Source organism: Colwellia sp. BRX8-7, assembly GCF_014077275.1.
Lineage (GTDB): Bacteria > Pseudomonadota > Gammaproteobacteria > Enterobacterales > Alteromonadaceae > Colwellia_A.
Window position 1 is genome coordinate 1 of the sequence record NZ_JACGVP010000020.1, and the last position, 57,671, is coordinate 57,671.

50 protein-coding genes (1 of these 50 running past the window's edge) are annotated in these 57,671 nt (G+C 37.8%); 30 read left to right on the forward strand and 20 right to left on the reverse strand.

Annotated elements, in window-relative coordinates; translation table 11 throughout:
• The 7 genes from infB to H4J57_RS16895 form a co-directional block, all read left to right on the forward strand.
• On the forward strand, positions 1-2,191 hold a 2,191-nt coding region (gene infB, locus H4J57_RS16865), incomplete at its 5' end, for a translation initiation factor IF-2 (protein WP_182243688.1).
• A gap of 174 nt (positions 2,192-2,365) precedes the next feature.
• Positions 2,366-2,800, forward strand: coding sequence for a 30S ribosome-binding factor RbfA (gene rbfA, locus H4J57_RS16870; protein WP_182215444.1), 435 nt, complete (start codon positions 2,366-2,368; stop codon positions 2,798-2,800).
• An 11-nt stretch (positions 2,801-2,811) separates the two neighbouring features.
• Complete coding sequence (gene truB, locus H4J57_RS16875; RefSeq protein WP_182215442.1) at positions 2,812-3,774, forward strand: tRNA pseudouridine(55) synthase TruB; 963 nt, start codon at positions 2,812-2,814, stop codon at positions 3,772-3,774.
• A 244-nt stretch (positions 3,775-4,018) separates the two neighbouring features.
• Complete coding sequence (gene rpsO / locus H4J57_RS16880; RefSeq protein ID WP_070376186.1) at positions 4,019-4,288, forward strand: 30S ribosomal protein S15; 270 nt, start codon at positions 4,019-4,021, stop codon at positions 4,286-4,288.
• Positions 4,289-4,635: 347 nt separating this feature from the next.
• Positions 4,636-6,753 carry a polyribonucleotide nucleotidyltransferase gene (gene pnp / locus H4J57_RS16885; RefSeq protein WP_182215440.1) on the forward strand — a complete coding sequence of 706 codons (2,118 nt, stop codon included), beginning with the start codon at positions 4,636-4,638 and terminating at the stop codon, positions 6,751-6,753.
• 96 nt (positions 6,754-6,849) lie between these two features.
• The gene (nlpI, locus tag H4J57_RS16890) at positions 6,850-7,746 is read left to right on the forward strand and encodes a lipoprotein NlpI (protein ID WP_182215438.1); all 897 of its coding nucleotides are present in this window, start codon (positions 6,850-6,852) and stop codon (positions 7,744-7,746) included.
• 30 nt (positions 7,747-7,776) lie between these two features.
• Positions 7,777-9,159, forward strand: coding sequence for a hypothetical protein (locus H4J57_RS16895; RefSeq protein WP_182243689.1), 1,383 nt, complete (start codon positions 7,777-7,779; stop codon positions 9,157-9,159).
• Positions 9,160-9,207: 48 nt separating this feature from the next.
• Here H4J57_RS16895 and H4J57_RS16900 read toward each other — a convergent pair whose 3' ends face one another.
• Complete coding sequence (locus tag H4J57_RS16900) at positions 9,208-9,471, reverse strand: hypothetical protein (protein ID WP_182243690.1); 264 nt, start codon at positions 9,469-9,471, stop codon at positions 9,208-9,210.
• A gap of 179 nt (positions 9,472-9,650) precedes the next feature.
• On the opposite strand from H4J57_RS16900, the gene H4J57_RS16905 reads away from it, so the two are divergent.
• Entirely contained in the window at positions 9,651-11,336 is a 1,686-nt protein-coding gene (locus H4J57_RS16905) for a SufS family cysteine desulfurase (RefSeq protein ID WP_182243691.1), read from the forward strand.
• On the opposite strand, the gene tcdA is transcribed toward H4J57_RS16905, so the two are convergent.
• Together tcdA and H4J57_RS16915 are read right to left on the reverse strand one after the other, a co-directional pair.
• Positions 11,327-12,127, reverse strand: a complete 801-nt coding sequence (gene tcdA / locus H4J57_RS16910; protein ID WP_182243692.1) for a tRNA cyclic N6-threonylcarbamoyladenosine(37) synthase TcdA — start codon at positions 12,125-12,127, stop codon at positions 11,327-11,329. The genes H4J57_RS16905 and tcdA overlap by 10 nt on opposite strands.
• Positions 12,128-12,815: 688 nt before the next feature.
• Positions 12,816-14,102, reverse strand: a complete 1,287-nt coding sequence (locus H4J57_RS16915) for a citrate synthase (protein ID WP_182215429.1) — start codon at positions 14,100-14,102, stop codon at positions 12,816-12,818.
• A gap of 410 nt (positions 14,103-14,512) precedes the next feature.
• Between H4J57_RS16915 and sdhC the strand changes: the two genes are divergently transcribed.
• The 13 genes from sdhC (at position 14,513) to H4J57_RS16980 (ending at position 31,925) form a co-directional block, all read left to right on the forward strand.
• Positions 14,513-14,887 carry a succinate dehydrogenase, cytochrome b556 subunit gene (gene sdhC, locus H4J57_RS16920; protein WP_070376194.1) on the forward strand — a complete coding sequence of 125 codons (375 nt, stop codon included), beginning with the start codon at positions 14,513-14,515 and terminating at the stop codon, positions 14,885-14,887.
• The gene (gene sdhD / locus H4J57_RS16925; protein ID WP_070376195.1) at positions 14,881-15,228 is read left to right on the forward strand and encodes a succinate dehydrogenase, hydrophobic membrane anchor protein; all 348 of its coding nucleotides are present in this window, start codon (positions 14,881-14,883) and stop codon (positions 15,226-15,228) included. Before sdhC ends, sdhD begins: the two co-directional genes overlap by 7 nt.
• The gene (sdhA, locus tag H4J57_RS16930; RefSeq protein WP_182243693.1) at positions 15,229-17,001 is read left to right on the forward strand and encodes a succinate dehydrogenase flavoprotein subunit; all 1,773 of its coding nucleotides are present in this window, start codon (positions 15,229-15,231) and stop codon (positions 16,999-17,001) included. It abuts the gene before it with no gap.
• A gap of 13 nt (positions 17,002-17,014) precedes the next feature.
• Positions 17,015-17,725: a succinate dehydrogenase iron-sulfur subunit gene (locus H4J57_RS16935; protein ID WP_182182093.1), complete on the forward strand. Its 711-nt coding sequence runs from the start codon at positions 17,015-17,017 to the stop codon at positions 17,723-17,725.
• A 159-nt stretch (positions 17,726-17,884) separates the two neighbouring features.
• Positions 17,885-20,692 carry a 2-oxoglutarate dehydrogenase E1 component gene (locus H4J57_RS16940; protein WP_182222941.1) on the forward strand — a complete coding sequence of 936 codons (2,808 nt, stop codon included), beginning with the start codon at positions 17,885-17,887 and terminating at the stop codon, positions 20,690-20,692.
• Positions 20,693-20,711: 19 nt separating this feature from the next.
• Positions 20,712-22,208: a 2-oxoglutarate dehydrogenase complex dihydrolipoyllysine-residue succinyltransferase gene (gene odhB / locus H4J57_RS16945; RefSeq protein ID WP_182243694.1), complete on the forward strand. Its 1,497-nt coding sequence runs from the start codon at positions 20,712-20,714 to the stop codon at positions 22,206-22,208.
• A 200-nt stretch (positions 22,209-22,408) separates the two neighbouring features.
• On the forward strand, positions 22,409-23,575 hold the full coding sequence (gene sucC, locus H4J57_RS16950) for an ADP-forming succinate--CoA ligase subunit beta (protein WP_070376200.1): 1,167 nt from the start codon (positions 22,409-22,411) through the stop codon (positions 23,573-23,575).
• On the forward strand, positions 23,575-24,447 hold the full coding sequence (gene sucD, locus H4J57_RS16955) for a succinate--CoA ligase subunit alpha (protein ID WP_070376201.1): 873 nt from the start codon (positions 23,575-23,577) through the stop codon (positions 24,445-24,447). Before sucC ends, sucD begins: the two co-directional genes overlap by 1 nt.
• Before the next feature lie 1,343 nt (positions 24,448-25,790).
• A complete protein-coding gene (locus H4J57_RS16960) occupies positions 25,791-27,782 on the forward strand; it encodes a hypothetical protein (RefSeq protein WP_182230851.1) in 1,992 nt (663 codons plus the stop codon).
• A gap of 602 nt (positions 27,783-28,384) precedes the next feature.
• The gene (locus tag H4J57_RS16965; RefSeq protein ID WP_182243710.1) at positions 28,385-29,152 is read left to right on the forward strand and encodes an ABC transporter substrate-binding protein; all 768 of its coding nucleotides are present in this window, start codon (positions 28,385-28,387) and stop codon (positions 29,150-29,152) included.
• Between the two features lie 153 nt (positions 29,153-29,305).
• The gene (locus tag H4J57_RS16970; protein WP_182243695.1) at positions 29,306-30,247 is read left to right on the forward strand and encodes a DUF2785 domain-containing protein; all 942 of its coding nucleotides are present in this window, start codon (positions 29,306-29,308) and stop codon (positions 30,245-30,247) included.
• A 114-nt stretch (positions 30,248-30,361) separates the two neighbouring features.
• Entirely contained in the window at positions 30,362-30,949 is a 588-nt protein-coding gene (locus H4J57_RS16975) for an LURP-one-related/scramblase family protein (protein WP_182243696.1), read from the forward strand.
• Positions 30,950-30,971: 22 nt separating this feature from the next.
• The gene (locus H4J57_RS16980) at positions 30,972-31,925 is read left to right on the forward strand and encodes a glyoxylate/hydroxypyruvate reductase A (protein WP_182243697.1); all 954 of its coding nucleotides are present in this window, start codon (positions 30,972-30,974) and stop codon (positions 31,923-31,925) included.
• An 85-nt stretch (positions 31,926-32,010) separates the two neighbouring features.
• On the opposite strand, the gene H4J57_RS16985 is transcribed toward H4J57_RS16980, so the two are convergent.
• From H4J57_RS16985 to lgt, 3 genes are all read right to left on the reverse strand, one after another.
• Positions 32,011-32,943: an exopolyphosphatase gene (locus tag H4J57_RS16985; RefSeq protein ID WP_182215412.1), complete on the reverse strand. Its 933-nt coding sequence runs from the start codon at positions 32,941-32,943 to the stop codon at positions 32,011-32,013.
• A gap of 630 nt (positions 32,944-33,573) precedes the next feature.
• Complete coding sequence (locus H4J57_RS16995) at positions 33,574-34,410, reverse strand: ribonuclease H family protein (RefSeq protein ID WP_182215410.1); 837 nt, start codon at positions 34,408-34,410, stop codon at positions 33,574-33,576.
• Between the two features lie 13 nt (positions 34,411-34,423).
• Complete coding sequence (lgt, locus tag H4J57_RS17000; RefSeq protein ID WP_070376208.1) at positions 34,424-35,212, reverse strand: prolipoprotein diacylglyceryl transferase; 789 nt, start codon at positions 35,210-35,212, stop codon at positions 34,424-34,426.
• A gap of 108 nt (positions 35,213-35,320) precedes the next feature.
• Between lgt and H4J57_RS17005 the strand changes: the two genes are divergently transcribed.
• The 4 genes from H4J57_RS17005 to H4J57_RS17020 all read left to right on the forward strand — a co-directional run bounded on the left by H4J57_RS17005 (position 35,321) and on the right by H4J57_RS17020 (position 37,775).
• Positions 35,321-36,238: an aldo/keto reductase family oxidoreductase gene (locus tag H4J57_RS17005; RefSeq protein ID WP_182215408.1), complete on the forward strand. Its 918-nt coding sequence runs from the start codon at positions 35,321-35,323 to the stop codon at positions 36,236-36,238.
• 160 nt (positions 36,239-36,398) lie between these two features.
• Positions 36,399-36,980, forward strand: a complete 582-nt coding sequence (locus tag H4J57_RS17010; RefSeq protein ID WP_182243698.1) for a DUF2975 domain-containing protein — start codon at positions 36,399-36,401, stop codon at positions 36,978-36,980.
• Positions 36,980-37,189 carry a helix-turn-helix transcriptional regulator gene (locus H4J57_RS17015; RefSeq protein ID WP_070376211.1) on the forward strand — a complete coding sequence of 70 codons (210 nt, stop codon included), beginning with the start codon at positions 36,980-36,982 and terminating at the stop codon, positions 37,187-37,189. The genes H4J57_RS17010 and H4J57_RS17015 overlap by 1 nt, the downstream gene beginning before the upstream one ends.
• 13 nt (positions 37,190-37,202) lie before the next feature.
• Positions 37,203-37,775 (forward strand): outer membrane beta-barrel protein, encoded by a 573-nt coding sequence (locus H4J57_RS17020; RefSeq protein ID WP_182243699.1) that lies wholly within the window; start codon positions 37,203-37,205, stop codon positions 37,773-37,775.
• 26 nt (positions 37,776-37,801) lie between these two features.
• On the opposite strand, the gene H4J57_RS17025 is transcribed toward H4J57_RS17020, so the two are convergent.
• The gene (locus tag H4J57_RS17025; RefSeq protein WP_182243700.1) at positions 37,802-39,070 is read right to left on the reverse strand and encodes an MFS transporter; all 1,269 of its coding nucleotides are present in this window, start codon (positions 39,068-39,070) and stop codon (positions 37,802-37,804) included.
• Positions 39,071-39,211: 141 nt separating this feature from the next.
• Between H4J57_RS17025 and recR the strand changes: the two genes are divergently transcribed.
• Together recR and htpG are read left to right on the forward strand one after the other, a co-directional pair.
• Complete coding sequence (gene recR / locus H4J57_RS17030; RefSeq protein WP_070376214.1) at positions 39,212-39,817, forward strand: recombination mediator RecR; 606 nt, start codon at positions 39,212-39,214, stop codon at positions 39,815-39,817.
• Positions 39,818-39,995: 178 nt separating this feature from the next.
• On the forward strand, positions 39,996-41,957 hold the full coding sequence (gene htpG / locus H4J57_RS17035; RefSeq protein ID WP_070376215.1) for a molecular chaperone HtpG: 1,962 nt from the start codon (positions 39,996-39,998) through the stop codon (positions 41,955-41,957).
• 64 nt (positions 41,958-42,021) lie between these two features.
• Here the strand turns inward: htpG and H4J57_RS17040 are convergent, their stop codons facing one another.
• Both H4J57_RS17040 and H4J57_RS17045 read right to left on the reverse strand, forming a co-directional pair.
• On the reverse strand, positions 42,022-42,468 hold the full coding sequence (locus H4J57_RS17040; RefSeq protein WP_182243701.1) for a DUF255 domain-containing protein: 447 nt from the start codon (positions 42,466-42,468) through the stop codon (positions 42,022-42,024).
• 285 nt (positions 42,469-42,753) lie between these two features.
• Complete coding sequence (locus H4J57_RS17045; RefSeq protein WP_070376217.1) at positions 42,754-45,333, reverse strand: ATP-binding protein; 2,580 nt, start codon at positions 45,331-45,333, stop codon at positions 42,754-42,756.
• Positions 45,334-46,021: 688 nt separating this feature from the next.
• On the opposite strand from H4J57_RS17045, the gene adk reads away from it, so the two are divergent.
• Together adk and H4J57_RS17055 are read left to right on the forward strand one after the other, a co-directional pair.
• Positions 46,022-46,666, forward strand: coding sequence for an adenylate kinase (gene adk, locus H4J57_RS17050; RefSeq protein WP_182217507.1), 645 nt, complete (start codon positions 46,022-46,024; stop codon positions 46,664-46,666).
• A 214-nt stretch (positions 46,667-46,880) separates the two neighbouring features.
• A complete protein-coding gene (locus H4J57_RS17055) occupies positions 46,881-47,282 on the forward strand; it encodes an MAPEG family protein (RefSeq protein ID WP_182217508.1) in 402 nt (133 codons plus the stop codon).
• 111 nt (positions 47,283-47,393) lie between these two features.
• On the opposite strand, the gene H4J57_RS17060 is transcribed toward H4J57_RS17055, so the two are convergent.
• From H4J57_RS17060 to hisG, 11 genes are all read right to left on the reverse strand, one after another.
• Positions 47,394-47,855 carry a GNAT family N-acetyltransferase gene (locus tag H4J57_RS17060; protein WP_182243702.1) on the reverse strand — a complete coding sequence of 154 codons (462 nt, stop codon included), beginning with the start codon at positions 47,853-47,855 and terminating at the stop codon, positions 47,394-47,396.
• A gap of 244 nt (positions 47,856-48,099) precedes the next feature.
• A complete protein-coding gene (locus tag H4J57_RS17065; protein ID WP_182222471.1) occupies positions 48,100-48,396 on the reverse strand; it encodes a hypothetical protein in 297 nt (98 codons plus the stop codon).
• Between the two features lie 147 nt (positions 48,397-48,543).
• Entirely contained in the window at positions 48,544-49,428 is an 885-nt protein-coding gene (locus tag H4J57_RS17070; protein ID WP_182243703.1) for a hypothetical protein, read from the reverse strand.
• A 149-nt stretch (positions 49,429-49,577) separates the two neighbouring features.
• Positions 49,578-50,198, reverse strand: a complete 621-nt coding sequence (gene hisIE, locus H4J57_RS17075; RefSeq protein ID WP_182217514.1) for a bifunctional phosphoribosyl-AMP cyclohydrolase/phosphoribosyl-ATP diphosphatase HisIE — start codon at positions 50,196-50,198, stop codon at positions 49,578-49,580.
• On the reverse strand, positions 50,192-50,968 hold the full coding sequence (gene hisF / locus H4J57_RS17080) for an imidazole glycerol phosphate synthase subunit HisF (RefSeq protein WP_182243704.1): 777 nt from the start codon (positions 50,966-50,968) through the stop codon (positions 50,192-50,194). The genes hisIE and hisF overlap by 7 nt, the downstream gene beginning before the upstream one ends.
• A gap of 61 nt (positions 50,969-51,029) precedes the next feature.
• Positions 51,030-51,767 carry a 1-(5-phosphoribosyl)-5-[(5-phosphoribosylamino)methylideneamino]imidazole-4-carboxamide isomerase gene (gene hisA / locus H4J57_RS17085; protein ID WP_182204062.1) on the reverse strand — a complete coding sequence of 246 codons (738 nt, stop codon included), beginning with the start codon at positions 51,765-51,767 and terminating at the stop codon, positions 51,030-51,032.
• Complete coding sequence (gene hisH / locus H4J57_RS17090; protein ID WP_259366887.1) at positions 51,764-52,387, reverse strand: imidazole glycerol phosphate synthase subunit HisH; 624 nt, start codon at positions 52,385-52,387, stop codon at positions 51,764-51,766. Before hisH ends, hisA begins: the two co-directional genes overlap by 4 nt.
• Complete coding sequence (gene hisB / locus H4J57_RS17095) at positions 52,387-53,469, reverse strand: bifunctional histidinol-phosphatase/imidazoleglycerol-phosphate dehydratase HisB (RefSeq protein WP_182217517.1); 1,083 nt, start codon at positions 53,467-53,469, stop codon at positions 52,387-52,389. Before hisB ends, hisH begins: the two co-directional genes overlap by 1 nt.
• Position 53,470: 1 nt before the next feature.
• Positions 53,471-54,577, reverse strand: a complete 1,107-nt coding sequence (gene hisC, locus H4J57_RS17100; RefSeq protein WP_182222473.1) for a histidinol-phosphate transaminase — start codon at positions 54,575-54,577, stop codon at positions 53,471-53,473.
• 2 nt (positions 54,578-54,579) lie between these two features.
• Entirely contained in the window at positions 54,580-55,878 is a 1,299-nt protein-coding gene (gene hisD / locus H4J57_RS17105) for a histidinol dehydrogenase (protein ID WP_182243705.1), read from the reverse strand.
• 92 nt (positions 55,879-55,970) lie between these two features.
• Positions 55,971-56,870: an ATP phosphoribosyltransferase gene (gene hisG / locus H4J57_RS17110; protein WP_070376230.1), complete on the reverse strand. Its 900-nt coding sequence runs from the start codon at positions 56,868-56,870 to the stop codon at positions 55,971-55,973.
• Positions 56,871-57,365: 495 nt separating this feature from the next.
• Between hisG and H4J57_RS17115 the strand changes: the two genes are divergently transcribed.
• Positions 57,366-57,671, forward strand: partial view of a hypothetical protein gene (locus tag H4J57_RS17115; protein WP_182243706.1) — the 5' portion only. The gene runs 51 nt beyond the window's last position; only the first 306 of its 357 coding nucleotides appear in the window; it begins with the start codon at positions 57,366-57,368; its stop codon lies off the right edge, out of view.

A 57,671-nucleotide genomic window follows, 5' to 3' on the forward strand; every position in this document is an offset into this window, starting at 1 on the left:
CGAAGCTAAAGCTAAGCAAGCAACCGCAGCGAAAGCAAAAAATGCTGAAGAAGTACCAGTAAAAATTGCAGAAACTGAAGAAGCTAAAAAAGTTCGTCTTGCTCTAGAAGCTGAAACAAAAGCTAAGCTTGAAGAAGAAGCTAAAGAAGCAACAGCCGCCGCTAAAAAATTAGCAGAAGAAAATGAAGCGCGCTGGAAAGAACAAGAAGCTGAGCGTAAAGCTAAAGAGAAAGAGGTTGTTCATTTAACTTCTTCTAAATATGCTCAAGAAGCTGAAGATAAAAGTGACTCTGCTGATGAAAGTGGCCGTCGTCGTAAGAAGAAAAAAGCACCTGCAGACCGCAATGCTCGTGGCCGTAACAATGGTCGCGGTAAAGGTAAAACTTTATCTTCACCTGATAGCTTAAAACATGGTTTTACTAAACCAGTAGAAACAAAAGTACAAGATATTCGCATTGGCGAAACTATTTCGGTTGCTGAACTTGCCAATAAAATGGCTAAGAAAGGCGCGGAAGTTGTTAAAGCTATGTTCAAACTAGGCGCAATGGCAACCATTAACCAAGTTATTGACCAAGAAACAGCCGCACTTGTTGCTGAAGATATGGGTTTTGAAGTTGTACTTGTTAAAGAAAATGCCTTGGAAGAAGCTGTACTTGCTGACCGTCATCATACGGGTATCGAGATTACTCGTGCACCTGTTGTTACTATTATGGGTCACGTTGATCACGGTAAAACATCATTACTTGATTACATTCGTAAAGCGAAAGTAGCAGACGGTGAAGCCGGTGGTATTACTCAGCATATTGGTGCTTATCACGTAGAAACTGGTCATGGTATGATCACTTTCTTAGATACTCCAGGTCATGCTGCCTTTACTTCTATGCGTTCTCGTGGTGCTAAAGCAACCGATATCGTTATCATTGTTGTTGCTGCAGATGATGGTGTTATGCCACAGACTGTTGAAGCAATTCAACATGCTAAAGCATCTGATGCACCTATTATCATCGCTGTAAACAAGATGGATAAAGAAGGTGTTGATATCGAACGTGTTAAGAGTGAATTATCTCAACACGGTGTTTTATCTGAAGAGTGGGGCGGTGAAGTTCAATTTTGTCATGTCTCAGCTAAAACAGGTTTAGGTATTGATGACTTACTTGATTCAATATTGCTACAGTCTGAAGTTTTAGAGCTAACTGCTGTTGTCGATAAAATGGCAAGTGGTGTAGTTATTGAATCTAAATTAGATAAAGGCCGCGGCCCAGTAGCAACTATCTTGGTTCAAGAAGGTACTTTAAAGCAAGGTGATATTGTTCTTTGTGGTTTAGAATATGGCCGTGTTCGTGCAATGCGCGATGAAAATGGTAAAGATATTCAATCAGCAGGTCCATCTATCCCAGTTGAAATTATTGGTTTAAGTGGTGTTCCACAATCTGGTGATGAAGCGACTGTTGTTAAAGATGAGAAGAAAGCACGTGAAGTTGCTTTATTCCGTCAAGGTAAATTCCGTGATGTGAAACTTGCTCGTCAACAAAAAGCTAAACTTGAAAATATGTTTGCAAGTATGGCTGAAGGCGAGATTTCTGAAGTAAACGTTGTAATTAAGTCAGATGTTCAAGGTTCACTTGAAGCTATTAGTGACTCATTACTTAAGTTATCTACTGATGAAGTTAAAGTTAGAATCATAGGTTCAGGTGTTGGTGCTATCACTGAAACTGATGCGACATTAGCGGCGGCTTCAAATGCCATCGTGGTTGGTTTTAATGTTCGTGCTGATGCATCTGCGCGTAAAGTGATTGAATCTGAAAACATTGATTTACGCTACTATAGTGTTATTTACGCATTAATTGATGAAGTTAAACAAGCCATGAGCGGCATGTTAGCGCCAGAGTTCAAGCAAGAAATCATTGGTCTTGCACAAGTTCGTGACGTGTTTAAGTCGCCTAAAATCGGCGCAATCGCTGGTTGTATGGTTACTGAAGGTATCATTAAACGTAGTGCTCCAATTCGCGTATTACGTGACTTGGTTGTTATATACGAAGGTGAACTTGAATCACTTCGTCGTTTCAAAGACGATGTTGCAGAAGTTCGTAACGGTACTGAATGTGGTATCGGTGTTAAGAACTACAATGATGTTCGCGTTGGTGACCAAATTGAAGTATTCGAAACAATAGAAATTAAGCGTACGCTATAACTTTAGATTATTGCTGATTGATTGACTGCTTTTGTTGGTTAATCGGCTTCAATGTAATGAGATAGCTCACTTACTGTTGTACAAATACTAAATGGGGGCTTTGCCTCCATTTTTGTTTATATATTAAAAGTTATCAGGTAAAAGTCCTCGATAATTTTATTAGGAGAATTTCCTATGGCAAGAGAATTTGCCCGTACCGACCGTGTTGGACAAGAAATACAAAAAGAAATCGCGACTATTTTGATGCGCGAAGTTAAAGATCCACGCTTAGTCATGACAACAGTTTCTGCTGTCGAGTTGACACGTGATTTAGCTTACGCAAAAATATTCGTGACTTTTTTTACCAATGAAGCCTCAGAAATAAAAAGCTCTATTGAAGTGTTAAATGAAGCTGCTGGTTTTATTCGTTCGTTATTAGCGAAGAAATTACGTGCTCGTATTATGCCGCATTTACGTTTTGTTTATGACAGCTCTATGGCTGAAGGTGTTCGAATGAGTTCATTGGTTGATGAAGCTGTCGCTAGCGATAAGCATATTGCTGAAAGCTCAGAGCGAGATGCTACCGCTTCTAAAGAAGCAACTGATCTCAACAACGAAGAAAATTCATAGGGTACAGCTAGATGGCTAAACGCAGAAAAGGTCGCCCAATTAATGGGGTGATCCTACTTGATAAACCCTATGACATGTCATCGAACAGTGCTTTACAAAAAGTTAAGCGTATCTTCTTTGCACAAAAAGCCGGGCATACTGGGGCATTAGATCCACTTGCTACCGGTATGTTGCCGATTTGTTTAGGTGAAGCAACTAAGTTTTCTCAATTTTTACTCGATACTGATAAAACCTATCAAGTAACAGCAAAATTGGGTGTGCGCACTACAACCAGTGACGCTGACGGCGAAGTTGTTGCGGAAAAGCTGGTTGATGTATCAAGTGAGCAATTAGCAATAGCACTTGAGTCTTTTCGCGGTACCACACAGCAAATTCCTTCCATGTACTCAGCGTTAAAATATAAAGGCCAGCCTTTATATAAATATGCGCGAGAAGGTGTTGAGGTCCCTCGTGAATCCCGAGATATTACGGTTTTTCGTTTAGACTTATTACGCTTTGAAGGTGACGAAGTTGATTTACATATTCATGTATCTAAAGGCACCTATATTCGTACTATCATCGACGATTTAGGCGAGCTGCTTGGTTGTGGCGCACATGTTGCTAATTTACGCAGAAGTGCCGTGGGAAATTATCCTACAGATAAAATGGTAACACTGGAACAATTACAAGCATTAGTGGCACAAGCAGAAGAGCAAGAGTTAGCGCCTTCTACTTTACTTGACCCTTTATTGTTACCGATGACGACGGCCTGTGATGGTATCCCTGAGGTTTTTATAGATGATATGTCTGCTAACTTTTTGCGCCACGGTAATCCAGTACAAGCAGCTAATGTTCCAGCTGAAGGTTTAGTGCAGGTTTTTGTTGGAGACAATATCAATGATGGAGAGTTTATTGGTGTTGGTCATATAGACGACAACGGTTTAATTGCACCAAAACGCATTGTTGTTTTAGACGAATTTTTGAAAACGCTGTAATAAATTATCTAACATTGTAGGATTTTGGTTGGTTATCGCCTATATCAGTAAAATAAAACAGCGTTTACTCATGGTTAAATGTTATATAGTCTAACGACAAGTTATTAATGGTGTGACACAAATATCAGTTGCAATTTCGTCTGTCGCTGATACAATGCGCGCTCTTTTGTCACCTTAGCTGAATTAGTGTTTGGCGAGGTGCGAATTTTAAGTACTTTCGAGTACATCACACTAAGGATTTATTATGTCTTTAAATGCTACAGAAAAAGCTGCAATCGTTGCAGAATATGCTCAAAAAGAAGGTGATACTGGTTCACCTGAAGTACAAGTTGCTTTGTTAACTACACAAATCAACCACCTACAAGGTCACTTCAAAGAGCACATCCATGATCATCACTCACGTCGTGGTTTATTGCGCATGGTTGCACAACGTCGTAAGTTACTTGATTACTTAAAAGGCAAAAACGTTGAGCGTTACACAACGGTAATCGCTAAATTAGGTCTACGTCGTTAAGATGTGACTTGTTTGTTACCTGTTTTCTTAAAGGTAATATCAAAAAAAGGAGCTTTATAGCTCCTTTTTTTATTGCTAATTTACTGGGTAACTTGCCCAAACTTAGTCAAAGTACGCTTTTTTGTCTTTTCTTAATAACAATTCCCCTTTCTGGCTAGTAAATAGCGCGTTTGATAGTATAATGTGCCTGCAAATTTTTAGAAAATTTAAGCTTTTGCAAAACTAATCAATCCAAACTGTATAATTTTTTGTTCAACTTAAGCGGTTAAAATTTTGCTCTAAGTGAATAAATAATTGTACAGATTGGTTAATCAAGAAAATTTATATTTAGCTAAAAAGGAACATTTATGTTCAATACAGTGACAAAAACATTTGAATTCGGTCAACATACCGTTACTTTAGAAACTGGTGCTATCGCACGTCAAGCAACTTGTGCTGTTATGGCAAGCATGGACGATACGTGTGTATTAGTGTCTGTTGTTGGTAAGAAAGAAGCAAAGCCAGGACAAGATTTTTTTCCATTAACAGTTAACTACCAAGAGCGTACATACGCAGCGGGTAAAATCCCAGGTGGTTTCTTTAAACGTGAAGGCCGTCCTTCTGAAGAAGAAACATTAATCTGTCGTTTAATTGACCGTCCAATTCGTCCACTTTTCCCAGATGGCTTTACTAACGAAGTTCAAGTTGTTATTACGGTTGTTTCTGCTAACCCAGAAATTGCCCCTGACATCATTTCTTTATTAGGTACGTCTGCAGCTTTAGCTATTTCAGGTATGCCATTTAGTGGTCCTGTTGGCGCAGCACGTGTTGGTTATACTGACGGCAAATACATTCTTAACCCATTACAATCTGAATTAGAAACGTCTAAGTTAAACTTAGTTGTTTCAGGTACTGATTCTGCAGTACTAATGGTTGAATCTGAAGCTGATATTTTATCTGAAGAAGTTATGCTTGGCGCTGTTATGTATGGCCATGAGCAAATGCAAACGGCTATCACAGCAATTAAAGAAATGGCTGCTGAAGTTAACAATCCTAAGTGGGATTGGGTTGCACCAGTTAAGAATGCTGACCTTATTGCTAAAATTGCAGAATTGAGTGAAGCACAAGTTAACGAAGCTTACCAAATCACTGAAAAAGCTGTTCGTTACGAAAAAATCAAAGAAATCCGCGATGGTGTTGTTGAAACATTATTAGCAAGCGATGCAGATCTTAACGTTCAAGAAGCGAAAGATTTATTTCATGACTTAGAAAAAACTGTTGTTCGTGGTCGTATCACTAAAGGCATGCCTCGCATCGATGGTCGTGATCCTGAAATGATCCGTGCCCTAGACGTTATGACAGGTGTATTACCGAGAACTCACGGTTCTGCGGTATTTACTCGTGGTGAAACACAAGCATTAGTTACGGCTACTTTAGGTACACAACGTGATGCACAGCGTCTTGATACTATTATGGGTGAGAAGACTGACGCATTTATGCTTCATTATAACTTTCCTCCATACTGTGTTGGTGAAACAGGTTTTGTTGGCTCTCCAAAGCGTCGTGAAATCGGCCATGGCCGTTTAGCAAAACGCGGTATGTTAGCGGTTATGCCTTCACTTGAAGAATTCCCATATGCTGTGCGTATTGTTTCTGAAATTACAGAATCAAATGGTTCATCTTCAATGGCTTCTGTTTGTGGTGCTTCATTAGCATTAATGGATGCTGGTGTACCAATTAAAGCTTCTGTTGCTGGTATTGCAATGGGCTTAGTTAAAGAAGGCGACGACTTTGTTGTTCTTTCAGACATTTTAGGTGATGAAGATCACTTAGGTGACATGGACTTTAAAGTAGCGGGTACTACCGGTGGTATTACTGCACTTCAAATGGACATTAAAATTGAAGGCATCACTAAAGAAATCATGCAACTTGCTTTAAACCAAGCAAAAGCTGCACGTACTCATATCCTATCTGTAATGGATGAAGCTATCTCTGGTCACCGTGATGATATTTCACAGTTTGCACCACGCATTCATACCATCAAAGTTAGCCAAGATAAAATTCGTGACATCATTGGTAAAGGTGGTGCTACTATCCGCATGCTTACAGAAGAAACAGGTACAACTATCGAGATTGATGACGATGGTACTGTTAAAATTGCTGCAACTAATGGTGAGCAAGCTGAAGATGCGATTAATCGTATTAAAGCATTAACGGCTGAAATTGAAGTAGGTACAATTTACCAAGGTAAAGTAGTACGTATCGTTGATTTTGGTGCTTTTGTTAACGTACTTCCGGGTAAAGATGGTTTAGTTCACATCTCTCAAATCTCTGACGAACGTGTTAATGCTGTAAGTGACGTATTAACTGAAGGCCAGGAAGTTACGGTTAAAGTACTTGAAGTCGACCGTCAAGGCCGTGTACGTTTAAGTATTAAAGAAGCTAATGAGAAAAAGGAAGCACCAGTAGCTGACGCTGCTGAATAGCTTACTTAAAAAGTTAGATAAAAAGGGAGCCTGATGGCTCCCTTTTTTATATACTAAAATGAGTCAATACAAAATTTCATTAGGTACATTATTTCTGTGAATAAATTCTTTAAAGTAGCGCTTGTCATCGTCATCTCATCTTTACAAGGTTGTGCAAGCAGCCCAGAAAATGACGATTCGCTCGCCATGAATCAACTTATCATTGTCGAACCATTAGCCATAAATTATAAAAGTGAAATAGCGATAGCGCGTCTAACTGATGTTATTCAAAGAGCTGAAATAACCGATGCCCAACGAGCTGAACTTTATTATGACCGCGGTGTTGTTTACGACAGTGTTGGTTTACGTTCATTAGCCCGTCTTGATTTCAATCGAGCTTTGCGTTTAAAGCCAGACTTTGTTGATGCCTATAATTTTTTAGGGATCCATTTCACCCAATTGCAAGAGTTCAACCAAGCTTACGAGGCTTTTGATTCGGCAATAGATTTAGCGCCTGAACATGAATATGCCTATTTAAATAGAGGGATTGCTTTATATTATGGTGGTCGTGCTGAACTATCTATTGATGATTTTAGTACTTTTCAGCAACGAAAAAGTAATGACCCTTACCGTATTTTATGGATGTATTTAGCCGAGTCAGCGGCAAATAACCTTAATGCGAAAACATCATTAAAGGTCGCGGCAGAGCAAGTTGAAGAGAGTGTTTGGGCTAAAAATATTATTCAACTTTATCTTGGTGAGATAACCGAGCAAGAATTTATCAGTCAATTATCAATAGGCGTAAATTCTAATAAGGCTTTAAGTGAACGTCTGTGCGAGGCATATTTCTACTTAGGTAAATACTATCAACTCAAAGACAATAATGAACTTGCAGCAAACTTTTTTAAATTAGCCTTAAGTACTAACGTCTATGAGTTTGTTGAACACAGATACGCCAAACTTGAGTTAGACTTAATGCGACAAGAAATTGTTAAAGCCGCTAAGTCGTCTTAATGTGTTGATGGATGTTATTTATACCTGCAAATGAAATATAAAGTCAGCTTAACCATCATCAGCTTATTGACTGTTATATCAATAAGCTCTTTTGTATCGGTAAACTCATTAATTAAAGCCGTAGAAAATGGTTACGCTAACCACTCACAATTAACCGTTATAGAAAAGCTTGGCTTAAACACTCTTTTGTATAAGCATTTAAATACTTATGTTGATAACGACCCAAGATGGCAAAATATTGCTAAATCACTGGCTAAAAGTGATGGAGAGGTGGCATTTAAATTAGCCCAATATTATAAAAATAAGCAAGGCGACAATAATCAAAATATCGAGCTATGGCTTGCACAAGCCATTCGATTAGGTCATCAGCAAGCAAGAATAGACTTAGCGAAAATTTATTTTTCCCATAACAAACTACTTGCGGCTAAAAAATTATTATTACCAATATCGTCTAATGGATCTGCCCTAACGCTTTTACTTGAGGTTTTAATTTCAATAGGAGAAAAACCAGAAATAGACCGATATATTAAGCAGCTTGAGACGATAAACGCAGACAAACCATCTGAAGAACTTGAATATTTTTCGAAAAAGCTATTGCGTTACAATGTCTTAAATACTCCAAATATACCGTCACAAGCAAATTGTCTAGCGAGCATTGCGCCCTATGCAACGAATCTAAGCGACTTAGCATATTTTGAAGAACTGATATCATCCTCGACGTTAGCAACATTACAACCTTACCTTTGTTTTTCACCGGTACAATACATCAGTAAAATAACACTCGCTTGTCAGCAAAATACTAATGAAGCGATTCGATGTGACGAATCTATCTGGCCAAATAATAAGCGAGTGTCAGTAGAAAGGTTCATTGCGGTGCTTGTTGAAAAAGGCGGTGCTAACGTAAACGCGGGTATTTTATATATTGATCGTCATGATAATGCAGAAGTCTTTTACCATGAACTGGCTCATCTACTTGGCTTTATTGATGAGTACGCGCTACCTAAAAATCATTCTCGTTGCTTGGCTGTGCAAAATGCGATGTTCTCCCATAATGTTGCAATTTTACCCCGTTTTTATCAAGGCTCTCGTGAGAAAGTCCGTGCAGTAATTCTCAGCGAATTACCTTGGGCTAAATATATTTCAAGGAAAACATCGTTAGTGACTCATACTGGGCAAGGTTGGAAATTAGGGACTGTTTCTAAAGAAGGTGATAGCGTGGGTGCTTTTATTGCTGAAAGCTGTAATGAAAAAGACTTTGTTGCAATAAAACCTTTAAAGCAAAGAACTAGGATGCGTTATTATCAAACAGGCTTTCCAGCTTTATACTTACAATTGCTAGCCGACAACCCCGAAAAGTTCTTAATGCCACACTATTTACATAATGTTAGTCTAGCAATAGAAGCAAAAAAATAACGCTTTCGCGCTATTTTTATCAGCCTGATTAGTTGAGAAGAGCTCTGCCTAACCTAAAGGAATAGGGCCAATAATTGGCTTACTCGCTTTAGTCGTCTCGTATTTATGGGTACTTTGAGACGTATTCATTTTCTTATTTGGCTTCTTAATAATCACAGTCGCGTTTTTAACTTTTGCTATCGGCCACATAGTATTGCGATTAAGTGCTTTTATTCCTTCATCTGCGATGTCATTTGATACAGCTGTTGTTAAACCTTCTTGTGCAGGCTTTAGATGCTTATTTGCTTTAATGAACCATGAAAATAACTTCATACTTTTCACCCTTTATTTTCTTTACTGTTTAACTCTAGTTTAAAACAGGTAAATTAACCTATTATTTTGGACTATTGTCTAAATAAACTAGCGAGACTCTTGATTGTTTAAATGATCAATTTTTATAGTATTATCAGGTATAATTATGTCAGTAATATTATCTTTGCATGTAATCTCTTATGAATAAATTCGATGTCAGCACATTTCGCCAGCATTTTCCTTTGCTCAGTAATACCGTCAACGACTTGCCCTTAGTTTATTTTGATAATGGCGCTACCACTCAAAAGCCTAATGTGGTTATCGATACCGAAGCTGAGGTGTATCAGCAATATAATGCTAATGTTCATCGCGCCTCACATGCTCTGAGTGCTAAAGCTACTTTGGCTTTTGAGCAAGCTAGAGCTAAGGTGCAACACTTTATTCAAGCCAAATACTTAGAAGAAATCATTTGGACTCCAGGTACAACGGGAGGAATTAATTTAATTGCTCAGAGTTGGGGGCAGAAAAACTTACAAGCGGGCGATGAAATATTATTAAGCCATGCTGAACACCACGCTAACATCGTGCCTTGGCAAATGATTGCCGAAAAAACTGGCGCTATTATTAAAGTTTTACCTTTAGATGCGAGCGGTCGTATCGATGAAAATAGCTTAGTAGATTATTTTAATGAAAAAACTAAGGTGGTTAGTTTTACGCATATTTCTAACGTGATTGGTAAAGTTAATCCCGTTAAAAAAATAATCACCTTAGCTAAAAAATATAAAGCCATAACGGTTATTGACGGTGCTCAAGCTTGTGCCCACTTAGCACTAAATATGCAAACTCTAGACTGTGACTTCTACGTTTTTTCAGCACACAAAATGTTTGGACCCACGGGCGTTGGTGTTTTATACGGTCGACGTGACTTATTAACCGCTATGCCTCCTTATCAGGGGGGTGGGGAAATGATAAAAAAAGTTAGTTTTCAAGGAACATCATTTAATCAACTCCCCTTTAAATTTGAAGCTGGGACACCGAACTATGCTGGTGTTATTGCTTTCTCTGCCAGTATTGAATTCATTAATTCATTTGGAGTAGCTCAGTTAGCAAAATATGAAAGCTTGCTGACATGCTACTGTTATGAAAAATTATCACAAATTAAAGCGGTTAAATTTGTTGTTGAGGACAAACCCGATATTAGCGTACTTTCATTCACCGTCTGTGGTGCACATAATTACGATATTGCCAGCGGGCTAGATGCATATGGTATTGCCATCAGAAGTGGACATCATTGTGCGATGCCTTTAATGGACTATTTAAAATTAAGTGGCTGTATTAGAGTTTCATTAGCGGCTTATAATACTTATGCAGAAATTGATTTTTTTATTGAGAAACTAAATTTACTGATCCAAGGCACAGATGACAATGTTGATAAAATTATTATTGAACCACATCACTTAGCACAGCCGGTCAATTCAACTAATCACTCAGCTATGATAGTAAGATTTAGTTTATTAAAAGGTTGGGATTCTCGTCATCGAGAAATAATGATGTTGGGTAAGTCATTAGTCAGAATGGATAAAAGCTTCCGTAACAACACTACCTTGATTGTAGGATGCGAAAGTCATGCCTGGTTAATGGCAACTAAAAATACTCAAGATGAGTTTATTTTTAGTTGCGACAGTGACGCTAAAGTTATTCGAGGTTTAATGGTAATTATATTAGCTGCTTTTCAGCACCTTTCATCGGCACAGATATTAGCGTTTGACGACCAATCTTATTTTTCAAAGTTGGGTTTGTTACAGCACTTGAGCCCATCACGTAGTAATGGTGTTAAAGCCATCGTTGAAAAAATTAAAATGATGGCAAGGCAACATCAAAGCTGATGCTTAGCTAAATATTTCTTAATTGCACGGCTGGTAGCAAAGAAAGCAAATGTGGCTGTAACGTGAGTAACCGCGCCAAAACCTGAGCTGCAATCTAACCGTACCGTACCATTTTGAGTTTGCTTTGCGTGACAAACATTGCCATTTTCATCAGGATAAACCAGTTGTTCAGTAGAAAAAACGGCATCAATTGAAAACTTTCGCTTATTGCTTGTTTTCGCATCGGCTTTTGGGAAGTTAAATTCACGGCGCAGTTGATTTTTTACCTTAGCAAGCAATGGATCTTGATAAGTTTGGCTCAAGTCACAAAGTTGAATCTTACTTGGATCTGTTTGCCCTCCTGCGCCACCAATAGTAATTACCGGTATTTTATTACGTTTACAATGAGCAATAATAGCCGTTTTTATTTTCACTGAGTCAATAGCATCGATGACATAATCAAAATCGTTACTTAATAGTTCACGCAAATTATCAAAAGTGACAAAATCTTCAATGACATTCACCTGACAGCTTGGATTAATTTGCTTAATACGTTCAGCCATCACATCGACTTTACTTTCTCCAATCGTTTCAGTAAGTGCATGAATTTGTCTATTGATATTGGTTGTGCAGATATCATCTAAATCAATTAATGTTATCGAACCAATCCCTGTTCTTGCTAAAGATTCAGCAGCCCAAGAACCAACACCACCGATACCTATCACACAGAAGTGCGCTTTTTCTAATAAAGCAGCACCTGCAACGCCGTAAAGACGCGCAATTCCACCAAATCTCATTTGATATTCAGACATACCGTAATCATTAACTCATAAAATTTTTAACATTATAAGGGTGAATTAACACTGAATACAGCAAATCCCGTAAGCAATTAACCTTTTTCTTTATCTCGCTATTTTTACCCTTAACAATGACGACTTTATCCGCTGGCTGCACATTAATTTAAAGTGTTGAGGCAGCAGAATTGTAATGGTTTGGTTGTTTAATTTATTAATAAATCAATCAATGACTGTGAGAGTGTAAGGTGACAATTACAGTTGATTTAGCTGGGTATAGTGTTGGAAAAATAAATATGCAGTGGCAAGGTATTAATTATTTTACTTATAATTAATAAATCATCAGTATTTTAAACAATTATTGTAGTAATTTATAGCTATTATCGGTATAGATTTGGCCCGGAATTAAGCTGAACTATCGGTCTGTGTTTTTTTAATTTACTGTTTATTAATACTATTTTTTATGTGTATAGCTAGTATTCTTTATTGTTATAATGATTATTTATTGGGCTGTTTTATGTTTTTATCAAGATAAAGCTGTTTTTATTGCAGTAAAGAGAAAATTATTACTAAGGCGAGGCAAAAGAAATTTCCTGATAATCAAAGAAAAAAGGGTTATTAATTGTTTTTATGATGCGACTAAAATTGAAGGAATAAAAAAGGTAGCGTGAGCTACCTTTCAAAGAGTGATTTATAAAATAAATAATTATCTTTTATTTAATGGGATAAATTCACGGTCAATTTCACCAATATAGTTTTGACGAGGACGACCAATTTTTTGACCCGCTTGACCTAACATTTCATCCCAGTGAGAAATCCAACCCACGGTACGAGACATAGCAAATACTACTGTGAACATGTTGGTAGGAATACCGATAGCTTTCAAGATGATACCTGAATAAAAATCTACATTCGGGTAAAGTTTTTTCTCAATAAAATATGGGTCTTCAAGGGCCACTTTTTCAAGAGCCATTGCCACGTCTAAAAGAGGATCTTTTATGCCTAACTCTTTCAATACTTCATGACATGTTTCACGCATTACTGTTGCGCGTGGATCAAAGTTTTTGTAAACACGATGTCCGAAACCCATTAAGCGAAATGAATCACTCTTATCTTTAGCACGAGCAACAAATTCGTCAACACGCTCTAATGTACCAATTTGCTCAAGCATTTTTAAGCAGGCTTCGTTAGCGCCGCCATGTGCAGGGCCCCACAAAGATGCTACGCCTGCAGCGATACATGCATAAGGGTTAGCACCAGAAGATCCAGCTAAACGAACTGTTGATGTTGAAGCGTTTTGCTCGTGATCTGCATGCAATGTAAATATTCTATCCATGGCACGGGCAACAGTAGGGCTAACAACATACTCTTCTGCAGGTACAGAGAACATCATATGTAAGAAGTTTTCTGCATAGCTTAATTCATTACGTGGATAAACGAATGGTTGGCCAATGCTGTATTTGTAAGCCATTGCTGAAATAGTTGGCATTTTTGCAATTAAGCGATGCGCACTACGCATACGTTGCACAGGATCTTCAATGTCTAAATCACTATGATAAAATGAAGACATAGCACCAACAACACCACAAAGCATTGCCATTGGGTGTGCATCAGGCAAGAAACCTTGGAAAAAATGAGCCAGTTTCTCGTGAACCATAGTATGGTTGGTAATAATATCAACAAATTCATCATATTGAGTCGATGTTGGTGCATCACCATTTAACAAAATATAACAAACTTCTAGATAGTTAGCTTGTTTAGCTAAACTGTCAATTGGATAACCACGATGTTGTAAAATACCTTTACCACCATCGATATAAGTAATAGCTGATTCACATGAAGCGGTTGCTAAGAAGCCCGGGTCATAAGTGAAATAACCATAATTACCCAAAGTTCTGATGTCTATTACGTCGTTACCGGCGCTACCTGAAAGTATTGGTAAATCTGCAACTACGTTACCATCAATACTGAGAGTGGCTTTAGATTCAGCCATATGTTTAATCCCCTATAAATTATTTAATTCGCTTGCTGAACTTACTTTTGAAAAGTTAGTCAGTTTTTATGAATATAAAACTGACCGTATTCTACTTCATTATACCCCCTTAAAGTCAAACCAATTGTTTCTACCTTAGACTAAAGTTAAAGAATTGCTAAAATAGGTTAAATAATAGTCTGATACCTTTGAAATAAAGGTGAAATTCTCGCGTAAGAAAATTGTAATTAAAAATGTTCAGCTATATAATCAAGCTGATCTAATTTTTGTATTTGTAGATTATTTCATTAATAGACAAATATTAACTAAGATCGCTAGGGGATTGCTCAATTGATTGTAAACTTGTTTACTTATTTCATTGAGCAATAAAAAAACAAGTTGAAGGCTCAAAGAACTCTTTAGGCGAAATTGTGAAAAAACAACGTCCTGTAAACCTAGATCTGACTACAATTAAAATGCACCCTTCGGCAAACGCCTCGATATTGCACCGTGTTTCTGGTGTCATTATGGTATTTGCTATTGGTATATTATTGTGGGCACTTTCGTTATCTCTATCTTCCGCTGAAGGATTTGCTCAAGTTCAAGCATGTCTGGATGGTTTCATATTTAAATTCATTATGTTTGGCATAATCTCTGCTCTAACGTTCCATATATTAATGGGTGTTCGTCACTTATTTATGGACTTAGGCCATTTTGAAGAATTAGCTTCAGGTAACACCAGTGCTAAATTTGCTATGGCACTTTGGTTTATACTTACCGTCGTAGTAGGAGTTTGGTTATGGTAAACAACATTGCTACTGTAGGCCGAAATGGCGTACATGATTTTATTCTTATAAGAGCAAGCGCTATTATTTTAACGTTATATACGTTATTGATCGCTGGCTTTTTTGTAGTTACTCCAGATGTAACTTATGACGCTTGGCATAGCTTTTTTGGCTTGATGTCAGTAAAAATAGCAACATTACTTGCTGTTTTGTCAGTTGTTATTCATGCGTGGATTGGTATTTGGCAAGTATTGTCTGATTATATTAAACCAGCTTTTTTGCGTGGGTCATTACAATTTTTCTTTTCTGTTACTTTATTAGCTTACCTTGCGGCAGGCTTTTTAATTGTGTGGGGTGTATAAGTGGGCGTTCCAATTCGTGAATTTGACGCTATAGTTATTGGCGCCGGTGGTGCAGGTATGCGCGCTGCATTAGCTATTTCTGAATCAGGCAAATCTTGTGCCTTGATTTCTAAAGTTTTTCCTACTCGTTCTCATACAGTATCTGCTCAAGGTGGTATCACTGTTGCGCTAGGTAATGCGCATGAAGATCATTGGGAACAACATATGTACGATACCGTTAAGGGTTCTGATTATATCGGAGATCAAGACGCAATCGAATACATGTGTAAAACAGGTCCTGAATCTATTATTGAGTTAGAGAAAATGGGTCTACCTTTTTCTCGTACTGAAGAAGGTAAGATTTATCAACGTCCTTTCGGTGGCCAATCTAAAAACTTTGGTGGCGAACAAGCTGCACGTACAGCAGCCGCAGCCGATCGTACTGGCCATGCTTTATTACATTGCTTGTACCAACAAAACGTTAAAAATAAAACTAATGTCTACTCTGAATGGTATGCACTAGATTTAGTTAAAAATAGTGACGGTGCTATTGTTGGTACAACCGCTATTTGTATCGAAACAGGCGAGATTGTTTACTTCAAAGCCCGTGCTACGGTATTAGCTACCGGTGGTGCTGGTCGTATCTATGCATCAACAACTAATGCTCACATCAATACTGGTGACGGCGTTGGTATGGCAGTTCGTGCTGGCATACAGATGCAAGACATGGAAATGTGGCAGTTTCATCCAACAGGAATCGCCGGTGCAGGTACGCTTGTTACTGAAGGTTGTCGTGGAGAAGGTGGTTACCTGCTTAACAAAGATGGCGAGCGTTTCATGGAACGTTATGCACCAAATGCTAAAGATTTAGCAGGTCGTGACGTAGTTGCTCGTTCTATGATGACAGAGATCCGTGAAGGTCGTGGTTTTGACGGTCCTATGGGTCCGCATCTTAAACTTAAACTTGATCATTTAGGCCGTGAAACGCTTGAAAAACGTTTACCAGGTGTTTGTGATTTATCGAAAACATTTGCTCACGTAGATCCAGCAGTAGAACCTATTCCAGTTATACCAACTTGTCATTATCAGATGGGTGGTGTTCCTTGTAACGTGAATGGCCAAGCGATTAACTTTAACCCAGAGACGGGTAAAGAAACTATCGTTGAAGGGTTATTTGCCGTTGGTGAAATCGCTTGTGTATCTGTTCATGGAGCAAACCGTTTAGGTGGTAATTCTCTTCTTGATTTAGTGGTCTTTGGTCGTGCAGCGGGTAATTTCTTAGGCACTTACTTAAATGATACGCAAAGCGGAAAAGATGCCTCTGAGTCTGACTTAGAAGCTTCATTAGCACGTACTAATCGTTGGGAGTCATCTGTAAAAGGTGGAGAAAGTCCAACTAAAATTCGTAAAGACTTGCAAAAATGTATGCAATTTAACTTCTCGGTATTCCGTGAAGGTGATGCTATGGCTGAAGGCATGAAAGAGTTGACTGATATACGTGAACGTCTTCAGCATGCTAGCCTCGATGATAAGTCTTCAGAATTTAATACGCAACGTATCGAATGTTTAGAATTAGACAACTTGATGGAAACGGCTTTTTGTACAGCCAAAGCGTCTAACTTCCGTACTGAATCACGTGGTGCTCATGCGCGCGCAGATTTTGCTGTTCGTGATGATGAAAACTGGTTGTGCCATAGTATTTATACGCCAGAGACACAAGCTATGTCTAAGCGTAAAGTAAATATGGAACCCGTTCACCGTGAAGCTTTCCCACCGAAAGCCCGCGTATATTAATAGGAGCATTGCAATGAAACAAATTTTTTCGATTTATCGTTACAACCCTGATGTTGATAATGCACCTTATATGAAAGATTATGAGCTGGAAATTCCAGAAGGCTCAGATATGATGGTACTTGATGCACTTATTTTATTAAAAGAGCAAGATACGACTATCTCTTTCCGTCGTTCATGTCGTGAGGGAGTATGTGGCTCTGACGGTATGAATATTAACGGTAAAAATGGTTTAGGTTGTATTACACCATTATCGGCTGTTCCAGCAAAGAAAATAGTGTTACGCCCTTTACCTGGTTTACCGGTAGTACGTGATTTAGTTATTGATATGACACAGTTCTATAATCAATATGAAAAAATCAAGCCGTTCTTAATTAATGATGGTAAAAATCCTCCAGCACGTGAGCATCTTCAATCGATTGAAGAGCGCGAAAAGCTTGATGGTTTATATGAGTGTATTTTATGTGCTTGTTGTTCAACTTCTTGTCCGTCTTTTTGGTGGAACCCAGATAAGTTTATTGGACCAGCAGGTTTGTTGCATGCTTATCGCTTTTTAATTGATAGCCGTGATACTGCAACTGAAGAACGTTTAGATGGTTTGCAAGATGCCTACAGCGTATTCCGTTGTCATGGTATTATGAACTGTGTTGATGTTTGTCCAAAAGGATTAAACCCAACGAAAGCTATCGGCCATATTAAGTCGATGTTGATTTCACGCGCAGTATAAAATTAAATAGCAAAGTGTTAGATGAAATTATCTAGCACTTTGGTGTTTTAAAACAGGAATAGTCATCATTAGCAGATGACAATTAGCCATTAGTCTAGTTGACTTGCTAACGATAATTGTTTATTTTTTTATTGCTTTTATCCCATAAAGGAACAGGCAATGCCCGAAGGTACAATGAAGGCTTGGTTAGAGTCTTCTCATTTAAGTGGCGCTAACGCTACTTACATTGAAGAATTATACGAATCTTATTTGGATAACTCCCAATCTGTTTCTGCAGAATGGCGAACGTTATTCCAACAACTTCCAAAAATTGAAGGTGCTGACTTAGAATTCAGGCACTCTGAAATCCGCAATGAATTTAAAGAATTAGCTAAGCAATCCCATAAAACTGTTGTTGTTTCTGGTAGTAGTGATGCCAAACAAGTTAAAGTTTTACAGCTAATTAATGCTTTTCGTTTTCGTGGACATCAAAATGCCAACCTTGACCCATTAGGTTTGTGGAAGCGAGATAAGGTACGCGATTTACAACTGTCGCATCATGAACTTTCAGAAAACGACTTTGATACAGAGTTCAACGTCGGCTCATTTGCTACTTCTCAAGATGCGATGAAGTTAGGTGACTTATACAATGCCCTTAAAACTACTTACTGTGGTTCTATCGGTGCTGAATATATGCACATTACTGACACCGATGAAAAACGTTGGATCCAACAACGTTTAGAGTCTGTTCAGTCGCAAGCAAAATTTTCTGTCGACCAAAAAGAAGAAATTCTTAAAGGTCTTATTGCTGCCGATGGTATTTGTAAATACCTTGGAGCTAAGTTTCCAGGCGCTAAACGTTTCTCCCTTGAAGGTGGTGATGCGTTAATACCTATGCTAAAAGAGCTTATTACTCGTGCTGGTACGCAAGGCACTAAAGAAGTTGTTATTGGTATGGCTCACCGTGGCCGCTTAAATGTCTTAGTTAACGTGATGGGTAAAAACCCGTCAAAGTTATTTGACGAGTTTGGCGGTAAGCACGATGAAATTTTATCTTCAGGTGATGTTAAATATCACCAAGGTTATTCATCAGATTTTGTAACGCCTGGTGGCAATGTTCATTTAGCTTTGGCCTTTAATCCATCGCATCTAGAAATTGTTAACCCTGTTGTTATTGGCTCAGTCCGTGCGCGTCAAGACAGACGTGGTGATAAAGTCGGTGATACAGTTCTTCCGGTTACGATTCATGGTGACGCTGCTATTGCCGGTCAGGGTGTGGTTCAAGAAACTTTTAATATGTCACAAGCACGTGCATTTAAAGTTGGCGGAACGATACGTATCGTTGTCAATAATCAGGTTGGTTTTACAACGTCTAATCCTGCAGATACGCGCAGTGGTGAATATTGTACTGAAATAGCAAAAATGGTTTCAGCACCGATTCTTCATGTTAATGGCGATGACCCAGAAGCTGTTATCTTGGCAACACAAATTGCCCTTGATTATCGCAACGAATTTAAGCGCGATGTCGTTATCGACCTTGTTTGCTATCGTCGTCATGGTCACAATGAAGCTGATGAGCCTAGTGCAACGCAGCCATTGATGTACAAAAAAATTAAGAAACACCCAACACCTCGTCAACTCTATGCACAGCAACTTGATACTGAGGGTTCAATCAATTTAGATAAGTCGAATGAATTAACCTCTTATTATCGTAAATTGCTAGACGAAGGTCAGTGTACGGTTGAACAATGGCGACCTATGACAGAGCATTCTGTCGATTGGACTCCATACCTTGGCCATGAGTGGGACGATGATTACGATAAAGAAATTTCTGTTGAAAAGCTGAAAGAACTTGCCGGTAAATTGTCAACATATCCTGAGTCTCATCCTGTACAAGGTCGTGTTAAGAAGATATACGATGATCGCGTTAAAATGGCATCGGGTGAAAAATTACTCGATTGGGGGATGGCAGAAAACTTAGCTTATGCCTCGGTTGTTGATTTAGGTAAACGTGTTCGTATTACTGGGCAAGACTCTGGTCGCGGTACTTTTTTCCATCGTCATGCTGTTTTACATAACCAAGATGATGCTAGCAAATACTTACCTTTGCAAAATATTCGCGAAGGACAAGGTCCATTCGATATTCATGACTCAGTGTTGTCAGAAGTATCAGTGGTTGCCTTTGAATATGGCTATACCACAGCAGAGCCTGCAGGGCTTACTATTTGGGAAGCGCAATTTGGTGATTTTGCTAACTGTGCACAAGTAGTCTTTGACCAATTTATTAGTTCAGGTGAGCAAAAGTGGGGCCGTTTATGTGGTCTAACTATGTTGCTACCTCATGGCTATGAAGGTCAAGGTCCTGAGCATTCATCTGCACGATTAGAGCGCTTCTTACAACTTTGTGCCGATCATAATATGCAAGTTTGTGTGCCATCAACACCTGCGCAAGTATTTAATATGCTGCGTCGCCAAGTTGTTCGTCCTATGCGTCGTCCATTGGTTGTTATGTCGCCTAAGTCATTATTAAGACATCCTTTAGCGGTCTCTTCATTAGAAGAGCTATCGACGGGTGTGTTCCATAATGTCATTGGTGAAGTTGACGATATCGATCCGAAAAAAGTGACACGTGTCGTTTTTTGTAGTGGTAAAGTTTACTATGAATTACTTGATCAGCGTCGCAAGAGTGAGCAAGAAAATGTTGTTATCATTCGAATCGAGCAGCTATATCCATTTCCAGAAGAAGAGCTTCAAGCAGAGTTGGCCAAATACCAGCATGTTAAGCAATTCGTTTGGTGTCAGGAAGAACCGCAAAACCAAGGTGCATGGTATTGTTCACAGCATCACTTTAGAGCGGCAATACCTGAAGGTACTTATTTGACATATGCTGGTCGTAAGGCCTCTGCAGCACCAGCTGTAGGTTATATGTCTGTCCATGTAAAAGAACAACAAGCGCTAGTCAATGACGCGCTATCTGTTGAAGACTAGTGAGTAAGGAATAAAATAAATGACAACCGAAATTAAGGTTCCCGTTTTACCTGAATCTGTTGCTGATGCAACCGTAGCTACTTGGCATGTTCAAGTAGGTGATAAAGTTTCACGTGACCAAGTATTAGTAGATATTGAAACTGACAAAGTTGTGCTTGAAGTACAAGCTGTCGTTGATGGAGTGATCACTGAGATTTCTCAAGCCGAAGGCGCAACAGTATTAGGCGAGCAAGTAATTGCAATCCTCACTGAAGGCGATGCAGCAGCTGATGTTTCAGCTCCTGCAGCGGCAAAACCTGCAGCAGCGGCAAAATCAGCTCCTGCAGCGGCAACAGCAGTGAAAGTTATCGACATCATCGTACCGGTTTTACCTGAGTCTGTTGCTGATGCAACAGTTGCTACTTGGCATGTTGCTGAGGGTGATACAGTTTCTGTTGACCAAAACTTGGTTGATATCGAAACGGATAAAGTTGTTCTAGAAGTTGTTGCTCAAGACAATGGTGTGATTGGTAAGATAATCCACGTCGAAGGCGACACGGTATTAGGTTCACAAGTTATTGGCCAACTTAATGCGGGCGCAACAGCAAGTGCTCCTGCAGCTACTTCAGAAGATGCGATTAGCTCTGATGAATTAGCTAGCCCTTCTGTTCGTCGTTTAATGACAGAAAAAGGCTTAACAGCTGCTAATGTTAGAGGTACAGGTAAAGGTGGACGTATTTCTAAAGAAGATGTTGAAGCAGCGGCTAATAAACCTGCAGCTCCAGCTCCAGCGGCAAAAACTGCTGCTGCGACCCCTGTTGCACAAGATTTAGGCGAACGTACTCAAAAGCGTGTACCTATGACACGTTTACGCAAGACAATTGCCAAACGTTTATTAGAAGCTAAAAACTCAACGGCAATGCTAACAACGTTTAACGAAGTTAACATGAAGCCAATTATGGATCTTCGTAAGCAATATAAAGATCTTTTTGAGAAGACGCATGATACGCGTTTAGGCTTTATGTCATTTTATGTTAAAGCGGTTACTGAAGCATTGAAACGCTTTCCAGCGGTTAATGCATCAATCGATGGTGACGATATTGTTTATCATAACTTTTTTGACATCTCAATTGCTGTTTCTACGCCGCGTGGCTTAGTAACACCAGTATTACGTGATGCAGATCAATTAGGTATGGCAGCGATTGAAAATGGTATTCGTGACTTAGCAATAAAAGGTCGCGACGGAAAGCTTTCAATTGAAGATATGACCGGCGGTAATTTCACGATTACTAACGGTGGTGTTTTTGGTTCATTACTTTCAACTCCTATTTTAAACTTACCGCAAGCGGCTATTTTAGGTATGCATAAGATCCAAGACAGACCTATGGCTGTTGATGGAAAAGTTGAAATACTTCCTATGATGTACTTAGCACTTTCTTATGATCATCGTTTAATTGATGGTAAAGAATCTGTTGGCTTTTTAGTGGCAATTAAAGACTTGTTAGAAGATCCAACACGTCTACTTCTTGATATATAATCGAGAAGTTTAAATCTTTTGATTTAGACTATAGTATTAGCTCTGGGGACTTTGTTCCTTAGAGCTTTTATACTATAATCGATCAACTTTTTTCGATGATAGCTAATTTTATTTATATTTATGATTAAAATTAAGATTTTACTTATATTTATGACTAAGAACAGCTGTCATTATCATTCACAGATAAATGGAAATACACCATGAATTTGCATGAGTATCAAGCGAAACAATTATTCGCTGAATATGGTTTACCAGTTTCTGAAGGTTTCGCTTGCGATACACCTCAGGAAGCGGCAGAAGCGGCTGATAAAATCGGCGGCACTATGTGGGTTGTTAAAACTCAAGTTCACGCGGGCGGTCGCGGTAAAGCTGGCGGCGTTAAGCTAGTTAAATCTAAGCAAGAAATCAAAGATTTTGCTCAAAACTGGTTAGGTAAGAACTTAGTTACTTACCAAACTGACGCTAACGGTCAGCCAGTTGCTAAAATTTTAGTAGAAAGCTGTACAGATATTGCTAACGAATTATACCTTGGTGCTGTTGTTGACCGCGCTAGTCGTAGAGTAGTATTCATGGCCTCTACTGAAGGCGGTGTTGATATTGAGAAGATTGCTGAAGAAACGCCTGAGTTAATTCACCAAGCTGAAATCGATCCACTTGTTGGTGCTCAACCGTACCAAGCTCGTGAATTAGGTTTTAAGTTAGGTTTAAACCCGACGCAAATGAAGCAATTTGTTAAGATCTTTTTAGGTCTTGCAAAAATGTTTGAAGATTTCGATTTTGCCTTATTAGAAATCAACCCGTTAGTTATTACTGACGAAGGTAATCTTCACTGTTTAGACGGTAAAATTGGTATCGATGGTAATGCTTTATACCGTCAACCTAAAATGCGTGCGTTCCATGATCCATCTCAAGAAGATGAACGTGAAGCTCATGCTGCACGTTTTGAATTAAACTACGTAGCCTTAGACGGTAACGTTGGTTGTATGGTTAACGGTGCAGGCCTAGCAATGGGTACTATGGATATCGTTAATTTACACGGCGGCAAGCCAGCTAACTTCCTAGATGTTGGCGGCGGAGCAACGAAAGAACGTGTTTCTGAAGCATTCAAAATCATTCTTTCTGACGACAACGTTAAAGCTGTTTTAGTTAACATCTTTGGTGGCATCGTACGTTGTGACATGATTGCTGAAGGTATTATCGCTGCAGTTAAAGATGTAGGCGTTAAAGTACCTGTAGTTGTACGTTTAGAAGGTACAAATGCTGAAGAAGGTCGTGAAGTTCTTAAAAAATCTGGCTTAGATATCATTGCTGCTGAGTCATTAACTGATGCAGCGACTAAAGTTGTAGCAGCTGCGGAGGGCAAATAATGTCTATCTTAATTAATAAAGATACTAAAGTAATCTGTCAAGGTTTTACCGGTGGTCAAGGTACATTCCATTCAGAACAAGCACTTGAATACGGTACACAAATGGTCGGTGGCGTAAGCCCAGGTAAAGGCGGTCAAACGCATTTAGGCCTACCAGTATTTAACACAGTACGTGAAGCTGTAGAAGCAACTGGCGCAACAGCAACAGTTATTTACGTTCCAGCTCCTTTCTGTAAAGATGCAATTTTAGAAGCAATTGATGCAGGCATCGAGCTTATCGTTACTATCACTGAAGGTATTCCTACTTTAGATATGGTTGACGTTAAAGCTAAGCTTGATCAATCTGGCGTTCGTATGATCGGTCCTAACTGCCCAGGTGTTATTACTCCTGGCGAAACTAAGATTGGTATCATGCCTGGTCACATCCACAAGCCTGGTAAAGTAGGTATTGTTTCACGTTCTGGTACGTTAACGTACGAAGCCGTTAAGCAAACAACTGATGCAGGTTTTGGCCAATCTACTTGTGTAGGTATTGGTGGTGACCCGATCCCAGGAACTAACTTCATCGACGTATTGGAAATGTTCCAAAATGATCCACAAACTGAAGCAATTGTAATGATTGGTGAAATTGGCGGAACTGCTGAAGAAGAAGCTGCTGAATATATCAAAGCACACGTTACTAAGCCTGTTGTATCTTACATTGCTGGTGTTACTGCACCAGAAGGTAAGCGTATGGGTCACGCTGGCGCGATTATCGCCGGTGGTAAAGGTACTGCTGATGAGAAATTTGCAGCATTAGAAGCGGCTGGTGTTAAAACTGTTCGTTCTTTAGCTGATATCGGCGTAGCACTTAAAGAGAAAACAGGTTGGTAAGCTAGCGCTGCTAATTTGTAATTCTTAATAAAAACCCGCATTCTTGCAAAGAGAGTGCGGGTTTTTTATTAATACGTGTTGTGCTTAATATTCAGATAATTCAATGCAACTGAATATTTTTCCTGAATGTAGGGAACAACATTAAACCATTCAACATCAAGCGACAGTAATCTAATATTACTTTCATATAAACAGATATCAGTTAAACCTTACCATATTATTTTTCTCTTTTTAAAATACTTAATGCATTGTTCATTGCAGTCTTAATAGACTCTCTTGCTTGAATATGTATTGAGATATAGCGTAAATGCACTCATCCATCACTAAGTGTAAATCAATTTTTTCTCAAAAATTATCAAGTAGTTTATTTCGAACATCTTTGTTTTTATTCCATTATCGTCATGCTGAATTTATTTCAGTATCCACTATCGTCATGCTGAATTTATTTCAGTATCTGGGCTTTGAATTGTTAATGTCGAGATCCTGAAACAAGTTCAGGATGACGGAGTACGGATTCAGGATGACGGAGGTTGGGTTCAGGATGATGGCGTTTGAGTGCATGCTGAATTTATTTCAGTATCCACTATCGTCATGCTGAATTTATTTCAGTATCTGGGCTTTGAATTGTTAATGTCGAGATCCTGAAACAAGTTCAGGATGACGGAGTACAGGTTCAGGATGACGGAGTACTGATTCAGGATGACGGAGGTTGGGTTCAGGATGATGGCGTTTGAGTGGATACTGAATTTATTTCAGTATCCACTCTCGTCATGCTGAATTGGGCTTTGAATTGTTAAGGTCGAGATCCTGAAACAAGTTCAGGATGACGGTGTATGGATTCAGGATGACTAAGTACGGGTTCAGGATAACGGAGGTTGGGTTCAGGATGATGAAATTTGGGGTCATGATGACGGAGCTTGAGTTCATGCTGAATTTATTTAAATATCGATTCTCGTCAAATTAGAAGGACACTCACTTTAATTTACCAGCTTTGACTTTGTTAAAGGGTTTGATTTTCAGGAGGCTGACTACTCCCAAAGAGGGTGAACGCCGAAGCCTCTTTGAGCTCAAAGAGCGCTTTTGCATAAACTAGCTTTAAACCATATCGTAACCCCCAAGCCGTCATTCCATAATTGTTTTATACGGAACTTGTCAGATAACTAGTATGTTAATTAAGTCGTCCAATGTTATATCCTATTTTTATTATTAACATCAATAATTACACTAAGGTTGTTAACTGTTATTTAATTATGTGTTAACATTTTTGCTCTATTGAAGGGAATTCGATACGACAAAGATTGTTTAATTCTATTTCCCTTCTAAATTTTAAAAGGAAAGTAAAATTGAAGTATGTAAATCTAGTGATGATAAGCGTTTCTTTATGTTTATTAACAGCATGTTTAGAAGTAGAAAACGACAATAATAACGAAGATGTAGTGCAAGCAATCCAAGCACAAAATGAAATTCTTAGTGGCACTAACAATTCTATCAATCCTGGTACTCCTGCCGCTTCTGTTGCATTAACGGGTATCGTTGTTAATGCATTAGATAATCAAGCCGTATCAGCCACGAACATTACAATTATTGCCGCTGATGTTGTCCTCGTCGATAGCGTTAGCTTCAACGGTGGCGAGTTTAAACTAGAAAACCTTCCTGCTAATTCTGATATTGAAATGATTATTGAAAGTAGCAATAATGAATTTTTATCACGTGCATATTTCATTAATACGGGTCATTCAAATGCAGTCAATACGGCCAATGATTTTGGTCAATTTGAAGTTTCTACAGCTAAAGATATGCAAATAACTGTTATTAATAAAACATCAGGATTGCCTCTTACTGGATTAGCGTTTAAAGCTTCATCTCATTACGGTACTAGTTCAAGGTCAAATAAGTATCAACACCAATCGACTTATAATGAAGCCAATGGCGTTTACCATATCACCATACCAAAGTTTCTCAATATTATGGTTAGAGCCAACTTAGATCTCAATCAAGATGGTGAAATAGATTATAACCCTGAGTTAAATAACAACATTAATAGCAATGATTTATATTTTTTATCATCAAATACTGATGAATCATTAACGCTTTATGTTGAAGAAAAAATGCCGTTAAAAGAGATTGAATTTCGCATTACAATGATTGATGCAAGTGCGAATGTTATTTTAGGTGCTGAGTTATTCTCTACAGACTCTGCGGGTACACAGACGACTTCTACTTTTGATGCTGCAACAGAACAGTATGTGATTTCAGCAATGTTTGGCGATTACTCACGAGTAGAAATCCCTTCATTTATGGCAAACGATATCTCTTATCAAAGTGCTTCAATATCACTGAATAAGAACGATGATGACAGCTTAAGAGTCAACATTTCAGGTGCTTTAGAAAACTGTTGTTATAATATCGCTAATACTGATGTTGTTGAGTTAGCGGTTATGCCAAGAGTTGTTACTAATGATAGCTCTTCTTTAGAGGTCGTTATTGCGGCAAATGAAGTAAATTATATCGATAAAAGTTTCAGTGTATTCTACTCTCAAGCTATTACCGCATCAGCAAGTAGCCTATCACTTACTAATACTTCTGGTTTTACCGTTGTTAAAGGTAATGATTCATCGACTGATGTTATTTTACCCGGTACTACAGTTGTTAGTGGCATGGTAGATATTCCTGTTTCATTTGAGATGAGTTTAAATGACACCAAACTTACGATTACGCCGGTTAACTCTTTGCCTAAAAGTCAAAATTACCAATACAATGTCGGTAACTTAGTTGTGAAGTCTACAGAAAAATCTGTCGATGTTAATAATGATTCACTTTCGTTTTATATCGAAAATAATGATGACTTTGATATTAATGACGTACATTTAGATAACAATAATTTTACCAGCAACGGAAATGCGATTACTCTCTCCAATTCAGCGGGTGATAGTTCTTCGCCTTCAAATTATGATCGCAGTGTTTATTTATATCTACCATCATCAATTGAAACGTTACAAAGCTTTTCAATGCGTCTTTACTCGGTAACAGAAGACGGTGTCAGTTATAATTCAGTAAGAAATTTTACTCTTGTTAGAGATAGTAATACTTATAATGTTTCACCATTGGGACTAGTCAAACTTGCTGAAAATGAAACATTAATTACCGAAAGTCTTCAAACGTCGATTGAAACAGGAACCGCTCAATCAGACAATCAGAAAGTTTACCGCGCCTCAACGTCTATATACGCTTCTGATGATTTAGATAGCTCGGAAAATAGTTTAACGTTTGAATATGCTTATCAAACAAAAGCGGGTGACATTGTTACGGGTACTATTAATATCCCGGTACAATAAATATCAGTGATGATTATTTTATATCAGTAAGTTTAGTCTGATTAATTCACCTTTAAAACCCGCTATCTAGCGGGTTTTTTATTTTAAAGCTAGCTTGTCTTGTCGCCGCTTTAGTCTTGTGAATAAAACACTAGGTCAGAGTGAAAAATATTACGTGTTGTTCATTGCGTAAGTCTCTAATATGCAACCTAGAGAATGAAAAGGTAGGCCTATGACTAAACCACGACTCGCATGGCGAAGTCATGCCTAAGCTAAAACGAGTATCACGTGACCGGTCTAGTTAATCGAACAGCAGGCTTTTATGTTTAAATTTTGCCCCGATTGTTAACCTTTTGCGATATTGTTATGTGCCACTAGATAGCTATTATATCTGACTGAGCAAAGTATGCCGGGCCGCATTTTAAGGTTTTACTTGTCATTTTACCCGCCAATTTATATTATGGTCCTATCGAATAGGCTCTGCATAAGTAAAGTTTTCAAGAAAAACAAGGAGGTCGTTACCAAAAGGATTATACTTTATAAGCATTAATTTGAAGGTGGTAGTCTAAGTGAAGGTAATATTCAGTCTTTATTTTTTACTTATTGGTATATGCTTCATTTTGATGGTATCTCCAAATGTACTTGCTCACTCAATAGTTACACCTACTAATATTTCATATGAAAATTCAGCCATTAATCCAAAGCATAGTTCTCTAGTACAGCCTAAAACTCTCCACTACAATTTTGCTTCTATTGAATTACTGATTGAACAAGAAGTCGGTCGGATTGTTTTACCTCAAATTTATAAAAATATAGGGATAGATATTACTATTACGCCTTTACCTGCTAAAAGAGCGGAATTGTTAGCGAGTATCGGGCAAAGTGATGGCGAAATAATGAGAATTTGGTCCTACGCAGATGAGAACAAAGAAATGATCAGAGTTCCTACTCCTTATTATTCTTTGCAAACTATGCCATTTAGCCTCGCAAGTAAGCAGCTCAATATTGTCAGTAAAGATGATTTAAAAAAATATAAATTGGCCAAAATTAGAGGTGTAAAACACACCGATAATATAACGAATGGCTTAAGTAATGTTGTCGAAATGAATAGTACTGAAAATATGTTTAAAATATTACAAAGTGGTCTAGTTGATGTTGCCTTGACCAATACTATAGACGGTCAGCTAATCTTGAAAAGGTTGGGTTACCAAGACATAATTCCTGCAAAAAAGCCATTAGCTGTTTTTCCTCTTTATCATTATATACATCAGAAAAATAAAAAATTGGTTGCTCTTATTAACCAAGAAATAATGCGTCTTCAACAAAGTGGTGAATTAGAAACGTTAATTGCCTTAGCTGAAAAGCAAGTCATCAGTTTAAACTACCAATGATTGCTATACGCAAACTCTGTTAATTACTATCGTTCTTAAATCCTTTCTCAATACAACTCACTAACGTCTTCATTTTATGTTTTTTTTGCCGATGTGGTGGTATCCTGATGTGCTTATTTTTAAGATAATTAAATAACTTTAAAAGGATGTAAAATGAAATTTTCATTAAAAATTCCAATAATATTGATGCTTCTTATCAGTAGCTCTGCCTTCTCTGCTAATGAAGTATTGATCAATGCGCAGCAAGTCAATAAACAGTGTTTATCGAAGCAATGGCATAAAAAAAATCTACTACAACTCAAAGAAGATAAATTTACCCTTGAAAACAAAGCAGATAAAGAAGCTTTAGCATTACAATTACTGGCTTGTTTAGCAAGCCCAGATGCTGAAATAAGAGATGGTGTCGCTTTTGAAGCATTAAGTTATTGGTTGCGAAACGAACACCTTAGCCAAGCAATACATATTAAAATGTTTAACTACTTAACTCGTGTTTTAGAATCGAAAGTAACTGACACCTTTGGTGTCTATCAGTCATTCTCAATCTTGGTATTAGCTGAAGTGGTTCGTGTCGATAGGCACTCACCTTTTTTAACCGTTGACCAAAGAGACTATTTAGTTAATGTGGGTACAAGTTTTTTAGCTAATATAAAAGATTATCGCGGTTTTTCAGCTAAAACTGGCTGGCAACATAGTATCGCTCATGCTGCAGACCTTATGCTGCAATTGGCGTTAAACCCTAAAGTTAACAAAGCGCAACTCGATAAGATACTGGTCGCTTTAGCCAGCCAAATTACTGCTAATGATCAACATTCATATATTCAAGGAGAGGCAAAACGTATCGCTATGGCTGTTATATATGTTTTTTTACGAGAACAATACTCTGCTGATGATTTTAACCTTTGGCTTATTAAAGTGGTTGATCCTGCTCCTTTTAATCAATGGCAAGATGTTTATCAAAGTGAACAAGGATTAATTAAATTACATAACACACAGAGTTTTTTATATGCGTTATATGCCACAATAAAACCCAGTAAGAATAAAGTATTAACTGAAATGTCTACCTATTTAGAGCAAGTGATTAAAGCGACTAAATAACGTCAATTTGTATGGTTTAATGGTAATTTCAATCAATATAAAAGCAAAGACAACTATTATCATCAATGATTTTCGTAATAACAACAATAGCTAAACTCACGGAGTGAGCGTTTAATGAATACTAGAATTAATAAGAATACTTATATAATCAAAGAGCATGTTGGCCTATTTAAAGCGGCAAATAATTACGACATTTATGATCCTGAAACAGGGGATATCATCATGGAATGTCGAGAGCCTAATTTAGGCTTTTTTACTAAAATGCTGCGTTTCACTGACTACAAAACCATGACACCTTTTGATGTTCAAATACGTACGCCTGACGATCAGCGTATCATCCGAATTCAGCGTGGTATCTCTTTATTTATTTCAAAAGTAACTGTTTTTGATTGTGACGGTAATGCGGTTGGTTACTTTAAACAAAAATTATTTTCAATCGGTGGAAAATTCGATATCTTTGATAACCAAGACCAACTTGTCTGTCAGTTAAAGGGCAACTGGGTTGGTTGGAATTTTCGCTTTATGGATGGCAATGATGAACTTGCTCATATATCGAAAGAATGGGGTGGCATAGGTAAAGAGTTATTTACCAGTGCAGACAATTACGCATTAGAAATTTCTGCTGATGTTCCTGAAGAACACCCGATTAGAAAGCTGATCCTTGCTGCCGTAATGTGTATTGATATGGTTTTAAAAGAATAATGCTAAGAGGAAACATTTAACAATGGCTGTTATTACTTTTGTGAGTCAACTTGCCCACCAAGAGCAGGATGCTTGGTTAGCGCTATTATCAACTAAGCTGCCAAATGAAGCAATTAAGCTTGATAAAGACTTGTCTGTTGAGCAAAAGCTTCAATGCGAAATCGCTATTGTTGCTAATCCAGATGCTGATATATTGTCTCAATACCCCAAACTTATATGGGTACAGAGCCTATGGGCAGGGGTCGATGCGCTAGTTTCGCAATTAAGTGATAATAAACCAACGCCAAGTTTTAAACTCGTGCGTTTAATTGATCCAATATTAGCGCAAACCATGAGTGAGGCGGTCTTAACTTGGGTGCTTTATTTACATCGTGATATGCCAAAATACTTACAACAACAAAAATCAGCGCAGTGGCTACAACATCGCTATTTACTGCCACAAGAGCGCACCTTAGGTATTTTAGGTTTAGGTGAATTAGGTAAGTTGAGCGCGTTACGTTTACATGATAATGGCTTTAATGTGCTTGGTTGGAGTCAAAGTGATAAGTTAATTAATGGCATTACATGCTATTCAGGAGACGAGGGGTTAGTGACTATGGTTAGGCAAACAGATATTTTAATTTGTTTACTACCACTTACTTCAGCGACCTACCAACTCATCAACGATGATCTGCTGACAAACCTACCGCAAGGCGCCAGTATTATTAACTTTGCTCGAGGGGGTATCGTCGCTAATCACGACCTTATTAATCACTTAGCCAATGGCAATCTTGAACATGCAATTCTAGATGTTTTTGAACAAGAGCCTTTAGATAAAAGTGATGATTTATGGTCGAATGAAAAAATAACGGTTCTTCCTCATATTTCTGCGCCGACACATTTTGAAAGTGCAGGTGAAATAGTGACCAAAAATATTAAACAATATCGAAGTAACGACCAGATACCTTTTTATATTGACTGGACTAAAGGCTATTAATACTTTTGATTAACGACTTACTATTACCATCATTTTTGACGGCAATAGTAAGCTATTATTGAGCCGTGAGTCTGACTAATGCGACTTAGCCATCGGCATTAATCGTCGCAATAAGTTCGGCAAGGCAAGCTTCATTTTGATCATGTGGAACTTGACAGGTTCCCGCCGCATTATGCCCACCACCATTGTATTTCAACATAAGTTCACCGACATTTGTTTTTGCACTGCGATCAAAAATAGATTTACCGGTAGCAAAAACAGTATTTTGTTTTTTAAGCCCCCACATAACATGAATTGAAATATTACATTGTGGAAATAAGGCATAAATAACAAAACGATTACCCGAGTAAATAATTTCTTCTTCTCTTAAGTCAAGCACAACTAAGTTATTGTGTACGGTTGCACAGCGCTTAATTTGCTCTTTAAATTTTTCTTCATGTTCAAAATAAAGATCGGTGCGTTCCTTAACATCAGGGAGTGCGAGTAATTGGTCAATGTTGTGATCTTTACCAAAATCAATTAAGTCCATCATCAGTTCATAGTTCGAAATCCGAAACTCTCTGAAACGGCCTAAACCTGTGCGTGAGTCCATAATGAAATTAAGTAATTCCCATCGCTTGGCATGCAAAACTTCTTCTTTATTAAATTGTGCTGAATCACCTTTATCTACCGCTTCCATCATGCTTGTCCAACTTGCGGGGAAAGTTTCTAGGCCACCGTAGTAGTCATAAACAACGCGAGCAGCTGAAGGCGCATCAGGGTCGATAACATGGTTATCTCGTTTTTTATTACGAAGTGTTTCACTATGATGGTGATCAAAAGCGATATGAACACCGTCAACATAAGGTAAGTTGGTGGAAATATCATCTGGCCCAACCGCTATCTTTCCGTCTTGCATATCTTTGGGGTGAACAAAGAGAATACCGTCAACTAAATTAATATGTTTGAGTAAAATAGCACAAACTAAACCATCAAAATCACTACGTGTTACTAAACGGTATTTTTTATTATCCGACATTTATTATCTCCATTATATAGATTTTTACACTCTGTTATTTAACACTATATTGTTTATATAAGCATAATTAAAGTAGATTAATGCGCGGAATCAACTTTAAGGTTAAATAAAGTGCTTTATGTGTGGATTATTTTATTTATGATTCTTTTATCTCGATTCTATTTGAAAAGTTTATGCCTAGGTTTAATTTTCTATTTATTGATCTCGCATTAACCTAATGAACAAACCAAGCTGTTAGTCATTTCAGACCAGTTAGCATCCTCCTGCACGGCTTCTTTTAAAATAATGACTTGTGAGCGGCTCTATATTTTTGCTTAATACAAGGATAATCTTACTGGAATAGCTTTATGAGTCTCTGCAAAACTTGTTATATCTGCTTGGACGTTATTCATACCTAATTGGGAGAATATACAAGATATTGTATGATTTGAGAGATTGATAATGGCTACGTTTCTGATAAGAAATAGAATGTTGAGTATAGCTTAGATTGAGCAAAGCACCGAAAAATTTAAGTAAAGTAGGAAAAAAGAAACAATTGAATATCGTTGCATTTTTCCTATTTATTTTGAGGTTATGCGGCATTTAACCAATGAGAACGTTGACTATATGGCCGCATTATATATTGATCTATTATCCCGCTTCGGTTGCTAATATTTCGCGAATATTTATTGTTTGCTGATATTGTACAAAATTCATTTCTTGTGACGTTCTGGCAAGTACAGCCATGCGATCGGCGAGCTCATTACCTTCAATATTCGCGTGACCTTTAACATGAGTAATAGCAATATGTTTTTTAATTTCTTGATAGAGTGTATAGCAAACCTTGACTAACTCTGGATTTTTAATCGCTTCGCCATTTGCTTTTTTCCAACCTTTATTTTTCCATCCTGTTGCCCATTTCGTGATGCTGTCGATGGAGTATTTTGAATCAGACAGTACTTGAATGGTTCTACCAGGATTAGCTTCAATATAAGCTTTCGCCAATTTAAAGGCTTGTAACATACCAATTAACTCAGCGGTGTTATTAGTACCATTGGCGTTATAGGCACCATACCAAAGGCTATGAATTTCACCTTGATGATAAACAGCGACACCAGTCCCTGATTTTCCAGGGTTGGGCGAACACGCACCATCACAATAAATATCGATATTAGCTTTAGTGACTTCACGATCGCTGCGTACTGTGCTGCCAGCAGGTTTTGCTGAAGCTGTTGCTCGACTCAATGATGAACTTGCGGTTTTAGCCGCAGCGGGGTATTCAGCTCCGTTGCGTGGTGGTGTTTTTAAGGATCGCTGGGTTAATGCTTTGGTGTAAGTTGACTTAAAAGCGGCTTCTGCTTCAACTTGTGAAGGAAACCCCATAAATTGAGCATCAGCACGCCCTGATGTTACGGATTGAACCGTTGTCCAGTTGTCAAAGACACCTGTTTTTGATCCTTTCCAAACCACGTAATATTTTTTACTCATTATGCTACTCAGTTTATTTTAGTTTGTTCTTGGCAGATAACGACCATATTAATAAAACGATACCAGCGATAAAAAATGGAATACTCAGCATTTGCCCGGTATTTAACGCCCAAATCGACTCATAAGCAGCTTGTTTAACTTTTACTGACTCAATTAAAAATCGAGCGGTGAAGGTTAATATTAAAAATAAGCCTAATAATGAACCCTTAGGCGTTTTATCTTTTGATTTTTTATAGATAAAGAAGAGAATAATAAAAATCAGTAAATACGCAATCGCTTCATAAAGTTGCGCAGGGTGGCGAGGTATATTATCAATACGCGCGAAAATAATAGCCCAAGGCGCATCACTGGCAACGCCTAATATTTCAGAGTTAACAAAGTTAGCTGAACGAACAAATACACCAAAGAGTGCGGTACAAATAGCTAATCGGTCGAGCAGCCATAAATAGTTTTCTTGATACTTTCTTGCGTATATACCTAATGCAATAATAAGTCCTAAACCGCCGCCATGGCTAGCAAGACCACCTTCCCAAATGGCCAGTATCTTTAAAGGATTAGCAAAGTAATATTGAGGATCGTAAAAAAAACAATGGCCTAAGCGAGCACCAATAATTATACCAAATACAGAATACATCAGTAAGTTGTCCAGAGCCTCTAGGTTTTTGTGCTCTGTTTGATACACCCATTTCATCACCTGTAAACCCGATATGATAGCGGCAGCAAATAGCGCGCCATACCAATGAACGCTTAAAGGACCTATAGAAAGTAAAACTGGATCAATATCCCAAATAAAATGTTGCAATGAAAAAACCTTATTTATACGTATGCAGTGATTGAGTTGTTGATGAACAACAACCATAAAGTCGCTATTATGTCAGTCAATTAGCGATAAAACGAGAGCAAAGTTGTAATGAAAAATTATAGTTTAGGTAAGAGCGAACTCCAGTCATCACGATTAATCTATGGTTGTATGCGAATTGCAGGTGATCAATCAGTTAATGATATCGATAAAGGCAAACGTGCGGTGCAGAGCGCGATTGATGCAGGCTACAATCATTTTGATCATGCTGACATTTATGGTGGAGGGGCAAGTGAACAATTATTTGGTGAATTGTTAAAGCAATTACCGCACTTGCGAGAAAAGATGATCCTTACCTCCAAAGCAAGTATTCGTCCAAAAAACAATGAAAATACTTATGCGCCAACACGCTATGATTTTAGCAAAGCATATATTTTATCGAGTGTAGAAGGTTCTTTAAAGCGTTTGCATACTGAGCAACTCGATCTTTTCTTATTACATCGCCCTGATTATTTATTTGATATTAATGAAGTCGCCGAAACCTTTAAACAACTCAAAGACAGCGGTAAAGTTGCGCATTTTGGCGTAAGTAACTTTAAACCCTCACAAGTAGCGATGTTACAAAGTGCATTAGATTTACCGTTATTGGTGAATCAGATAGAAATTAATATTCATAATGTTGATGCGTTAAATGACGGAACTTTGGATCAATGTCAACAAGATAAACTATCGCCAATTGCCTGGTGCCCGTTAGGTGGTGTTGCCTACTCTGCATGGGGGAATACCTTTTCAGTTGAAGATGAACAACGTATCGCCGAGGAGTTAACTTCGCAAGCACAAGTGTATAACTGTCAACCTTGGCAAATTATTCTTGCTTGGTTACTAAAACACCCCGCGAAGATATTTCCTATTATTGGTTCGACCACACCAGAACGAATTATTGCTGCAAAAGTAGCACTAGAACTCAATTATAGCCGTGAAGATTGGTATCGATTATTTGAAGCGAGAAATGGTCAAGCTGTTCCCTAGCGAGGAAGGTGAATCGATATTGAATCGTTTTTCTCGCTAACTAAAGTCAGCGGGTAATTATACAACAGTATTTATTTATCCTTTATCGATAAAAATAGATTGATAAGCATGTTTTTTCTGCTACATTAGGCTTATTGAATAAATTTAGGTTATAAGTTTTATGTTAGCGCATCATAGGATCAGCAAAGTAAGTAAAATAGTTAGGGCACTCGTTGCGCTATTTGTTGTTATGCAAGTTTTCAGCTTTACGTTTTTATTACTATTTGGGGTTAATAATGAAGGCACCTTTGAGCTAACTGACAATTTTTCATTTATTTCTTCAGCGGCCAATATCGACTTTTCAGGTAGCTGGGAAAATTTAGCGTTAGCCTTAACCGATGAAGGTTTTAACGCTTTGCTTATACTAGGCAGTGCAGATTTGTTGCCAAGCCTTTTAATTTATTGGTCTTTGTTTAAGTTATTTGGTTTATATCAGCAGGGTTTAGTATTCACTGTCGCCAATATTCAATGCATTAAAAATATTGGTACTGTGCTATTAGCTTGGATTGCCTTAAAGCTTCTTTATCCGATAGTGGTGACCTTAGTATTACGATTTTCAGGAGCTTCTAATACGTTATCGTTATACATAAGCTTAGGCTCTGATGAGTTAAGATTTTTATTAATTGGTTTAGTGATATACGTGATAGCTTGGATAATGAGCGAAGCGACTAGCTTGCATCAAGAGCAGGAGTTAGTTATCTAGTGGCTATGATTATAGAACTGGACGTTATGCTAGCAAAACGTAAAATGAAATTAAACGATCTTGCTTTGTCAGTAGGCATAACGCCACAAAACTTATCTGTACTTAAAAGTGGTCGAGCAAAAGCGATACGGTTTTCAACGCTTGAAGCCATTTGCCAAACACTAGATTGTCAGCCAGGCGATATTTTACTTTATGAAAAAGATCAATAAACAAGGAATGAAGATGAACAAATCTATAGCGATAATGATTACCTGTGGAGCCTTAGTGAGTCACCTAGTAAGCTTTTCGGCAATAGCAACTGATGAGGAATCGTATGCTTTTGTTGGTTTTGGTCTAAGCCATTTTGATAATTTAGCTAACTTAGCCTTAAGTGAGACTGAAATTGATCTTGTTCCTGAAGTTTATCTTGGTGTAGGTAAGCGTTATCAATTGAATGACGACTGGCAGCTAGCGACAGAGGTTTCAATTCATTATGCCAAAGCACATTTTAGTGGCTTAGCTGAAAATGTTGACGCCAATCATTTATCTAAAGAACGGCAAGTTTCTTCGGGTAATTATCAATCACTGGGATTATGGGCAACTTCTCGTTTTAACTATGTTAGCTTAAGTGATAATGTCTCACCATTTATTGAACTAGCCCTTGGCGCGGTGCAAACGAACCAGAGTGCACTTTTTGGTGAAGAAAAAAATCAGCAAATTGCTTATAAAGCAATCGCTGGTCTAGAGTTTGAGGTAGCTGAAAAAATGACTTTTTCTATTGGCGTTGGTCTTTCAGACAACGATGACCACCTGTAAATAAGTTGATACTATTATTGGTATCGCTAAGATTGAGCTGCCTTGTTGGTGGCTTTTTTTCTGTCTTTAATATAGTAAAACCAAGTTACTGCAAAGAGTATGGCAATAAAGGGCATACTCGTAAGAACTACTGTATGCCAACCCGCTTTAAATAAAACCCAACCAGCGAGTAACGATGCAGTTGCTTGTAAACCAAAAATAATAAAGTCATTAATTGCTTGTACTTTGTGTCGTTCACTCGGCTTATAACTTTGCGGCAGTAAGGTTGTTCCGGTCAAAAATAAAAAATTCCAACCTATGCCTAATAAAATCAGTGCCCACCAATAGTGCATAACCTGCTCGCCAGAAAGCGCCACAACAGCGACTAACGCATAAATCACTGTGCCAATTAACATTAAGCTTTTCAAGCCGATTCTTTTTACTAACCAAGCGGTAAAAAGTGAAGGGATAAACATCGCGGCAATATGGCTTTGAATTACCCATTTTGTCTCGTGTAAACTATGACCGCTCATCTGGTGCATGCTCAAGGGGGTTGCTGTCATTAAGTAACTCATTAAGGCAAAACCAATGGCCGCTGATAATATTGCAATAATAAAAATAGGTTGTTTGATAATTTCACTCAATGGGCGAGTGTCGCCCACTTGTTGATGAGATTCAATCTGGGTGTTTTTAAAATTCAGCATAATAATCATCGCACAAACGATTAATCCGGCTAACACTAAAAATGAGCCAGCATATCCATAGGGAGATGCTAACCAATCTTTCGCGACTACGGCTATTTCAGGGCCTAGAAAAGCGGAAAAAATGCCACTTAGCATTAAAATCGACAACACGGTTGGAATATCTTTATCGTCCTTAATACTCTCAATTGCTGCAAAACGTAATTGCTGGATAAATGAGGTACTAATACCAAAGAGTAAACCAGCAAAGACAAAGAGTTCAAAGTTAGCAATAAGTGCAGAGACCATTGCCGTTAAGGTCGCAACTAAACCAACACTATAGCCGGTAAAAATCGCAAAGCGGCGACCTTTATTTTTTGCCAACATAGCCGCGGGAATAGCACCACAGGCTACCCCTAAAATCATCACGGTAACGGGTAGGGTCGCTAAAGAAGGATCACTTGCCATACGGGTCGACAATATACCGCCAATAAAAACAATCACCGGTGATGCCGCCATAACAAGGGGTTGGGCAATAAAAAGCAGCCAAATGTTTTTAGGTAAAGTGAAATATCGTGATAAGAAAAAAGCGCTGACAATGAGTAAGGCTAAGGTAATAAAAATATTGGATAACATAGCGATTCGTTTTGATAATTATTCTTGGACTATCATAGCGTATTATTTTTAGTGACGAGAGAATAATTTATCTTGGTTTTTATGCTTCAACTGATAAACTGCCTGCGTTGAAAATTAGCTAAACATTGTTTTAAGGTTGTTATGAAATTTAGTCCACTGGTTCAAGAATTAATCAACTCACTTAAATGTTTACCGGGTGTTGGCGCTAAATCGGCGCAGCGTATGGCGTTTCATTTACTTGAACGTAATCGTATTGGCGGCGCTAAGCTTGCGGGTACATTAAAAGTGGCGATGGAAAATATTGGTCATTGTTCACAATGCCGAAATTTTACTGAAGATGATACCTGTGAAATTTGCCAAAGTGCTAAGCGGCTTATAAACCAGCAGCTCTGTATTGTTGAAAGTCCAGGTGATGTTATTGCTATAGAACAAACCGGGGAATTTCAAGGACGTTATTTTATTTTAATGGGGCACTTATCGCCGCTAGATGGTATTGGACCGGATGATCTTGGCTTAGATATATTAGAGAAACAGCTGGCGACAGATCAGTTTAAGGAAATTATTTTAGCAACCAATCCAACGGTTGAAGGAGAAGCTACCGCACATTTTATTGCCGAACTGGCTAAAAAATATCAAGTGGTTATTTCTCGAATTGCCCATGGTGTGCCTGTTGGTGGTGAACTTGAATATGTTGACGGTAACACCTTATCTCATGCTTTATCAGGACGTAAGAGCTATTCATTCTAATCTTGAGTAAATTTATGCTTTGAACACATATTCAAAGCATATTTTTAAATTTATTTTACCTAAGAAACATCACATTCCCTTGAAATAATTTCTCTTAGCCCCACATGTTATCTATCAACGTGAGCATCATATTTGCATGTTCTCTTTTAAACACCGATAAATGTAGGATATATTTCAAATGTCAGAAACAGGCCAAAAAGAAAATCATCAGTTTGCAACTGATAACGCTAAATTACTTAAATTAATGATCCATTCACTTTACTCAAACAAAGAAATCTTCTTACGTGAGTTAGTGTCAAATGCGGCCGATGCTGCTGACAAACTTCGCTTTAACGCACTATCAAATGCTGATCTATACGAAGGTGATGGTGATTTACGCGTACGTGTTAGTTGCGATAAAGAAAATAATACGCTTACCATTTCTGATAATGGTATTGGTATGACGCATGATCAAATTATTGATCATTTAGGTACTATCGCTAAATCAGGTACGGCTGAGTTTTTCTCGCAACTTTCTGGCGATCAAGCTTCAGACTCACAACTTATTGGTCAATTTGGTGTTGGTTTTTATTCAGCATTTATCGTTGCCGACTCAGTAACTGTGCGTTCTCGCGCTGCTGGTGTTGATGCATCCGAAGGTGTTGAATGGACAAGTGCTGGCGAAGGTGAATTCACTACAGCTAAAATTTCAAAGACTAATCGTGGTACCGATATTATTCTTCACTTAAAAGAAGAAGAGCAAGAATACGCTGACGATTGGCGTTTAAAATCAATAGTCACTAAATACTCAGATCATATTTCTGTTTCTGTTGAAATGCTAACACCAGCAGTTCCTGGTGTTGAAGCCGTTGCTGAAGTTAAAGATGACGAAGACAATGTTACTGTTCCAGCTGCTGAAGCCGTTGCTGAAGTACCTGCCAAATGGGAACCTGTCAATAAAGCCACTGCATTGTGGACTCGTGAAAAATCAGAAGTTTCTGATGACGAATATAAAGAATTCTACAAGCATGTATCACATGACTTTGGCGACCCACTTGTCTGGGAGCACAATAAAGTAGAAGGTAAAACTGAATATACATCATTACTTTATATTCCAAGCAAAGCGCCATTTGACATGCATAACCGTGAAAAACAACATGGTTTAAAGCTATTTGTTCAACGCGTATTTATAATGGACGACGCTGAACAGTTTATGCCTACATATTTACGTTTTGTAAAAGGTTTATTAGATTCAAATGATTTACCGTTAAACGTTTCTCGTGAAATTTTACAAGATAACAAAATTACCCAAGCGATCCGTAAAGGCTGTACTAAACGCGTACTTAAAATGCTTGAAAAACTAGGTAAAAAAGACAAAGAGCAATACCAGTCATTTTGGAACGAGTTTGGTCAAGTATTGAAAGAAGGCCCAGCAGAAGATCAAGGTAATAAAGAGCAAGTTGCAAACTTATTACGCTTTGCCTCAACAGAGCATGATACTGCGGTTCAAAGTGTTTCAATTCCTGAATACGTAGAACGTATGAAAGAAGGACAAGAAAAGATTTACTATGTTGTTGCAGACAGCTTTGAAGCGGCTAAAAACAGCCCTCATTTAGAAGTTTTCCGTAAAAAGGGCATAGAAGTATTATTAATGTCTGACCGTATCGATGAATGGTTAGTGAGCCACTTAACAGAAGTTGATGGCAAGCAATTACAATCGGTCACGCGTGGTGGTTTAGACCTAGGTGATATGGAAGATGAAGAGTCAAAACAAGCACAAGAAAAACTTGAGCAAGAGTTTGATTCTGTTGTTACCCGTATTAAAACATCATTAGCTGGTAAAGTGAAAGATGTTAAATTGTCGCAACGTTTAACTGATTCTCCAGCTTGTATCGTTGCCGATGAGCACGACATGAGCAGCCAAATGATGAAGCTCATGCAATCAGTTGGACAAGAAGTACCTGACGCATTACCTATCTTCGAAATCAATGCAGAGCATGAGTTAGTAAAACATGTTGCTAATGAAACTGATGATGAAAAATTCAATCAGTGGACGCAAGTATTGTTTGAACAGGCGATGTTAGCTGAGCGTGGTAGCTTAAAAGACCCAGCAAGTTTTGTTGCACGTTTAAACAAATTAATGTTGAGCCTTACTAAGTAAGCTTTTAATATTTCTTAGTGTACAGATTAAAAAAAAGGAGCTTCGGCTCTTTTTTATATCTAATTCAGTCTACTTTATTTGTGGCTTTATTTAACAGTGTTTGTAGTTGCTCAACACTTTTATAACCATGACTCAAGGAATATTGGTCACCGCGAACGATCATCACCGCTGGAAATCCTCTAAAAGTAAGCTGCTCACCTTTGTTATCTTTAAGATCGTCAAAAACAAAACTTGAAAGCATAAAGTTGATAGTTTCTCTAACAGGAATAAACTGCTCATTCAATATTTTAGCAAGAGCGGGATCTGTAAAAACATCTTTTTCCATTGCTGCACAGGTTGTACAAAAGCGCATTTTAGCAAAGACAAAAATTGGTTTTGTTGAGTCCATTGCACGCGCGTCTTGATAACTATGCCATTCAACTTGAGTGGTATATAAAGTTGATGAAATACCCGCATAGAGGCTAGGTATTAAAATAATGGCGGCAATTATTGCGATAAAAAATTTATTCATGGGCTTTTCGATAATATAATTGAACAAGTACCCACTAGACCCACTATCTAAGTATATGCTTTCATTTGAGTTCATTAATTTAAAGCTGAACGTTAATACTCAACGCAATATCAAGATGAACGCTAGCAGAGCCTGTTATTTTGACCTATAACAATTATCTTATCTCACCATAAAATTGGCATTATCGTATCGGTTATTTGCAGCCTAAAGGCATTAAAAGTTAACTAAGCATGTAGTAACCATAAGTTACTTCTCTCTATAGGTAATGGCGTTAATTTTTAAAGTTCAGTTATCAATATCACTGGCTTTATTGGTCTGGGCACTTGTTAAAAATTTTTGCAATAGTGTATAAATTTCCTGAACGTCAATGGGCTTGCCTAAACAATCATCAAATCCTGCTTGTCGGTACTTTTTAATATCGTGGGCCATAACATTCGCCGTTAAGGCAATAATTGGGATATTTGGATTGCTTTTTTTAATCGCCTTACACGCTTCAACGCCATCCATATTTGGCATTTGAATATCCATAAAAATTAAATCAGGTATTAGTTTGCCGATTTCTGCTATTGCCTCTATGCCATCATTTGCAATACGAATGTTTGCTTTAGTCGGGCGTATAACAGCATTAAATACTTTTTGATTTATTTTGTTGTCTTCTGCCAATAGAATATCGAATCCCTGTGCCTGTGGGGCTTGCGTTTTTTTCAATGCTAACTTGCTATGACTTTTCAACGTAGTTTTCTTTAATGGCAATACCACACTAAAAATAGAGCCAACATTTTCTTCACTAATGACGTTAATGTCACCCCCCATCAAGTTTGTTAATTGCTTGGCAATAGACAGACCTAGACCCGTACCACCATAATTTCTTGTTGTGGAAGTATCTGCTTGTTCATAACGGATAAAAAGTTTTTTAATTTGAGCTGGTGATAATCCAATTCCCGTGTCTTTGACTTCGAAAACCACTTTCTCATCTTTCTCCATAAGCGTTATGCTAACTTCACCTTTAGGGGTAAATTTAAGCGCATTAGAAATTAAATTTACAATAATTTGTCTTAACCTTATCGGGTCCGTTAACCAGTAAGTACAAAGATCTTCTTCTATAGTAAAAATTAAGGTAATACCTTGTTGCTCTGCTAAAAAAGACAGTTCTAAAATAATAGATTTGAACAGTTCACCAATGTTGGTTGGCAGCGATTCTAAGCTAATATTGTTTGATTGGATTTTAGATAAATCTAAAATATCATTAATAATTGTAATGAGATTTTTAGAGGAAATAATGCCGATATCAACTAATTCTTTTGATGAGTCAGATAAATTTTCTTGTTTTAATACTTGTAGTGAGCCTAAAACACCATTCATTGGTGTGCGGATCTCATGACTCATGTTTGATAAAAACTCGCTTTTAGCTTGATTCGCCTTTTCAGCTTTCATCGTTGCTTTTTCGGCATCTATCTTAGCTTCTATTGCCAATGATTTTGCCTCACGCAAACCGACCTCGGCTTTAACTCTTGTTTCTACTTCATGTTTTAGTTTTAAATACATTTTGTATTGAAAGATAACTAAGATAAAAATAATAAATAATACCGTCGCCAATGTGATACTGGCTTGTTCAGACTTCAATAACAGTTGTTCGACAACTATTCTGCTTTTTTGTTCTTCATCAATGACTTTCTTGAGGGTATTCCTAACATCAATAATATTATTTTGCTGGTTGGTTTTTATTGTTAAGTATTTTTTCCACCAAAATTTATCTTGCAAAGCTTTTGCCTTGCTATAGTCCTTACTGTTAAAGGCGAGTATTGATTCAATTTCTATAAATTCATCAGGGGTAGCTAAGTCGGGTTGAGCATCAAAGTAGTGCTTTGCTACATCGAAATAATACCGTGACATTTGCTCGTTTTGTTCAGTTGCATAATAAAATGACAATACAGTATTTAACCAAGCCTGCCAAAATTCATCATCAGTGGTAACTGATTTTATATAGCTTATTGTTTCAGTAGGAACATTTTCTTTAAGCCGTGCTTTATTATCTAAGTAGGCTAATAAAAGTAGCACTTTACTGCTTTCATCTGTTTCTTCTTTGGCGAGTTTTAGTAACTCATTAGCCACACGATTGGCAATAATAATTTCGTTAACACCGGTTAAATGCCATTGTAAATTATATAGAAAAGACGCTTTATTAATAACGTAATTATGTTTGTTTGATGAGCGTAATAACCGCAGAGTTAAATTAACATATTCATTTGCATCTTTAGAAATAGCAGAGAGTGCCCAAAGCATGGCAAATTCTTCGAAAGAATAATTTGATTGTCCGATTATTTTTTGCAGGCTATTACGCAGTATCTGATTTTCTAAAATAGGAAAATCTTCTCTAATAGCTGTCATGGCTAAGGCTATATCATAATGAATTTTTGCGCGCTTGCTTATTAATGTTGGATAAAGTGTACTTAATTTTTTATGTGCGACGTCGGATGAGTCTTGTAAGTTTACTTCTCCGACGATTAAATAAATAGCGGCAATATTTTTCGCACTTTTATTTTTAATCTGCTCGGCTAAAATACTGAGACGTTGACTACAAATTTTTACCTCACTGTATTGATCGGCAAACATGCTATAAACACAAGATTGAATCAATAAGTTTATTTTTTGGTTATCGTTATCAATACTGGCCAGGCGAGGAAATAGTTTTTCTTGAAAATAGTCTGTTGAATATTGTTGTTGGTTTAACAAACTTATTATTTCATCAACATCTTCACCCACTATGTCTTGTGCAACAACAGAAGTTATCGTTAATAAATTCGCGACAAGGCAAAATATAATAATAAAAAAAGAGTTTCTACAACATCTATGTATCTGATTCATTGCTGCTTTCCATAAGGCTGATCGCGGAACTACATGTTATTACCACATAAATTTATATAGTTAATACTGTCAACAAGCAATAGGGGTAACCACCTAGAAGCGGTTATTAAAAGTATGCTTAACGCTTTATTTTATATATAAAATATATTGAGTGTGAATAAATTAATTTTTTACACTCAACCACAATGACTCATCAGTAGGTTACAACGCAAGCTTTACCTTTACTGATCCTAATAAAGGTAAGGCACTGAGTGTTTAATCATTTTTTTGGCTGCTCTAAGCTACATGATTAACGTATTGCGTATCTATGGAAATCTCACAGTAGAAAAGGGTCATTTAAATTTACTTATTACCCAAGTGCTAGGAGATTATATTTTTATCGCAAGTTTTTTCTTTATAGTAAGTAAGACTCATTAGTCCTTATTTGCTTGTCTCTTTGTTGATTATAATTTTGGGTATTATCTTTAAATGCCTTATATCACCACTATAACCCCATAGACTTTAGTATAAAAAATAGCTTTTTAGTGCCTTTTTTGATGATAGAGCGGTAATGCTACTTGTCTGACTACAATTGAACTTGTATAGTGTTGCACAATCGAAAAAATACTCATTTGGCTGTTATATTCGAGACGTTTTGACACCAGTACAACAGCCTAATTAGTATATTAAACATATAAGGCAATATTTTATGCGCATTATTTTATTAGGTGCTCCGGGCGCTGGCAAAGGCACTCAAGCACAATTCCTAATGGCTAAATTTGGTATTCCACAAATTTCTACGGGTGACATGTTACGTGCTGCTATTAAAGCAGGTACTGACCTGGGTAATAAAGCTAAAGCAGTGATGGATGCTGGACAATTAGTTTCTGATGATCTGATTATTGGTTTAGTCAAAGAACGTATTGCACAAGATGATTGTAAAGCAGGTTTTTTGCTTGATGGTTTTCCTCGTACAATTCCACAAGCAGATGCGATGAAAGATAACGGCGTTTCAGTTGACAGTGTCGTTGAATTTGATGTTCCTGATGAAGTCATTGTTGATCGCATGAGTGGTCGTCGTGTTCATGCCGGTTCTGGTCGTGTTTATCATTTAGTTTATAATCCGCCTAAAGTTGAAGGTAAAGATGACAATACCGGTGAAGACTTGTCTATTCGTCCTGATGATGAAGAAGCCACAGTCCGCAAACGCCTGGGCATTTACCATGAGCAAACTAAACCATTAGTGGCTTACTATCAAGATGAAGCAAAAGCGGGTGCATGTTCGTATTTAACGATTGACGGCACTAAACCTGTAGAAGAAGTCAGTGCTTTACTTGCTAACGAATTAAATTAATTCGGTTGATTTTATAAGCCCTTTATTAACAAGTAGCTAATAACGAGCTTATAAATACCTAACAAAAAATTCGCTTCGGCGAATTTTTTTGTTTTTATTGGCTGTGAAAAATAGACAGGGTAATTTTTCTTAAAATAATAGCCTTTTAGGCTATCAAAATTAATTTTAAAACGTAAACTATTTTCCCTCATCTATAAATATAAGAAGAAATTTCATGGTAGTAAGTTTATCGATAACAGGCCTCTACACGAGTTTGTTGGCGCTTTTATTTGTTGGTTTAGCCATCAATATTATTCGCCTACGTTTACAGTTTAAAGCCGGTATTGGTGACGGTGGTCATCAACCCCTTGCCAAAGCAATTCGTGTACATGGTAACTTTGCTGAGTATATTCCTATGGCGTTAATAATGTTGGGTATTTATGAGGTTAACGGGGCGAGCCCGATAGTACTGCACGCCTTAGGTGCGATATTATTTATTGGCCGTATTCTGCACGCCGTAGGACTTTCAAAAACTACTGGGGTTTCTAAGCAGCGTCAAATAGGTATGTTATCACTATTCCTTGTTATGCTTATTCTAGCCGTTGAAAATATCCGCTTATTTATTACTGCAGTTTAGCGAGTACTACACTCTTTTGAACTAATACATAACATAACTCAAATAAGCATGCATACTGCAATGCTTATTTGAGCGCTACGCTTGTAATAACGGTTTAAAACACCTGCTTATTTATTGAACAACTTTTAACATGGCGATGTGCGGAATATCATCTTCAAGATACATAGCAGAAACACGTTCAAAACCGTGATTGCCATAAAAGCTTTCAAGGTGCTCTTGGGCTGATATTTTAATTTGTTGATCTGGAAAATATTGCTGACAAACGGTTAACGCCTCAGCCATTAACTGGTGACCTAAACCTGTCCCTCTCGCATGACTGGCAACAATAACTCTGCCAATAGCAATATATTCGCGGTAACTTTGGCCTTTTGCTAAAATACGCAAGTAACCAGCAATCTTACCCTCTAGGTAACAAAAGAGGTGAACCGTATCCTCGTGCCGGTCAATATCATCAATATCAGCATAAAAACAAGTTTGCTCAACCACAAAAACATCAATACGAAGCTTTAATATTTCATACAGTTCATCGATATTGAGCGCTTTAAAATGCTTCACTTGCCAAGCTACTTTCATTAAACCTTACCTATTGTGATTATCAGGAAACAGTTTATTTTTTCATGATTTATCTACTAGGTAAAGTTAATAACACCCATTTTATTAATTAGCAGGGTTACTTTATTAGCAAAGCCAATGCTCAAGATAAGCTTACTGGCTTTAATAGTGAGATATTATAAATATTAAATATCTAACGCATTAATAGCTAGTTTCATCAGTAGACGTCCTCAGATAATGAGTCATATTGGCATAATACCTAGATTTAGTGGTGAAGTACCTGTAAGTAGCCATGATAACTTTTACTGATTAAATAATTTGAAATTTCTTGTCGATATTCATTAACATCTATGTGAGGGAATTCGATATACATCGTTTCTTTTAAAGAAATCTCATCAAGAAAGAGTATGTAACCTAAAGGTAAGTAGGTGGGGGAGAAGTTATTTTTAAAAATTGTTATGCGAATTTCAGCTGCGGTATAGTATTCTTTGCACCCAAAATCACGTTCTAGTGTTGGCAATAATTTTGTGCCATAACTTTTTATTGACCAGTATTTAAACATTGCTATTCCTTAGCTGTTTTTAACATCCATTTTCTGCTGGAAAAATATACGCTATTCTCTGTAAATGTCAATGAAAATAATGAATTACTGAATTTTTTATGATGTTTAATAAGGGCTGTAGGACATAATATGCAGATAGTACAAAGATTAGTTTAGGTTTAATATTTTGACTTTATCAGGACTTACAAAAAAACCGGCTTGTGTAAAAGCTTGTACAATTCTATGCTGACTTCGTAATTTCTTTAACCCGATATTAATGGCTTTAAATGCGATTTTTCCGTGAGGGTGTTTTGTACTAATAACAAAGTGGCGACTGTCTTTGAGCTCTATAGCAACACCTTTTACCGGCACTAAATGAATTTTATCCATTGTAAAGGATTGATCGGGTGTCGAATTAAAAGGCATTAATAAGAAGTCTATCCAACCTAGGTTTACCATGCGAGCTTGGCTTAGCCACTCATCTTCGTGGATCAGCTCTTTTAAAGACAATAACTTTAACGTTTGCCAGTCAGTACGCCATTTTGGCGTAGAAACGGCAGTAAATTTTTGCAGGTCATCGAGTTCTGTTATAGCTAAAACAGCATTATTACTTGGGCTGGTGTATATACCGGCAATGTATTCGCCTTGTCGGATAACTGCATCAGAAGTATAAACACTGTCATTAAGTGCTTTGGCATCAGCAAGCCAATAAGAGTCAAAACTAATGAGTAAGCGTCCTGATGCCAACATCTTAGTATTTCTAAAGTTAATTTTACCTGTTGCATATTTGAAGCTGTGTTCAAAACCACCTATTTTTAAAGCTTGCTGGGCGATAATCATATCGACAACATCGCGGCGGATATTTTTTCCTGAAAAATTTTTAATTGTATGCACATCCCGACCATTTAAGAAGGTCATATAATCTTGGTAAACATCATCACGAATGAAGACTAAGATATCTTCTGCTTTTGTAAGGGGACTAAATAATGAACTCTGTATAAAGAGCAAGGGTATAAGAACAGTGATTAATTTTGTAAATATTTTTAATATCATGAGTGTTAAATAACTCTATGTCGGAGCGTATAAAAATCTTTTTCTAAATTATTTATCCTTAGACGTAAAATTGAGTATAGCCGCTTAATTAAAGAAAGATAGCTGTTGATAAAGTGTCTTATAAACAACTATCTTAAAGTTAACTCAGCTTACTTGTTATGTCGTTTTTGTAGTACTGCCATCACCTCAGATACTTCAATGTTTTTATCTTGAAGTAAGACGAGTGTGTGGTAAAACAAATCAGCACATTCACCGAGTAAGTCTTCTTTGGTTTCAGCAACCGCAGCAAGTGCAACCTCAACGCCTTCTTCGCCCACTTTCTGTGCTATTTTAGTGGTGCCTCGCGAAAATAAATGCGCGGTATAACTGCTTTCAGGATCGCAACCTTTACGGCTAGCAATCACTTGCTCTAATTCGCTAAGGAAGTTTTGCTGCGTTAATTTTTGTTCTGGAAAGCATGACTCAGTTCCTAAATGACAGCTTGGTCCAATAGGTCGACAAGCAATTAACAAACTATCGTTATCACAATCGGTTAGAACCTGGCTAACATTAAGAAAGTTTCCTGACGTCTCACCTTTCACCCAAAGTGCTTGTTTTGAACGACTAAAAAAAGTCGCTTTACCCGTTGTTAATGTTGCTTTGAGGGATGCTTCATTCATATAACCTTGCATTAAAACGGCACCCGTATCTTGATGCTGAATAATTGCTGGTATTAAGCTTTCCATTTTAGCCCAAGCTAATTCATTGATGTTCTCTAGGGTAACTAGCATAATCTTATCTCTATATTTTGATTCTTCAATGTTTGTTTTAATTGGTTTATCTCAATGATACCTTTATGGAAAACACTTGCAGCAAGTGCGCCATCTACATCGGCTTGTTTGAAAACGTCAGCGAAATGCGATATTTCACCGGCACCGCCTGATGCTATCAAAGGAACATTACACACCGCACGTGCTTTTTGTAATTGCGCAATATCATATCCTTGGCGAACACCATCTTGATTCATACAATTTAAAACGATTTCACCTGCACCACGTTGCTGAACTTCTTTGATCCAATCAAAGGTTGTCCACTTGGTTTGTTGGGTGCGATTTTCATCTCCAGTAAATTGATAAACTTGATACAACCCCGTTTCTTTATCATAAAAACTGTCAATGCCGACAACAATACATTGCTGACCAAAAACGTCAGCCAAACGAGAAATCAAATTAGGGTCACGCAAGGCAGGGGAGTTCACTGATATTTTATCCGCGCCCATCATTAAAATTTCTTTTGCGTCTTGCTCTGTTTTTATACCACCGGCAACACAAAAGGGAATATCGATGACTTCAGCAATACGGCTAACCCAGCTTTTATCAACCACTCTATTATCTGAGCTGGCGGTGATATCATAAAAAACTAATTCATCAGCACCTGCGGCTGCGTATTTTTGGGCGAGTGGTACAATATCACCAATAATTTCATGGTTTCTAAATTGGACACCTTTAACAACTTTGCCATCACGTACATCGAGACAAGGTATAATTCTTTTTGCTAACATAAAACTTCAACCTTTGTACTTTGCTTAGACAATAAAAAACTCACGGTTTCAAGCCCATAATTTAAGCGTTTGGCCAGCATGCAATCGCCTCCTCAAGTGTGAATTTACCTTCAAGTAACGAACGACCTAAAATAACACCGCTGACACCAGTTGGAATTAAAGCCTTAATATCGTCAAGGCTGCCAATACCCCCTGAAGCTTGCCATTGGATGTCAGGATATTTTGCGCAAACCTCGCGATACAAATCTACATTGGTGCCTGTTAACGTACCGTCTTTACTGATATCAGTACAAAGTACGTGTTTGATGCCAGCGTTTTGGTATTGAGCAAGCAGGTCTTCTAAATTAACGCCACTGTCCTCAATCCAACCGTGTGTAGGGAGTGTTTTATTGCCAGCAGCATCAATTTTAATATCCAGTGCTAAGACAATTTTTTCACATCCATAGGTTTTTAACCACTGAGTCACAAGTTCAGGTTGTTTAATCGCTAAACTCCCAATGACTACACGGTCTGCACCTAATGCCAGTAGCTGTTTAACATCGTCTTCACAACGAATTCCACCACCGACTTGAATCGTCATCGTTGGATGCTTGACGACGGTCTTTAAGGTTTCAAGTTGGCGCTTTGTTGAGTCTTTAGCACCGTCTAAATCAACGAAGTGCATTACGGTTGCCCCTGACTTAGCATAGGCTTGTTGGCGCTCTTGCACTGTGTATTGGTAATTAGTTTTTTGGCTGTAATCACCTTGAAATAATCGTACGACTTGGCCATCGATTAAATCAATTGCTGGGATCATCATAGGGCTAACTCCAAAAAATTCTTAATAATTTTACTACCTAATTTACTTGAACGCTCGGGATGGAACTGGCAGCCAATGAAATTATCTTTGGCAATCACCGCGGAGAAGCTAGAGCCATATTGACAAGTTGCTAAGGTGTATTCACTTATTGGCGCGGCAAAGCTATGAACAAAGTAAAAGTAGTCACCTATATTTATGCCTTTAAATACCGGGTGATCGCCAACAGATGTTAATGTGTTCCAGCCCATATGCGGTAATCTATTATTTTCAGCATTGAGCGGTATAATATCGGTATGAATAATACCTAAACAGTCAACTTTTTTGCCATCGCTACTTTCTACAGACGAGTCACACATTAACTGCATACCTAAACAAAAGCCCAACACGGGTTGAGTTAAGTTTTGCAAGGTTTCAACCAGTCCTTTAGCGCGAATGTTTGCCATAGCATGTTTCGCTGTGCCAACACCTGGCAGTATCACTTTGTCGGCATTTTTAATAAGAGTAATATCGTCAGTGATGGTCACTTGAAAGCCTAAACGTTCTACAGCAAACTTAACCGAAGAAAGATTGGCACAACCAGTATCAACAATAACGTTCATCATTGTTTTTTCAACAGACATCACAGGGTACCTTTCGTGCTAGGTAGCACATCACCACTTACCGTAATGGCTTGACGTAATGCTCGACCAAACACTTTAAATAAACTCTCTACTTGGTGATGGCAATTACCTTCGGTTGTTGAAAGGTGCAAGGTAATAGCCATAGAGTCAGCAAGTGAACGGAAAAAGTGTGAAACCATTTGCGTCGACATATTGCCTACTCGGTTATCAGTAAAATCAGCATCAAATTCAAGCCACGGACGACCCGATAAATCGATAGAACATTCAGCTCGACATTCATCCATCGGCAGAACAAAGCCAAAACGACCGATACCACGTTTGTCGCCCAATGCTTTCCTTAGTGCTTGACCAAGTGCCAGAGCGGTATCTTCAACGCTGTGGTGCTCATCAATGTGGTAATCACCATCGACACTGACCTCCAATGAAAAACCACCATGGGCAGCAATTTGCTCAAGCATGTGATCGAAGAAGCCTAATCCGGTGTTAATTTTTACTGTACCGACTTTATCTAAATTAACCGCAACGTTAATATTGGTTTCTTTAGTGGTACGAACAACTTTAGCTTCACGTTCTTGTTGGTTCAATAATTGTGCTGAAATTGCCAACCAATTTAAGCTTTCTTTATTATATTTTATACCGCGAATACCCATGTTAGCAGCAAGTTGTATATCGGTATCACGATCGCCAATCACAAAAGAGTTTTCGAAGTTTACTTTTCCTTGCTGTAAGTAATCACTTACTAAGCCAAGTTTAGGCTTACGACAACTGCAATTCTCATTGTCAAAATGCGGACAAAGTAATACATCGTCAAATATAACGCCTTGTGAGGAAAAAATATCCATCATCTTGTTATGAGGTAAATCAAAGTCGGCTTGTGGATAACTAGTCGTTCCTAAGCCATCTTGGTTTGACACCATAACTAAGCGGAAACCCTTTTTTTGCAGTGCTAATAACACTGGAATAACGTCAGGCTCAAAAACCAATTTTTCAAGTGTATCTACTTGCTTATCAGAAACAGGTTCTTCAATTAAAGTGCCATCTCTGTCGATAAATAGTATGTTTTGTTTTTTTGTATTGAGCATTTTATATCTCTTTTACTGCATTGATAATCGTTTGTTTTAGGAGCGATAATTCACGTTCGCTACCTATGCTAATACGTAAACAATCGGCTAATTGTTGTTGCGCAGATTGGTCGCGAATTAAAATACCTTGTTGTTTTAGGCAATCGAAAATAAAGTTTTTAGTGTCAGTATCTACGGCGCGAAATAAAATAAAGTTTGCATCACTGTTAAAAACTTTAGCACACCAGTCTTGGTCTTTCAGCCAATCAAATAATTGGCGACGTAAAATCACCGTTTCTTGAACACGGATACTTACTTGTTCAAGCGCTAATTTTGCTAATGCTTTACTGGCAATGTCTGCTACTGGTGCAGAGATAGGGTAAGGGGCGATAACCTTACTCAGCATAGTAATAATATCAGCATTAGCTAAAGTAAAGCCACAGCGTAAACCCGCTAAGGCAAATGCTTTTGATAACGTTCTAAGAATCACTAATTGCGGGTAATCTTTTAACCAGCTTGCGGTACTATTTTCAGGACTAAATTCAATATAAGCTTCATCAACAACAACAATTGCGCTATCACCAAACATCTCAAGTACGGTTCGAATTGAATCTGTTGTTAATACATTACCCGTTGGGTTACCTGGTGAGCATAAAAAAACAACTTTAACTTTACCCACTTGAGCTTTTATAGCCTCAATATTAAGTTGGTTATCAACTAGCGGTACGCGCATTATATTTGCGCCGTGATTCTCTGCGCTAATGGCATACATACCATATGTTGGTGGACAAATTAAAATACTGTCTTGATAGGCTTTACAAAAGGTACGTATGATAAGTTCAATACCTTCATCAGCACCGCGTGTAGCAAGAATATTAGCAGGGGACAATCCGGCATATTCACTATAAGCATTGATTAAGTTGTCAGGTTGAAAATCAGGGTAGCGGTTAATGCAATTGCTATCTATAGCATATATCCCTGGACCTGATGCTTCATTGGCATTAAGCCAAATTTTATTACTATTCGCAGACGATGTGTCACTTCCACTTGCATAAAGTCGCCTTGCTGATTGGTATGGCACCATATCAACAAGTTCCTCACGGGCAAGTTTATCAGCTATTGTTGACATGATTATTCCTCTAACCTGATGGTTACTGCTCGTTTGTGGCCGTCTAGTCCTTCGGCATCGGTGAGCTCAGTTATACATTCGGCAATATTTAATAAGCCTTGTTTAGTGATCTCTTGCACAGTAAATCGTCGAGAAAAATCGGCCAATGATAAACTAGAAATTACTTTAGAATAACCATAAGTGGGTAAAACATGATTTGTACCACTGGCGTAATCGCCTGCGGACTCTGGCGTGTACTCACCCACAAATATTGAACCTGCGTTGCGTAAGGTTTTTAATAGCTCTTGAGCATTATCGGTTTGAATAATTAAATGTTCAGGAGCATAAATATTTGAAACCTCAACCGCTTGCGACAAACTTTTTACTAAAATCAAACGACTTTGTGTAAGCGCTTGTTCTGCTATCTCTCGACGAGAAAGTACCGCGACTTGTTTGAGTAACTCATTTTGAACGTTAGTAATTAATTCGGCACTGTCAGATAATAAGATAACTTGGCTATCTGGTCCGTGTTCAGCTTGAGAAAGCAAGTCAGCTGCGACAAAGTTTGCTTTTGCATTGGCATCGGCAATAATTAACACTTCAGAAGGACCCGCTGGCATATCAATGGCAAAACCATTTACTTGTTGAGCAAGTTGCTTTTTGGCTTCGGTAACGTATTTATTACCTGGCCCAAATATTTTATTGACCGGTTTTATTGTTTCTGTGCCAAAAGCCATTGCTGCACAACCATGCGCGCCACCGACTGTGTAAATTTCATCAATTTCACATAATTTTGCGGCCACTAGAATTTCGTCAGCAAGGTTACCATTGATATCGGGAGGGCAAACTAAAACAGTACGCGGACATTGGGCTAACTGTGAAGGTACACCAAGCATTAGAACCGTCGATGGTAAAGGTGCAGAGCCTGCCGGAATATATAAACCAACACTTTCGATTGCTTCAGTTTTTAAGGTACAACGAACGCCTGGGGATGTTTCTACAGTAATGTCGTCACATATTTGTGCTTGGTGAAAGCGCCTAATCTGACCATAAGCCGTTTCAATGGCTTTTAATCTTTTACTCGACAATGCTGCTCTGGCTGCGGTTATTTGTTCATCAGTAACGGTTAATGTGGTTAGTTTTACACCATCAAATTTTTCCGTTAATTCATAAAGCGCTTTGTCACCATTTCGTTTCACGTTATTTAATATGTTTTCAACTTGCTGTGAAAGTAAACCACTCTCACTTATCGCGGGTCGAGCAAGTGCTGTTTGTTGCTCTCTTTTTGATAATGCTTGCCAATCGATCATTTTATTTATCATTACTTTTAACCTTAATACTTTACTTACCGTGAAAGGTACCCTAGATTTTTGGGATCATAGCCGTGGCGATGCAATCCCAAAGATGACGCGCATTAGCCCATCATTTTTTCAATTGGCATAACTAATATAGAGTTACAACCGAGTGCATTGAGTTTTTCCATTGTTTCCCAAAAAAACGTTTCGGTAGCAACAACATGAACAGCAACTAAATCATCGCGACCTGCTAAAGGTAAGATTGTTGGAGTTTCTTTACCAGGCATTAAGGCACTTACTTCGGCAATTTTATCTTTTGGCGCATGCAACATAATGTATTTGCTTTCTTTTGCTTTCATAACACCTTGGATGCGTGGCAATAAGGTATCAAGAATACTTTGTTTTTCGCTACACAAAGTACTCGCTGTTTGAATAAGCGATGCTTTAGATTTAAAAATCTCTTCTACTTCAACTAAACCATTAGCTTCTAGTGTAGCGCCGGTTGAAACTAAATCACAAATACCGTCAGATAAACCTACTCGCGGAGCAACTTCAACAGAGCCTTTTAATAAACAAAAATCAACATTGATGCCTTTTTCTTTAGCATAACGATTGAGTAGTTGAGGATAAGTCGTTGCAAAACGTAAGCCGTCTAAACTTTTGACGCCCTGATAATCAAAGCCTTCAGGCATCGCAATAGATAAACGACAACCACCAAAATTAAGCTGTGAAGTTCGAATGTATTGAGACTTTTGCCCCATCAATTCACGTTCTAATGCCGCTTCTTCTAGGGTGTTGTCACCAACAATACCTAAGTCACAAACCCCGTCCATCACTAAGCCTGGGATATCTGAGCTACGAACGCGCATTATATCGATAGGCATATTAGCAACATGTGCTAACAAACGTCGATCAGTAACATTGAGTGTTAAACCACAACGTTTGAGTAAGGCTTGAGTGTCGTCACTTAAACGACCTGATTTTTGCATAGCGATGCGTAAGCGAGTTTCTGTAGTCATGTTTGTATTTCCTTTAATAAAGCGTTGGCCAAAATTCTAGTACGTGTATATACAATTTCAAGGCCTATAAAATGCGAAAAACCCCCGAGAGAGATAGACTCTTTCGGGGGTTAAATCTGAGTTATACAACTCGCCGAAAGGTCACAGCCCCTCAGCGAATAAACCTGAGCAGCTAATCGATATGGTGATGATGGCGATGTAATGTGCTTAGGTTGATATTCATATTGTACTCATAGTTTGTTTTGTTATTTAACGAGTAAGTGTCATTCACTTTACAGGTTAAATGGGTTAAATAATCTGACGAAAAATTTATTCGGTGACGATTATTCTCTCATGGCTTTTACAGTACTGATTATTTTTATAATGAGCAAGTAATAAATAAACACTTCTTATAAAATAATCGCATAAGGTAATAAAGAATTGTCTAAAATAGTCGATACTTAAGTAAAATAGCCGATACTTAAGTTAAGAATTTAATAAAAGGACCTATAACTGATGGATATTTTTACCACCGTATTAACACGTGTTGTATCGGTGCCGATTAAACCTGAACGTCTGCGTGTAAAACCACTGACTAAAGAAGCTGCAATTAACGAGCTGACTGATGATTTGGATCATCTTGAAAATCATGAGCATTACGTTGTTTTAGCTAAAAAAGATTCTGATCAAAAAGAACATCAGCAAAATAAAAAGAAGCATCAATCAACGTCTGCTGTGATTGCCGATACTATTGTGGATAACACCCATGATGACACCGATAACGTGATCACTCATAAAGATGAACTGACTCACCCTAAGAAA

Excerpts from the sequence above, each read along its gene's own strand:
- rbfA (WP_182215444.1), top strand. The coding sequence starts at position 2,366 with ATGGCAAGAGAATTTGCCCGTACCGACCGTGTTGGACAAGAAATACAA.
- truB (WP_182215442.1), top strand. The coding sequence starts at position 2,812 with ATGGCTAAACGCAGAAAAGGTCGCCCAATTAATGGGGTGATCCTACTT.
- rpsO (WP_070376186.1), top strand. The coding sequence starts at position 4,019 with ATGTCTTTAAATGCTACAGAAAAAGCTGCAATCGTTGCAGAATATGCT.
- pnp (WP_182215440.1), top strand. The coding sequence starts at position 4,636 with ATGTTCAATACAGTGACAAAAACATTTGAATTCGGTCAACATACCGTT.
- H4J57_RS16895 (WP_182243689.1), top strand. The coding sequence starts at position 7,777 with ATGAAATATAAAGTCAGCTTAACCATCATCAGCTTATTGACTGTTATA.
- H4J57_RS16900 (WP_182243690.1), bottom strand. The coding sequence starts at position 9,471 with ATGAAGTTATTTTCATGGTTCATTAAAGCAAATAAGCATCTAAAGCCT.
- H4J57_RS16905 (WP_182243691.1), top strand. The coding sequence starts at position 9,651 with ATGAATAAATTCGATGTCAGCACATTTCGCCAGCATTTTCCTTTGCTC.
- tcdA (WP_182243692.1), bottom strand. The coding sequence starts at position 12,127 with ATGTCTGAATATCAAATGAGATTTGGTGGAATTGCGCGTCTTTACGGC.
- H4J57_RS16915 (WP_182215429.1), bottom strand. The coding sequence starts at position 14,102 with ATGGCTGAATCTAAAGCCACTCTCAGTATTGATGGTAACGTAGTTGCA.
- sdhD (WP_070376195.1), top strand. The coding sequence starts at position 14,881 with ATGGTAAACAACATTGCTACTGTAGGCCGAAATGGCGTACATGATTTT.
- H4J57_RS16935 (WP_182182093.1), top strand. The coding sequence starts at position 17,015 with ATGAAACAAATTTTTTCGATTTATCGTTACAACCCTGATGTTGATAAT.
- H4J57_RS16940 (WP_182222941.1), top strand. The coding sequence starts at position 17,885 with ATGCCCGAAGGTACAATGAAGGCTTGGTTAGAGTCTTCTCATTTAAGT.
- odhB (WP_182243694.1), top strand. The coding sequence starts at position 20,712 with ATGACAACCGAAATTAAGGTTCCCGTTTTACCTGAATCTGTTGCTGAT.
- sucC (WP_070376200.1), top strand. The coding sequence starts at position 22,409 with ATGAATTTGCATGAGTATCAAGCGAAACAATTATTCGCTGAATATGGT.
- sucD (WP_070376201.1), top strand. The coding sequence starts at position 23,575 with ATGTCTATCTTAATTAATAAAGATACTAAAGTAATCTGTCAAGGTTTT.
- H4J57_RS16965 (WP_182243710.1), top strand. The coding sequence starts at position 28,385 with ATGGTATCTCCAAATGTACTTGCTCACTCAATAGTTACACCTACTAAT.
- H4J57_RS16970 (WP_182243695.1), top strand. The coding sequence starts at position 29,306 with ATGAAATTTTCATTAAAAATTCCAATAATATTGATGCTTCTTATCAGT.
- H4J57_RS16975 (WP_182243696.1), top strand. The coding sequence starts at position 30,362 with ATGAATACTAGAATTAATAAGAATACTTATATAATCAAAGAGCATGTT.
- H4J57_RS16980 (WP_182243697.1), top strand. The coding sequence starts at position 30,972 with ATGGCTGTTATTACTTTTGTGAGTCAACTTGCCCACCAAGAGCAGGAT.
- H4J57_RS16985 (WP_182215412.1), bottom strand. The coding sequence starts at position 32,943 with ATGTCGGATAATAAAAAATACCGTTTAGTAACACGTAGTGATTTTGAT.
- H4J57_RS16995 (WP_182215410.1), bottom strand. The coding sequence starts at position 34,410 with ATGAGTAAAAAATATTACGTGGTTTGGAAAGGATCAAAAACAGGTGTC.
- H4J57_RS17005 (WP_182215408.1), top strand. The coding sequence starts at position 35,321 with ATGAAAAATTATAGTTTAGGTAAGAGCGAACTCCAGTCATCACGATTA.
- H4J57_RS17010 (WP_182243698.1), top strand. The coding sequence starts at position 36,399 with ATGTTAGCGCATCATAGGATCAGCAAAGTAAGTAAAATAGTTAGGGCA.
- H4J57_RS17020 (WP_182243699.1), top strand. The coding sequence starts at position 37,203 with ATGAACAAATCTATAGCGATAATGATTACCTGTGGAGCCTTAGTGAGT.
- H4J57_RS17025 (WP_182243700.1), bottom strand. The coding sequence starts at position 39,070 with ATGTTATCCAATATTTTTATTACCTTAGCCTTACTCATTGTCAGCGCT.
- recR (WP_070376214.1), top strand. The coding sequence starts at position 39,212 with ATGAAATTTAGTCCACTGGTTCAAGAATTAATCAACTCACTTAAATGT.
- htpG (WP_070376215.1), top strand. The coding sequence starts at position 39,996 with ATGTCAGAAACAGGCCAAAAAGAAAATCATCAGTTTGCAACTGATAAC.
- H4J57_RS17040 (WP_182243701.1), bottom strand. The coding sequence starts at position 42,468 with ATGAATAAATTTTTTATCGCAATAATTGCCGCCATTATTTTAATACCT.
- H4J57_RS17045 (WP_070376217.1), bottom strand. The coding sequence starts at position 45,333 with ATGAATCAGATACATAGATGTTGTAGAAACTCTTTTTTTATTATTATA.
- adk (WP_182217507.1), top strand. The coding sequence starts at position 46,022 with ATGCGCATTATTTTATTAGGTGCTCCGGGCGCTGGCAAAGGCACTCAA.
- H4J57_RS17055 (WP_182217508.1), top strand. The coding sequence starts at position 46,881 with ATGGTAGTAAGTTTATCGATAACAGGCCTCTACACGAGTTTGTTGGCG.
- H4J57_RS17060 (WP_182243702.1), bottom strand. The coding sequence starts at position 47,855 with ATGAAAGTAGCTTGGCAAGTGAAGCATTTTAAAGCGCTCAATATCGAT.
- H4J57_RS17065 (WP_182222471.1), bottom strand. The coding sequence starts at position 48,396 with ATGTTTAAATACTGGTCAATAAAAAGTTATGGCACAAAATTATTGCCA.
- H4J57_RS17070 (WP_182243703.1), bottom strand. The coding sequence starts at position 49,428 with ATGATATTAAAAATATTTACAAAATTAATCACTGTTCTTATACCCTTG.
- hisIE (WP_182217514.1), bottom strand. The coding sequence starts at position 50,198 with ATGCTAGTTACCCTAGAGAACATCAATGAATTAGCTTGGGCTAAAATG.
- hisF (WP_182243704.1), bottom strand. The coding sequence starts at position 50,968 with ATGTTAGCAAAAAGAATTATACCTTGTCTCGATGTACGTGATGGCAAA.
- hisA (WP_182204062.1), bottom strand. The coding sequence starts at position 51,767 with ATGATGATCCCAGCAATTGATTTAATCGATGGCCAAGTCGTACGATTA.
- hisH (WP_259366887.1), bottom strand. The coding sequence starts at position 52,387 with ATGTCTGTTGAAAAAACAATGATGAACGTTATTGTTGATACTGGTTGT.
- hisB (WP_182217517.1), bottom strand. The coding sequence starts at position 53,469 with ATGCTCAATACAAAAAAACAAAACATACTATTTATCGACAGAGATGGC.
- hisC (WP_182222473.1), bottom strand. The coding sequence starts at position 54,577 with ATGTCAACAATAGCTGATAAACTTGCCCGTGAGGAACTTGTTGATATG.
- hisD (WP_182243705.1), bottom strand. The coding sequence starts at position 55,878 with ATGATAAATAAAATGATCGATTGGCAAGCATTATCAAAAAGAGAGCAA.
- hisG (WP_070376230.1), bottom strand. The coding sequence starts at position 56,870 with ATGACTACAGAAACTCGCTTACGCATCGCTATGCAAAAATCAGGTCGT.